The 57671-nt window shown below is 40.4% G+C and carries 34 protein-coding genes (2 of these 34 cut by a window edge); 7 read left to right on the plus strand and 27 right to left on the minus strand.

Translation table 11 applies throughout. The features are described 5' to 3' along the window. Positions 1 to 956: the start of a TonB-dependent receptor gene (locus R9C00_24675; GenBank protein WPO34894.1), read on the minus strand. Its footprint begins 2374 nt before the window's first position; only the first 956 of its 3330 coding nucleotides appear in the window; it begins with the start codon at positions 954 to 956; its stop codon lies beyond the left edge, outside the window. 154 nt (positions 957 to 1110) lie between these two features. Between R9C00_24675 and R9C00_24680 the strand changes: the two genes are divergently transcribed. Beyond that, positions 1111 to 1713 carry a TetR family transcriptional regulator gene (locus R9C00_24680; GenBank protein WPO34895.1) on the plus strand — a complete coding sequence of 201 codons (603 nt, stop codon included), beginning with the start codon at positions 1111 to 1113 and terminating at the stop codon, positions 1711 to 1713. Here the strand turns inward: R9C00_24680 and R9C00_24685 are convergent. From R9C00_24685 to R9C00_24725, 9 genes are all read right to left on the minus strand, one after another. Next, complete coding sequence (locus tag R9C00_24685) at positions 1710 to 2027, minus strand: hypothetical protein (protein ID WPO34896.1); 318 nt, start codon at positions 2025 to 2027, stop codon at positions 1710 to 1712. The genes R9C00_24680 and R9C00_24685 overlap by 4 nt on opposite strands. 225 nt (positions 2028 to 2252) lie before the next feature. Continuing rightward, the gene (locus R9C00_24690; GenBank protein WPO34897.1) at positions 2253 to 3236 is read right to left on the minus strand and encodes an arabinan endo-1,5-alpha-L-arabinosidase; all 984 of its coding nucleotides are present in this window, start codon (positions 3234 to 3236) and stop codon (positions 2253 to 2255) included. 19 nt (positions 3237 to 3255) lie between these two features. Beyond that, positions 3256 to 4869 carry an arabinan endo-1,5-alpha-L-arabinosidase gene (locus R9C00_24695; GenBank protein WPO34898.1) on the minus strand — a complete coding sequence of 538 codons (1614 nt, stop codon included), beginning with the start codon at positions 4867 to 4869 and terminating at the stop codon, positions 3256 to 3258. Between the two features lie 78 nt (positions 4870 to 4947). Further along, positions 4948 to 6504 (minus strand): alpha-N-arabinofuranosidase, encoded by a 1557-nt coding sequence (locus tag R9C00_24700; GenBank protein WPO38792.1) that lies wholly within the window; start codon positions 6502 to 6504, stop codon positions 4948 to 4950. A gap of 131 nt (positions 6505 to 6635) precedes the next feature. Then, positions 6636 to 8621, minus strand: coding sequence for an alpha-L-arabinofuranosidase C-terminal domain-containing protein (locus R9C00_24705; GenBank protein WPO34899.1), 1986 nt, complete (start codon positions 8619 to 8621; stop codon positions 6636 to 6638). A gap of 415 nt (positions 8622 to 9036) precedes the next feature. After that, entirely contained in the window at positions 9037 to 10599 is a 1563-nt protein-coding gene (locus tag R9C00_24710; GenBank protein WPO34900.1) for a RagB/SusD family nutrient uptake outer membrane protein, read from the minus strand. Between the two features lie 28 nt (positions 10600 to 10627). After that, positions 10628 to 14047, minus strand: coding sequence for a TonB-dependent receptor (locus R9C00_24715; GenBank protein ID WPO34901.1), 3420 nt, complete (start codon positions 14045 to 14047; stop codon positions 10628 to 10630). Positions 14048 to 14223: 176 nt separating this feature from the next. After that, positions 14224 to 15285, minus strand: coding sequence for a FecR domain-containing protein (locus tag R9C00_24720; protein ID WPO34902.1), 1062 nt, complete (start codon positions 15283 to 15285; stop codon positions 14224 to 14226). Between the two features lie 138 nt (positions 15286 to 15423). Further along, on the minus strand, positions 15424 to 16077 hold the full coding sequence (locus tag R9C00_24725) for an RNA polymerase sigma-70 factor (GenBank protein WPO34903.1): 654 nt from the start codon (positions 16075 to 16077) through the stop codon (positions 15424 to 15426). A 595-nt stretch (positions 16078 to 16672) separates the two neighbouring features. Between R9C00_24725 and acs the strand changes: the two genes are divergently transcribed. From acs to R9C00_24740, 3 genes are all read left to right on the plus strand, one after another. After that, complete coding sequence (gene acs, locus R9C00_24730) at positions 16673 to 18589, plus strand: acetate--CoA ligase (GenBank protein WPO34904.1); 1917 nt, start codon at positions 16673 to 16675, stop codon at positions 18587 to 18589. A gap of 329 nt (positions 18590 to 18918) precedes the next feature. After that, entirely contained in the window at positions 18919 to 20007 is a 1089-nt protein-coding gene (locus R9C00_24735; GenBank protein WPO34905.1) for a hypothetical protein, read from the plus strand. A 15-nt stretch (positions 20008 to 20022) separates the two neighbouring features. Continuing rightward, positions 20023 to 22734, plus strand: coding sequence for a T9SS type A sorting domain-containing protein (locus tag R9C00_24740; GenBank protein WPO34906.1), 2712 nt, complete (start codon positions 20023 to 20025; stop codon positions 22732 to 22734). Between the two features lie 89 nt (positions 22735 to 22823). On the opposite strand, the gene R9C00_24745 is transcribed toward R9C00_24740, so the two are convergent. From R9C00_24745 to R9C00_24775, 7 genes are all read right to left on the minus strand, one after another. Further along, positions 22824 to 23240: a DUF1987 domain-containing protein gene (locus R9C00_24745; protein WPO34907.1), complete on the minus strand. Its 417-nt coding sequence runs from the start codon at positions 23238 to 23240 to the stop codon at positions 22824 to 22826. 175 nt (positions 23241 to 23415) lie between these two features. Then, positions 23416 to 23781: a hypothetical protein gene (locus R9C00_24750; GenBank protein WPO34908.1), complete on the minus strand. Its 366-nt coding sequence runs from the start codon at positions 23779 to 23781 to the stop codon at positions 23416 to 23418. A 158-nt stretch (positions 23782 to 23939) separates the two neighbouring features. Then, the gene (locus R9C00_24755; GenBank protein WPO34909.1) at positions 23940 to 24872 is read right to left on the minus strand and encodes a UDP-glucuronic acid decarboxylase family protein; all 933 of its coding nucleotides are present in this window, start codon (positions 24870 to 24872) and stop codon (positions 23940 to 23942) included. 42 nt (positions 24873 to 24914) lie between these two features. Continuing rightward, on the minus strand, positions 24915 to 26228 hold the full coding sequence (locus tag R9C00_24760; protein ID WPO34910.1) for a UDP-glucose/GDP-mannose dehydrogenase family protein: 1314 nt from the start codon (positions 26226 to 26228) through the stop codon (positions 24915 to 24917). A 180-nt stretch (positions 26229 to 26408) separates the two neighbouring features. Then, positions 26409 to 28259, minus strand: coding sequence for a DUF885 domain-containing protein (locus R9C00_24765; protein ID WPO34911.1), 1851 nt, complete (start codon positions 28257 to 28259; stop codon positions 26409 to 26411). A gap of 144 nt (positions 28260 to 28403) precedes the next feature. Continuing rightward, the gene (locus R9C00_24770; protein ID WPO34912.1) at positions 28404 to 29255 is read right to left on the minus strand and encodes a DUF350 domain-containing protein; all 852 of its coding nucleotides are present in this window, start codon (positions 29253 to 29255) and stop codon (positions 28404 to 28406) included. Positions 29256 to 29392: 137 nt separating this feature from the next. Further along, a complete protein-coding gene (locus R9C00_24775) occupies positions 29393 to 31564 on the minus strand; it encodes a tetratricopeptide repeat-containing sensor histidine kinase (GenBank protein ID WPO34913.1) in 2172 nt (723 codons plus the stop codon). A gap of 670 nt (positions 31565 to 32234) precedes the next feature. Here R9C00_24775 and R9C00_24780 point away from each other — a divergent pair. Further along, positions 32235 to 34280: a hypothetical protein gene (locus tag R9C00_24780; GenBank protein WPO34914.1), complete on the plus strand. Its 2046-nt coding sequence runs from the start codon at positions 32235 to 32237 to the stop codon at positions 34278 to 34280. Between the two features lie 11 nt (positions 34281 to 34291). On the opposite strand, the gene R9C00_24785 is transcribed toward R9C00_24780, so the two are convergent. Both R9C00_24785 and R9C00_24790 read right to left on the minus strand, forming a co-directional pair. Beyond that, on the minus strand, positions 34292 to 38911 hold the full coding sequence (locus R9C00_24785; protein ID WPO34915.1) for a translocation/assembly module TamB domain-containing protein: 4620 nt from the start codon (positions 38909 to 38911) through the stop codon (positions 34292 to 34294). A 383-nt stretch (positions 38912 to 39294) separates the two neighbouring features. Continuing rightward, the gene (locus R9C00_24790; protein WPO34916.1) at positions 39295 to 40854 is read right to left on the minus strand and encodes a PglZ domain-containing protein; all 1560 of its coding nucleotides are present in this window, start codon (positions 40852 to 40854) and stop codon (positions 39295 to 39297) included. 307 nt (positions 40855 to 41161) lie between these two features. Here R9C00_24790 and R9C00_24795 point away from each other — a divergent pair, with 307 nt between their 5' ends. Beyond that, positions 41162 to 42460 carry a GntP family permease gene (locus R9C00_24795; GenBank protein WPO34917.1) on the plus strand — a complete coding sequence of 433 codons (1299 nt, stop codon included), beginning with the start codon at positions 41162 to 41164 and terminating at the stop codon, positions 42458 to 42460. Positions 42461 to 42573: 113 nt separating this feature from the next. Here the strand turns inward: R9C00_24795 and R9C00_24800 are convergent, their stop codons facing one another. Next, complete coding sequence (locus R9C00_24800) at positions 42574 to 44040, minus strand: PQQ-dependent sugar dehydrogenase (protein WPO34918.1); 1467 nt, start codon at positions 44038 to 44040, stop codon at positions 42574 to 42576. A gap of 291 nt (positions 44041 to 44331) precedes the next feature. Here R9C00_24800 and R9C00_24805 point away from each other — a divergent pair, with 291 nt between their 5' ends. Further along, the gene (locus R9C00_24805; GenBank protein ID WPO34919.1) at positions 44332 to 45945 is read left to right on the plus strand and encodes a sulfatase; all 1614 of its coding nucleotides are present in this window, start codon (positions 44332 to 44334) and stop codon (positions 45943 to 45945) included. A gap of 144 nt (positions 45946 to 46089) precedes the next feature. On the opposite strand, the gene R9C00_24810 is transcribed toward R9C00_24805, so the two are convergent. The 7 genes from R9C00_24810 to R9C00_24840 form a co-directional block, all read right to left on the minus strand. Further along, positions 46090 to 47862: a glycoside hydrolase family 2 TIM barrel-domain containing protein gene (locus tag R9C00_24810; protein ID WPO34920.1), complete on the minus strand. Its 1773-nt coding sequence runs from the start codon at positions 47860 to 47862 to the stop codon at positions 46090 to 46092. 28 nt (positions 47863 to 47890) lie between these two features. Beyond that, positions 47891 to 49390, minus strand: a complete 1500-nt coding sequence (locus tag R9C00_24815) for a right-handed parallel beta-helix repeat-containing protein (protein WPO34921.1) — start codon at positions 49388 to 49390, stop codon at positions 47891 to 47893. A 38-nt stretch (positions 49391 to 49428) separates the two neighbouring features. Next, the gene (locus R9C00_24820; GenBank protein WPO34922.1) at positions 49429 to 50997 is read right to left on the minus strand and encodes a sulfatase; all 1569 of its coding nucleotides are present in this window, start codon (positions 50995 to 50997) and stop codon (positions 49429 to 49431) included. Positions 50998 to 51018: 21 nt separating this feature from the next. Continuing rightward, a complete protein-coding gene (locus R9C00_24825) occupies positions 51019 to 51801 on the minus strand; it encodes a sialate O-acetylesterase (protein ID WPO34923.1) in 783 nt (260 codons plus the stop codon). A gap of 60 nt (positions 51802 to 51861) precedes the next feature. Next, positions 51862 to 53280, minus strand: a complete 1419-nt coding sequence (locus R9C00_24830; GenBank protein WPO34924.1) for a sulfatase-like hydrolase/transferase — start codon at positions 53278 to 53280, stop codon at positions 51862 to 51864. A gap of 96 nt (positions 53281 to 53376) precedes the next feature. After that, the gene (locus R9C00_24835) at positions 53377 to 55005 is read right to left on the minus strand and encodes a RagB/SusD family nutrient uptake outer membrane protein (GenBank protein WPO34925.1); all 1629 of its coding nucleotides are present in this window, start codon (positions 55003 to 55005) and stop codon (positions 53377 to 53379) included. Positions 55006 to 55026: 21 nt separating this feature from the next. Continuing rightward, on the minus strand, positions 55027 to 57671 hold the 3' portion of the coding sequence (locus R9C00_24840; GenBank protein WPO34926.1) for a TonB-dependent receptor. It continues 289 nt past the right edge of the window; 2645 of the gene's 2934 nt are visible here — the last part of the coding sequence; its start codon lies off the right edge, out of view; it ends in the stop codon at positions 55027 to 55029.

Consider the following 57671-nt stretch of genomic DNA (forward strand, 5'->3'; position numbering starts at 1 on the left):
GCAGTTGGGTTTTCTCTTACGCTTGGCGTAGAAGGATTGTCCGATTTTTCTTTAGCATATTGGTAAGTTTGGTCGCTATAGTTTTGGTTGTCCCACGGAGTGTTGTCTGTAGAAGTTTCCCTCACCCTCAAATAAATGTAAGGGTCGGTCACCTTATTGGGCAATACGGTAGGTTTATTCCAAGAAAAGTTATTTGAATAGCTTAGGCTAACACCTTCCGTCGATTTTGTTTTGGTGGTGATCAAAATGACACCATATGCTGCCCTCGCTCCATAGATAGCTGCTGAAGAAGCATCTTTAAGTACTGAAATATTTTCAACATCGTTAGGAGAAATTGTATTAATTTCCCTTGCATCCATAGGCACACCATCTACTATTATTAGTGGCTGTCCACCATTTATAGAAGTAAAACCCCTGATATTGAAGTTTGGGGCAGTACCCGGCTCACCACTCAAATAATCGATATTGAGGTTAGGTGAAATACCTTGCAGTCCTTGCGCCAAGGTTTGGATTGGTCTACTTGCCAAGGTTTGCTTGTCAATGGCATCAACCGCCCCCGAAAGGTTTTCCTTTTTCTGTTCTCCATAGCCTACTACCACAATTTCATCTAGTGAAAGTGCATCAGATGCCATTGTTATTTCAAAAAATGTTTGGCTTCCTACTTCAATTTCTTGGGTCACAAAACCAATAAATGAAACCAAAAGCACCTTTCCTTTCTCAACTTGAAGTTTAAAATTCCCGTCCAAATCGGTTACCACTCCTTGAGTTGTTCCTTTGATCAGAACCGTTGCCCCAACTAATGGAGCTCCATCATTTGCATCTGTTATTGTACCTGAAATTAAAGTAGCTTGGGATTTCGCTGTAAAAGCGAACATGATTACTGTACAAGATAGAAGAAGAGCTTTTTTTAGCTCTATTCCCCATCCTTGGTTTCTTGGTAAAAATTTCTTTTCCATAGTATAGATTTACATTAAAAGATTTAGGTAAATCTATAGGTTGAAAATATATTGATTGACTGTTCAATCAATATATAATAAAAGCTTAATATTGCTGTAAAACATTAGGTATGTTATATTGGATATCTTTGCGATCTGTGTTAACAAAAATTCTATGGGAAGAAAAAGTTTGAAAGAAATAAGGCAGAAAGAGATCATTTCTGGCTTTTACCAAGTGGCAAAAGAGATAGGTCTCGAAAATGCTTCGATAGCGAAGGTGGCCAATCACCTGAATATCAATCCGAGTTTGATCTTGCATTATTTTAAGACAAGAGAAGAGCTGTTGTTTGGCTTGATTTCTTTCATTTTAGAAAGCTATAGCGAGATTTATGCTATAGAATCGGAAGATAACTTAAATCTGGCTAAACTTCAATCGGTGATCGATGTGTTATTCTCTAGGAAATGGGACGAATTGTTTGATGACGGAGTCTTTTTTAGCTGTTATTCAATGATTTATAGAGATGAATCTATAAAAAAGAGTTTCAAAAAACTTCACGATTCCTTAAGGTTAATGTTAGCTGGCGTTCTTGAAAACTACCGCGATGAAGGAATAATTTCAATTGATGATCCGCTCAAAACAGCTGAAAGAATTTTTATCTTGATAGAAGGAGCCTATTACTATTTGGGTATGATAGACGACCTTGAAGAGTACGAGAAAAAAGTAGAAGATTACAAAGCGTTGACCTATCAAATAATCAATATCTCAGTGGAGATTTAAGCAGCTTTCTTCCCATTTTTAATTCTTACAACTGCCCCTAAGGCTATTACCGTCCATACTATATTCACCACAAATGTGGGGTTGTCTTGCAGCTCAATTGCATTGATGACCAAGCATGCCCCACCTATAGCATTCAGTATATGGTAAAGTGACTTTGACCCAGAAAGCACTTTTATGCTCAACAAAAAGTAGGCAACTATAAAAGTGATGGCACCCAACCAGCCTATTAATTCATACACTGTCATTCCGAAGTAAGAAGAGTTCATCTCAATTGGTTCAAATAAATTTCCCGCCTTGCTTGTTAGCAGGCTCAAATCACGTCGCAAAGTTGAACATTTTTGATATACTAATCATTTTCTGAATAGAAAACAGTGACGTTGATTAAAGTCTTTGTTTACAAGCGAAAATATAAGCCAAAACAAACCATTTGTAGCGTGAAGAAATAACTTTAATCAACTTCAGAAAAAAAGAACACTCCCAAGTTGAGAGTGCTCTGATTTTAATACACCTGTATAAAATATGAAACTGATTTCTGCTATTTACCAAGAAACAATAGGCCAAGCATCCTTGTCCCAACCGATTTCTCTAATAATCAACTTGGGCTTTCCTTCATCGGCAGCATCGTAAGCATGCGAGATAAAGTAGTCCTTCTCGCCAAATGTGTATGCCGAATTGTGCCCTACGCCGTGCCAATCCTCGTTCCCTTCTATTACAATTGAACCACCTCCTTCATCCAGCCGGACTCCGTCTTTGTCGAGGTAGGGACCGGTAACCGTTTTTGAGCGACCTACTGCTACTTTATAAGTACTTTCTGAACCTTTACAACAATAATCAAAGGAAACAAAAAGGTAATAATAGTTTCCATTTTTGAAGATAAAAGGCGCTTCTACAGCTCCTTCTCCAGGATCCACATCCTGCCTTTTAAAACTTCTTTCCCTCTTGGAAAGGGTGTACCATTCTTCTGGTTGGGCAACCTTGTCCAAGTTTTCATCCAACTTTACCAACTTCATTCCTACCCAAAAAGAGCCAAAACTCATCCAAGGATCTCCTTTTTCATCAAAAACCAAGTTGGGGTCAATCGCATTCCAAAGGTCACGTCCTGGCACTGACTGGATTACTTTGCCATGATCTATCCATTCAAAATCAGGGGACGATGGATCAAGAGTTTTATTTGTTACCAAACCTATACAAGATGTGTTTTTACCAAATGCCGAAATTGAATAATAAAGATAGTACTGACCATTATAATAATGGATATCTGGCGCCCATATATGACCCCTGAAGCCTTTTACAGCATTTTGTGCCCATTGAGGAGGATCTGAGAAGACAGGCTTTTCCCTTTTCCACTCCTCCATATCTTTGGAAGTGTGAACTGAGATTCCCCAGCCTGTGCAAAATAGATAGTAGGTATCGCCTTGCTTGATTATCACCGGGTCGTGAACCATAGTACCATTTTCTTGCGCTTGGCAACTAGCATAGAGGAATGAACCTAAAAAGAAAAGTATGTACAATAAGTTTTTCATCTTCTTTTGATTTGAATTATCAGTCGACCTTCTTTCCCCATACTGGCTTTCCTGAAGAGGTTAACCCTGAATAGGTTATTGTCCTTCTTCGAGGAAGAGCTTCCCAATCCCATGCCTCAAAAACTTGGCATTTAACTCCACCTACCGTAATCGTATTAGAAGCAGCATCAAAAGACCATGTACCTGATAGTTCCCCTTTAACCGATCCGTCGCTTCCTAATGTGACATAACCAGAATTTTGAATGGTTTGGTATTGATACTCCATGGTGATTTGCTCCCATAAGCCAGCCATGTCTGCTTGAGTTAAAGTAGTGTCGGGCACTCCAGCAAATCTTTCTGGGGCAAGCACAGGCCACCCATCTTCCGTCCATTTGATCTCTCGCACATGTCCCATCATTACGGCATTAGAAACATTGATACCGGGGACGCCTTCAGGCAAACGGGCTTGGGATGAATAAAACCATTCTTTGGTATCTGGGTCTTGGAACACGGAGCAGTGGGAAAACCCTACCCAGCCAGTATGGTTCTTGAATGAGTAAGGGTGGGTAAGCATTGGCCAGCATTCTGCTCCACCCGTAACACTTTCACCTGTAATGGTTTCATAGGGACCTAAAATGTTTTTTGAACGTGCTACGCGTGTATTATAAGCGACAGAAAGTTCATCATAAGCGACAAACAAGTAATAATAGCCTGTATTTTCATTATACATAATTTCAGGTCCTTCCATTGCTTGCCATCTATTGGTACTGATATTTCCCCGCCCAGCTATTCGCACTCCATAATCTTCTAATTTTTCTAATTGAAAAGGCTTGCCAGTAGTTGGATCTAACTCCACCGCTGCAATTCCTGTATGCCACGATCCATAGATCAACCAATGATCGCCTTCAGGTGTGATTGAAACCGTAGGGTCGATTGCGTTAAATTGGAAGTAAGCACTCCAGTCGGAGGTATTACTACGCAAAAAGGTTTCTTTTCCATCTGGTTCTGAGCAAATTACCATCCCCTTATCTTCCCACACATTACTTGCTAAGTCGGTAGATTCGGCCATTCCTATGAAAGCCCGCTCCGTCCAAGAGGTTGCATTAGCTACGATCAGGTCAGTGACTACTATAGAATAATAGAGCCTATATACCTCCCCAAATTTTAAAATATAAGGGGCCCAATACCCATAACTTGGATTTTCGATGGGCTCTAACCCTATTCTAGCTCTTTTGTTGTTCAAAGAATCTTTTACCCAATCAGGTGCTTCTGACAGAGCTGCACCGAGGTACTCCCAGTTTATCAAGTCCTTCGATCTTCTGTAAGGGAAGTGACCGTGTCCTTCGTGAGCATTTCCATAAGAAGCATCGGTTTGGTACATGTAGTAATACTCACCATCTTTCGCTACGGAAGGATCATGCACATTGGCCAAGTTCCATTGCCCCCTGCTGGACCAACTTGCATAAGGAGTATAGTTATCAGAATATGTAGGCCCTGGAAATGTATCTACTGGTTTTTCAACCTCTTCTTCTTCCTCCTCTTTGTCAGGTTGAGGATCATCTTCATTGCTACAGCTTTGAAGAGCTAAGAATAATCCCAAAAGAAATAACCATTGGACTATAAAAAGGTTAACTCTACTTCTTTTCACCTTCATAATTAGTTTAATAAATGGCGTCCATTGACTGGTGTTATATTCTACACTATCAATGACCTTTAGGTATGTTAAAAATGTCTATTTCAATTCAAGAACCACGACAGAAAAAGGAGGTAGCTCAACTGTTACTATACCCTTCTTGTTCTTTGCCCCATCAAACTCCTTGGTCTTGATTTTTTCTGGGGTATCGAATGTATTGTGGTCCTGAAGGTTTTCGGCTGTTAAAATTTCTCCTATTACTTTTTTAAAGTCGGCATCGCTGAGGTCAAGCTCTACTTTGTGGCTCTTTTTAGAATCAATATTCACCAAAGACACATGTGTAACTCCTTCTTTTTCTGAAGCGGAAATAGAAATTGCTGGCAACTCTTCTTCACCAAACTTATACATTGGGCTTTCAAATTCTACTGGAAGCATTTTAGCATCTTGGTGAACCTTGTACATTCTCATTACATGGTAGGTAGGGGTCAAAAGCATTTTTTCTTCATCCGTTAGGATAACCGCCTGCAATACGTTCACTATCTGAGCCAAGTTGGCCATTCTTACCCTATCGCAGTGGTTGTTGAACGTGTTCAAGGTAGTTCCTGCAATCATGGCATCACGCATAGTGTTTTGCTGATAAAGGAAACCAGGGTTGGTTCCTTTTTCTACTTCGTACCATCCACCCCACTCATCCACTACCAAGGCAATTCTCTTGCTAGGATCATACTTATCCATGATAGCCGTGTGCTTTTGCACCAATTCGTCCATTCTCAAAGCAGTCTGCATAGTAGAGAAATACTGTGCTTCATCATACCCCGACGCTGAACCTTTTTTGTTCCATTCTACAAAAGAATATGAGTGCAGGGCAATACCTTCGATTATGTGATGAGGAACCTGTTTCATCAACGTTTCAGTCCAATGATAATCATCAACATTTGCCCCTGAAGCAATCCTGAACAAGCCATCACTATTGGTCCAGTCCGTCATAAATGTGCTGTACTTGCGCAATTCATCCGCATAATATTCAGGTCTCATATTTCCGCCACAGCCCCACATTTCATTTCCAACACCCCAATACTTCACGCCCCAAGCTTCTTCTTGTCCATTTTTTTTTCTCAAATCGGCCATTGGGCTACCTTCATCATGGTTCACATAATACACCCAATCAATTAGCTCTTGAACTGTACCGCTACCTACATTTCCTGCAAGGTATGGCTCTGCTCCTAACATTTGGCAAAGGTTCAAAAAATCATGTGTCCCAAAGCTATTGTCTTCAGTAACACCGCCCCACCAACGGTTCACGAATGAAGGACGCTGATCTTTTGGCCCTATTCCATCTTTCCAGTGATAGGTATCTGCAAAGCATCCTCCTGGCCATCTTAGGTTTGGTACTTCCAAGTCTTTTAACGCTTCAACCACGTCCAAACGAATACCATTTTTATTAGGAATAGCCTCATTGCCTTCGCCTACATAAATTCCGCCATAGATACAGCGACCGAGGTGTTCGGCAAAATGCCCATAGATATGCTTGTTGATGGTATGTTCTCCTTCACTTACTTTCACCTTTACTTGTACCGCCTCATCGCCTTGGGCAAAAATGGGCGAGCTCATAAAAATGGGACAAGCCAAAAACAATGTAAATACTAGCTTATGCATATTCATAATAATCAATAGTTTAATAGACCTCAACTTTTGGGAGAAGAGGTGATTGTTGATAATAAAAAACAATTTCAGTAGGCGTTTGCCGCCTAGTAAGTTTGCAGAAAACAGAAGTGTTTGAATACAATTTAGCGTTTCTTCACTTTCAATACAGACAGTGAATATGGAGGTAAAGAAAGTGTTACTACCTTGCCTTTTACAGTAAAATCTTTTTCTTCTGGTACAATATTATCTGGGTGCTCAATTGAGTTTTCCACCTCTAGGTTCTCGCTATTCAGCACTATTAGCTTTCCTGCTTTAGCCAGCCTAGCTCCATTTATTTTTACACTTACCGACATCTCGGTTTCCCCCGAGTTCACCACTTTTACTATTACCTCACCAGAGTTTTCATCCACCACAGAAGAAGCATAAATTCCTTCTTGGCCAATGAGGGGCTTACCGTCTTGGAGTACAGAAATCAACTGCGTTCCCTTGTTGGTAGAAAAAAGCTGCTGAACGTGGTAGTTCGGAGTTTTGTACGAGGCCAAATTATTGAACCAAATAAGATCTGGCGTCCATTGCCACCCATCTACATGGGCAAAAAGTGGAGCATAAGAAGTAAGGTAAACTACGTCGGCATTTCTTTCCAAACCTGTCATATATGCCGCTTCCGACATGGCACATTGCCAATTGTTTTTGTTCTTAGGGCTGGCAATTGCCACGCTCTGGCAAGCATATTCTCCTGCAAATATTTTGTAGCTGTCTCGGTCGTAACTGTCGTAGCGATCGGCATTTTCCAAAAACCATTCTGGTGAGTTATAATAGTGCTCATCTACTATTTCAGCATTCATTTTTTTCAATTCCTTTTCAGCATAATCAAACTGCTCGCCAGCTGGGAAAGGACCTGTTCCTGATACAATAATCATTTCAGGATATTTTTCTTTTATAGTCTTGGTAAAAACCTTCAGGCGGTCAAAATAGTCGGGACCCCATTGTTCATTACCAACACCTATGTATTTGAGGTTGAAAGGCTCTGGATGCCCCATATCTGCACGAAGTTTGCCCCACTTCGAACTTACTTCTCCATTGGCGAATTCGATAAGATCAATGGCATCTTGCACATACGGATCGAGCTCGTCGAGAGGAACAAGTTCACCCGTATTAAACTGGCAAGCTATTCCGCAACTCAAAATAGGTAGCGGCTCTGCACCAAAGTCCTCGGCAAGTTGGAAATACTCAAAAAATCCAAGTCCAAATGTTTGGAAATAATCTGGCGTAGGGCGATGGTCAAATTCAGTGTTCCAACGGTTCACGATCATCTCGCGGTCTTCAATATCTCCTACCGTTTTTTTCCACTGGTATCTTTTCTCGAGCGTCCTTCCTTCTACTATGCAGCCACCAGGAAAGCGTAGGAAGCCTGGGTTAAGATCGGCTAAGAGCTGTACAAGGTCTTTTCTCATACCTTTTGGGCGTCCTTTCCATGTATCTTCCGGGAAAAGGGAAACCATGTCGAGGTCAATTTTGCCTGTGCCTTCAAATGTAATCAGCAAATTAGCTTTAAGCTCCGTAGCTGTTGCCACAAAACTTGCCTTGTATTCTTTCCAGCTAGTAGCAGTTGGTTTCACTTCCGTGCCACCCAAAACCTTCCCTGCTTCGTCTACAAATTGGAAAGTGATTTTTGTGATGTCACCAGCAACTTTTCTTGCATTCAGGGTCAAGAGGTACTTTGCGTCTTTTTTGATACCCATTCCCCTGAAGCCTTCATTTATAAGCTTGTATCCTTTGGCATTTTTAATTTCTACTCGGGCAAAATGTTTTTTTACCTCCAGCCCCTCTTTTACTATTGTGGCCATCCCCGATTTCTCGTTCATCGAATGCCGATCACTATTTGGTTGAAGCCAGCCCATAAGTGGATTATCAAACTCAAATGACCTGTTTTTGACCATTTCGGCATAAATTCCGCCATCAGCAGCAAAGTTGATGTCTTCAAAAAAAACACCCCACATAGTTGGTTGGATATCGACCAATGGTTTGCTAGCATCTACCTCAAGCTTCATTGCCTTTTGGGCAAAAGCTGCCGAGACAGAAAAAAATGCTAGGCAAATTGTAAGTACTGTTATTATTTTCTTTTTCATAAGTATCTACTAAAATTTCCACATAGTTATTAGACAAAAAAACAATCAAGGCATTCAGTTCTTTTTTCTTTCCCCAAATGGTAGGTAGTTCTTTTATTATTAAGTTCAGTAAGTATAAATGTGTATTATACAATTAAAATTCCATATATTCCTCTTACTCAAAAAATTTATCTTGTTAATGTTGCTCCTGTATAGTTATAGCCAAGAAGAAGTACACCTCCGTATATTGTTGGCATTGTTGCTGATATCCGACTTATCTAAAGAATCAAATGGTTTGCTATAAGAATAATATGAGTGCAAAAAAGGTCTATACCTATTAAAAGCAGATCACTTGAAAGGAGGTATTTTTAGAATACAAATTGTACTAAAAACACTAGCAAGATGTAAGACACCTACACCTCGCCAGTGTTCTGGATTAGTTAGCTGAATTAGGGCTTATATTAGGGTTAGTGTCAAGATCTTCTTGAGGAATTGGCAAATACTCATGTCCTGGTCTCCAGCTTTCAAAATCTCTATCATGAGCTTTCAACTCTGCAAGTTTTGCATCGTCGTATAACCAGCCCCACCTGATGATATCATGGATTCTGATAGTTTCAACCGAAAACTCAAGCGCTCTTTCGTGACCAAGTTGGCCCCTCATTTCTGCCTGGGTCATACCTGGCTTAACCGTTGCAAGATCGGGGAGATTTGCCCTGTCTCTCACTTGCTGAATAAATGGATATGCTTCTGCAGTACGGTTCAACTCATTAAGTGCTTCTGCGTACATCAAAAGAACATCGGCATATCGAATAATCCTATAATTGATACCTGAGTTTTCTACTCCATTGTTCTCATTCACAAAGCCCTCAATACCATCATGTGTATACTTTCTTGGATAAATTTTATCCTGTGGATTGAACCAAGGACCTCCGTAAGCCAATTCAGAAACACCTGGCTCATAAGAAGCAACGGTAGATAGCAAACGGGGGTCAAGCCCACCGTCTACTGTTGCTTCCTTTTTAAACTCCTCATAAATCCATGGGGTAGGCAAGAAATCTGAATAACCAAACCCTTCCATAGCATATGTATGACCAATAGAGTTGACTTGCTTCCAGTTTGAGTTAGGCTCGCCTCCATAGTTGTAATCAGTTCCACCTACCGTATTAGGATCAGCAAACTGAATTTCGAAAAGCGATTCAGCATTATTCTCATTGAAGGGTTTAAAGTTGTCTCTGTATTCGGGCATCAAGGAATAATTGTACTCAGAGCCATTTATAATTGCGGCAAACTCATCTGCAGCATTTTGCCATTGTTTTCTATACAAATATGCTTTTCCCAACATACCTGCTGCCGCACCTTTGGTTGCTCTACCAATTTGACCTTGGTCAAGACCAGTAACGCTAGCATAATTTACAGGAAGCATGCTTTTAGCAGCTTGAAAATCAGAGATAATTTGTTGCCACAAAACTTCTTCGGTAGCAGTTTCAGGATAGTAGTCACTTTCATCTTGTGGAAGGTCAACCATAACAGGTACCAAATGATAGGTATTAGCAAGGTTGAAATATGCCAGCCCTCTCAAAAAGTGAGCTTGACCTATCAAGCGCTTTTTTATACCCTCATCCATTTCTACACTAGGAGCTTTATGAATCACCTGATTGGCACGAAATACTACTTGGTAATGTGCTTCCCACACCCACCTTACAGGCCCAGAAGTTGGCAAAATGGTAAAATTTGCCACGTTACCTAAATCAGACCAAGGGCTATCACCGGTAAAATCATCCCCTCTTCCATCTGTTAAAGCAGGATACATTCTCATGTATCCGCCATCCGTAATAAACCCTGTATAGATTGCATCAGTAGCAGCTATTACTTGTTCTTCAGCCTGCCAGAATGTTCCAGTAGTCTGCTGATTAGGGTTTGTTATATCAAGCTTATTATCACAGCTGGTCATTACAGACAATGCGGCGAATGTTATTACTATATATTTTAATACCTTCATTTTCATTGAGTTTTTGTCTTAATAAGAATTAAAAGCCTAACTGTACTCCAGCCAACATGGTACGAGGTCTAGGGAAAGAACCTGCGTTAAAACCTGGACTAAATACATCTGCATTAAAGTCAGGGTTATACCCTTTGTATGCTTGGAAAGTGTATAGGTTTTGAACTGTAACATATACTCTAGCCCTATCAATTCCTCGAATAGTACCATCAGGTATTGTGTACCCTAGTGAAATAGTGTTCAACCTTAAATAATCACCTTTTTGTAGCCATCCTGCTCTGTCTGAGTCTCTACCATTGCCATTAGGGTCTCCATTAACCAACCTTGGAATATCGGTATCTGTGTTTTCTGGTGTCCACCTGTTAAGTATGTCTTCATGGCGGTTGATATAATCAGTGGTGAGCATCAAATCCCTGTACAAACGGCTATTGATCAAATAACCCGCTGCACCTGAAGCAAATAAAGAGAAATCGAAGTTTTTGTAACCAGCAGTGATATTGAACCCAAAGTTATATTTTGGCAGACCGCTACCTAGGTACACCCTATCCTCATCATTAATCACCCCATCTCCTGCATCTAGTATACCATCACCATCTGTATCTACTGTCAACTGGTCTTTAAATTTGATATCACCAGGGCTTGTTAAAATATTTTGGAATGCATGGGCATCTACTTCATCTGAAGTTTGGAAGATTCCCTCAGTCTCATACCCAAAGTGGCGTCCTATCTCACCTCCTACTTCTGTTTTAGCTCCTACACCATAAATGGGTTCATTATTTCCACCTAAGGCTAGTACCTCGTTTTTTAAGGTAGAGAAGTTTGCCGATGCACTAAAGTTGAAATCGCCTTTTATTTTTCTATAAGTAGCCATAAACTCAAAACCTTGGTTGCGCATACTACCTGCATTTACAGTTGGCCTAAAGTTTACTGAACCCACAGTAAATGGAATTGGAACACCTACCAATAGATCTTCAGTTTTACTATTATAATACTCAGCTGAGAACTCAACAGCCCCTTCGAAAAGTTGTACATCAGCACCAATGTTTGAAGTTGTTTTCTCCTCCCATTTAATGTTTTCAGAAACTACACTCGTCTGTGTACCACCTATTACTTTCGTTCCATTAAAGTTATAAGGGATGTTGTTGTTAATATATGCTGTATACAAGTAATCTGAAATTTCCTGACCACCTAATACACCATAACTTGCTCTCAATTTAAGATCTGAGATGAATGATGGCATTGAAAGAAAGCTCTCATTTGAAATTCTCCAACCCACAGCAACTGATGGGAAAAAACCATAACGATTACTGGGGGCAAACTTAGAAGAACCGTCTCTCCTCGCAGTAGCCGTAAGCAAGTATTTATCATTATAATTGTAGTTAACCCTCATCAGATACGAAGAAAGAACAGCTTCTGATTTTGAGCCAGAAGCAGCCTTATTGGCACCACTTCCCAATGTAGGGAAATATGGTTTTGTAAGGTCTTCGGTATGGCCAAATGCATCATAAAAACTTACACTTTGGTACATCTGGCCCACTAACGCATCTACCGTATGGTTTCCACTTACAAATTGGTAGTTCAACGTATTTTCAACCAAGGAAGAAGTATAGGTCCGGTTACCCTCATCAAGTTGGGCACTAGCCAAGTTAAAGAAGTAGCCTAAATCAAATGCAGGAATGAAAGAGTAATCATGTGCGATGGTTTTGTCATAACTCAAATTCAACTTATACTTCAAATTATGTTTTTCGCTTTCAACCAATGCATACTCACCCCACCCTGACATCAACGTTCTATCAACTTCTGCATAGCTATCAAACATATTGTTTATACCTATTGCATTAAGAGAAATTGTATTATGGATTTCGGCCTCTGTTCCTCCATATCCACCTTCATTATTCTCATCGTAAATCATTTGAGTAGGAATTGCCTCTACTAAATCAATGATAAGCGGAGGACGGTTTCCTTTCAATACTGTAGAGTTATAGGTAAGCGTGTTTTCGAATGAATGTGTGTAATAAAAATTCTGACCAAAACGGAAACGTCCTTTTTCAGTAGTAGTATTGACTCTACCAGAATAACGGGTGTAGTCAGGACCATTTCCTTCGAAAGTACCTTGGTTGGCAAAGTAATCTAAAGAAATGTTATAAGTAGTGTATTCACTGCCTCCTGTAAGGTTGATGTTGTGATTTTGCCTTGAACCATTTTTGATACCAGCCTCTTGCCAATCAGTATCTACATTGTCAATATAAAACGAAGAGTTAGGGTCATTTCCTGGAATCAAAGTTTGTCCAGCATTTGACCTCACTTCATTTACTATTTCTTGATACTGCTCCCTACCTAACACAGGCATTCTTTGCCACAATTGGTCTACGCCGTAATATCCGTTATACTCAACTTTTAACGGAGCATTTTTCTTGCCTGACTTGGTGGTAATGATAATAACACCGTTCATTGCCCTTGATCCATAAATAGCTGCTGCCGATGCATCTTTCAGTACTTGAATAGACTCAATGTCATTAGGGTTAAAGTCCCTTGGGGAAGTGCCAATTGGCACACCGTCAATCACATAAAGAGGCTGATGGTTTCCAAATGTACCAACACCACGGATCATAACGTTAGGTGCTGCGCCTGGCTGACCATCGTTAGTCACCATTACACCTGCTGTTCTTCCTTGAAGAAGCTGTGACATATCACCCGTAGAATATTTTCTAGTCTCTTCTACATTTACTACGCCTACCGCACCTGTAATATCAGCCTTACGCTGAGTACCATAACCAACTACAACTACTTCTTGCAGTTGAGCCATATCTATCTCCAAAGAAACATTGATAATTGATTGACCATTAACTGGTATTTCTTGAGTAACAAAACCAATGTAACTCATCACTAAAACACCATCGCTAGGCAATGAAATAGAAAACTTGCCATCAATATCGGTAGTGGTGCCCGATGCAGTTCCCTTTACCATAATACTGACACCAGGCAACGGTTCACCATCTTCTTCAGAAGTTACTGTACCGTTCACTACCATATCTTGAAGAGCTATTACTTCCATTTCTTCTTCCTCTTCCTCCACCGATATGATATGATGGTCTTTCACCAAAATAGAGTTATTTACCCTTTTAAAAGATAACCCGCTTTCTTTTGAGATAGACCTTAGTACATCGCCAAGTGAAGCATTTTCAAACGAAAAAGTAAAAACACCTACTTGGTCAACTACGTCTTTCTTATAAGAGAAACGAAAGCTCGTCACCTTTTCTATATTGTTAAAAACCTTGGTTATTTTTGCATCTTTAACTTTGCAGTCCAGATAAATCTCGTCGATGCTTTTTTGGGCAGAACTCTCCCCAGCGATCAACATGCCGCAGAGAAAGGCTTGAATGACAATACCTAATGATACGTACTTCGTCATCATAAAAACTTTGAGTAAAACTTCCTTTTTTTTCATATTTTTGAATTAAGGGTTAAAAAAGTAATCCTAGTCCTAAGCTTTTCGAGTGGTTTGCCGACCTATGAAAGCTAGGATATCAGCCCAGTGGCTTGTTGGTAGCAAGCAACTGGGTTTTTTGTTAGTATTTTAGTTAATGAGTATTGTGTGTTCGGAATGAATTGATAGATAAAAGCCTACCAAATCAATACTTCTTTACTAGAAGGTTTGTATGTATATTCAATACTTAATGCATATTTCAAATTCTCAAGCACATTCTCTAAAGATTCATTCTCATAATGCCCTTTAAAACCTTTCCCTAAATCTACCTGCCTTTTAAGAATCACTTTCACTCCGTACCACTTCTCTATCTGCCTTTTTATTTCAGCAAAGTCATGCGTATCAAAAAGTAATATATTGTCTTTCCATGCTAGGAGATCGGCATCATATTCTTGCAAAACAAGGCTATCCGCATCTAACACCATTTGACCTTTGGTTAGGAAAACCGCCTCTTCAACCTCCCTTCCTTGTGTTTTTCCAACTTTCACTTTGCCTTCTACTACCACAACCGAGCGGTCAGGCTGATCTTTGTATGCGCTCACGTTAAACGAAGTACCCAAAACCGTTACATCAAAGCCTTCTGTGCGGATCACGAAAGGTTTTGAAGAGTCTTTAGCCACATCAAAAAATGCCTCGCCTTCAAGCCGAATCTCTCTCTTATCCACCCCAAATTCTTCCGACACAAAAAGAGTGCTGCCCGAATTCAGTTTTATGGAGGTGCCGTCTGGTAGAGTAATCAACTTTTTCTCGCCCAACCCAGCATGCTTTTCAATAAATTTTGTCTCCAGGCCGACCGAGGCTATGGGGGTATCGTTACCTGAGCTGAAATAATTGGTAGAGGCAAAAATTGCCAATAACCCAAAGGCCACAACCAATACTGCCGCTACGGCTATTTTATAAAAATGTGAGACCGGTAGGGAAATATACTTGCCCTCTTTGGCCTGTGGCTTCCCTTCAAAGAAAAAAATGTCGTCGCCATCACCCATCTCGTGAATCTTCCCCAAGGTTTTCTCCCAACGCCTTTCAGCGGCATGGTTATCTTTTTGCTGATGAACACTCTCGGCAGTCCAATAATTTTTGAGGGTCTCAAAAAACTTTTGGTTTGCCTTGTCAGCTTTCAGCCACGAGTCGAGCACCGCCCTTTCGTCGTCATTTGCTTCTCCCTGCAATACTTTTCCTATGATTAATTCTATGTCCATCTAGTACAAAATTTGACAGAACTATGTATTTCCAATCAAGATTCGCTACTCAGCAAAACCTTACTCTTCTCAGCGGGTAACCCCTGTTTTAATAAGCCCTGTGATTATAAGAGTCCCAATTCAAAAAACACCACTATGCTATTGGAGAAAAAAATCAAGATAATTTTCAAACATTGTGAATACAACAACCAAAACCACTTTTACATCATGATTATTTTTTTGTTCTTCATCGGAAAGGTAAGGTTCGAGCGAATGGCGAATATGCTTTAGGGCTTTCACCATCTGGTTTTCTACCGTGTTTTTAGAAATTCCGAGCACATCGGCTACACCTTGGTATTTCATTCCACTGTACTTTGCCAGCATAAATACTTCCTTGCACTGCGCAGGAAGTTCATTTACAGCCGAATCTATCTTTGCCCTAAGCTCTTTGTTGGTAAGCTCTTCGAGCGGGTTAGCACCACTTTCAGCAAATTGGTTGGGCAAATCGGAAATATCTAGCCTAATAAGGTCTTTTCCTGATTCTTTTTTGAGGTACTTGAGAGAGGAATTGCGAACCGAGGTAAAAAGATAGGCGGGAAGGTTTTCTATTTTCAACAGGTTCTTACGACCAACCCATAGTTGGGCAAAAACATCAGACACAATTTCATCGACCAACATTGGACTTGACACATATCTTCCTGCAAACTCGCCCAAAGAACCAACATAATTATCAAATAGGCTTTTGAATGCAAGATGATCGTCCCCATTTGCAATCCGTAAGACAAGTTGCTTCCAATCTTCAGTCATTTTCATACCGTGCCTTAATAGTCGCTGTTAAAAATATACAAAAAACGGTGACATAAAACAACCTTTTGAGGCTCACATCTAGATACCTTAATATATAACAGCTATTCCTTTTATTTAAAACCAAAAAAACTACCTCTGCACAAAACCAGAGCTTTCCCTTTTTACTAACCTTAACTTTTACATTTTAATATTCCTGCAAAAATATTTACAATTGTACTAATTACATTTTTAAAAACATATCAGCGACCGTTAAACCTCTAAAAAATCATCAAAAACTTAAAATAAACAGCCAATTGGCATACTATCAAGGTCTTTACAGAAAAGTTAGCACGGAATTTAACCCATAAAGTTTATTCAAATGAGCCAATAGGAAAGCTTTAAAATTTAACCAGTTGCTCAATTTTTTCTCCTTTAAACACTTGTCCTTTTCTCCAAATCCGCCGACCTTACAATTGAGTTCCTTCAATTCTCCGCTTGTAGGTATGGAAAGTATTTTTTAAACTTAGAGACAGTTTTGAAATTGGAACAATACCCTTGTCGATATCTAGGAGTCATTCCCCATTTTTTTGCAAAAACGTTTATTACCGCATTCAAAAAACATATGAAAATGAGCAGAATAAAAACATTAGAAGATTATACGGTAGCCTACAGAAAAAGTGTAGAAAACCCTGAAAGCTTTTGGGAAGCCGAAGCTGAAGAATTTGTTTGGAAAAAGAAATGGAACAAAGTGTTGGAATGGGATTTTAAAGACTACCAAGCTAAGTGGTTTCAAGGTGGGCAGTTAAATATTACCGAGAATTGTCTCGATAGACATTTGGAAACTAGAGGAGATAAAACAGCCATCATTTGGCAACCCAACGATCCAAAAGAGCCCCATAAAACATTTACGTATAAAGAAGTACACACCGAAGTGTGCAAAATGGCGAATGTACTGAAAGAGAATGGAGTAAAAAAAGGCGATAGGGTTTGTTTGTACATGCAAATGGTACCCGAATTGGCTTTTTCCGTACTTGCCTGTGCAAGAATAGGTGCTATACATTCGGTGATTTTTGCTGGTTTTTCAGCCCATGCCCTCGCAAGCAGAATTCAAGATGCCGATGCAAAAGTGGTAATAACAGCAGACACGGCTTATCGTGGGGCAAAGCAAATACCCCTAAAAACAGTAGTAGATGAGGCATTGGAAGAATGCCCTAATTTGGGAAAATGCTTGGTACTCCGCAGAACGGGCGAGGAAATCCCCATGAAAGAAGAGAGAGATGTTTGGCTTAACGAAGCCCTAGAAAAAGCTTCAACAGAATGCGAAGCCGAGGTGATGGATAGCGAAGACCCTTTGTTTATCCTTTATACTTCAGGATCGACCGGCAAGCCAAAAGGAGTAGTCCACACCTGTGGAGGTTATATGATCTATACCAAGTATTCTTTCGAAAATGTATTTCAATACGAAGAAGACGATATCTATTGGTGCACCGCTGATATTGGCTGGATTACGGGGCATTCATACATAGTGTACGGTCCGTTGCTGAGCGGGGCTACTACACTAATGTTTGAAGGCGTGCCTACTTGGCCCGATGCTGGCCGCTTCTGGAAAATAGTCCAAAAATTCAATGTAAATATCTTCTATACAGCCCCCACAGCAATTAGAGCTTTGCAAGCACACGGTCTGGAGTATGTAGAAGCATACGACCTAAGCTCACTCAAAGTACTCGGCACAGTAGGAGAACCTATCAACTCAGAAGCCTGGCACTGGTACCATGAACATGTAGGCAAAAGAACATGTCCGATAGTAGATACTTGGTGGCAAACTGAAACCGGAGGTATTATGATTTCCCCTTTGGCGGGAATTACCCCAACCAAACCTACTTATGCCACTTTACCTCTTCCCGGTATCCAACCCGTATTGCTAGATGCCGAGGGGAAGGAAATTGAAGGGAAAGGCGTGGAAGGAAACTTGTGTATAAAACACCCATGGCCTTCCATATTAAGGACTACTTGGGGCGACCACGAAAGATGTAAGCAAACCTATTTCTCCACTTACCAAGGATATTATTTTACAGGAGATGGCTGTAGAAGAGATGAGGATGGCTATTACCGCATACTTGGTAGAGTAGATGATGTAATCAATGTCAGTGGGCATCGGATGGGAACTGCCGAGGTGGAAAATGCACTCAACCTCCATCCGGGTGTGATAGAATCAGCTGTGGTTGGTTACCCCCATAACATCAAGGGGCAAGGTATTTATGCATATGTTATTTGCGACTCGCAAGCCTTAGATGAAACAAGTATGGACGATCTGAAAAAAGACATATTGGCTGTTGTGGTAAAAGAAATAGGACCGATAGCCCGGCCAGATAAAATACAGATAGTAAGAGGTTTGCCCAAAACCCGATCGGGAAAAATTATGAGAAGGATCTTAAGAAAAGTAGCCGAGGGAGACACGTCTAATTTAGGGGATACATCGACTCTACTTGACCCTACCGTGGTCGAAAGCATTAAAGAAGGAGCGATTAAATTAAAGTAAAACACCTTCGATATTACACTCCAAAAGCAGTATCAGAAATGATACTGCTTTTTTTATCTCTTATAAATCAACTTTTCATTATGAGTTTTAGAATGAAAGTGTATTAAATATGTTACTTTAAAACAAAGAACTTACATAAGGAAGGGAAGAACCTTTCGTTATGTATCCAACCCAAATAGCTTTGTCCTGCTCCTACATAATAACTGTAGATAAACACTCATTTCTCTCAAAAAATTACTTAGACGTAACTAGCCCAAAACCAAAGAAGAATAGTTTTTGGTTAAATAAATTCAATCTGAAAATAGACATAGTTTAACCCCTATATTGTGATGACGAAAAAAAATCTTTTCATTAGCCTAGCCCTTCAATTTGTGGTTTCATTGAGCATTTTGGCCCAAGGAACAAAAACCGTAAGCATCAACCCTAATATTCCAGCCCAATACACCGATATCCAATCGGCTCTTGATGCTGCCGATGCAGGAGATACATTATTTATCCACCCTGCCAGTGATAGGTATGATGGCGAAGATTCCATTTTCATCACTAAACCACTAGTTCTGATTGGCGGAGGAATCTACAACGATTCATTAGAATATGGCGGTTTAGAAACAAAGTTCAATAGAATAGTACTTACTGGAGCTGCAGATAATTCTACTATAGCTAACATGATGATCGAGCGATTGGTCATACGAGACTCGGTTGTTGCAAACACTACTTTTGATGGTATAACTATTACCAGTAATTATATCAATAGAATTGATCTTTTCAGTACAGATAGTGTGTTTTCAAGCTCCGATTTTGTCATAAAAAACAATATCATAAAGCTGGTCTTTTTCAATGCTTGGGAAGCTATAGAAGGAGATGTAAAGCTCGCCATAGAAAACAATATCATCGGACAAATTGCCAATGGGAATGGTGATGAGTTCTCTATCAGAAACAACATTTTCAACCCTGCTATTTTTGGGGGAACAGCCTTGTTTAATGTAAGCGGAGCTACTATTTTCAACAACATATTTTACGGTTATACCGAAAAGAGAGGCATAGGTACCAAGTCGTGTAACAACAACATATTCGATTATAACCTAACCCAAGAAACAAATGATGACCTTTCGGGGGGAACAGACAATGTATTTGGCAGTAATAATATTGAAAACACCAACCCGCTTTGGGTATCAAGGTATAGCTATTTTAGTAGTTTAGATAATATCATGCGTTCTAATTTCGAACTGCAAGAAGGCTCACCTGCCAAAGACAGTGGAAGTGCTGGGACTAATATTGGACTTACAGGTGGGCGTTTTCCTTTTAACCCTCGAGTTCGTTTTGGGTATCCCCACGTTCGTTCTATTGAAATAAACAATCCTGTTTTGGGAGCTGACAATGTATTGAAATTCACCATTGAAGGCATTTTCCCTAACTAATTTTTTTGCTAACAAATGAACAAACTTAGCATGGAAAAAATAGTGCAAACGAAACAAGGATTGATGAGGTACTTAATTATTTTACTTTTAATAGGGTTTTCAGGCTTTGCAACAGCGCAAGAAATTGTGGAAGCTGAGTATTTTATCGATACCGACCCTAGTGTCGGCAAAGGAACTTCTTTATCAATTCCTTCGCCTGCAGATACCGTGGAACAATCTTTTGACATCAACCTCAACGGACTTTCCAAAGGTTCTCACCTCTTGGTAGTGAGGGTAAAAGATGGAGAAGGGCATTGGAGCTTGAGTAAGCAATCTAGGTTTTATGTAGAAGAGAGCTACGAAACTCCGAAATTGCCAACAATAATTGCTGCCGAGTATTTTATCGATACCGACCCTGGGGCAGGAAATGCTACGGCAGCTTCTGTAGGAACTACTTCAGATGATGTGCAAATAGATGTAGACTATGCGCTAAGTAGCCTTTCTGCGGGAAAGCACCATTTGTGCGTGAGGGTGCAAGACGAGAAGGGAAATTGGAGTATAGGGAAATGTGTCCAGTTTTATGTAGAACCTACTTACACCCCAACTACTCCAGATACTTCAACCATTGTGGCAGTGGAATATTTCATTAATTCGCCTGACCCCGGAGTTGGTAATGCTACTGCTATTGATGTACCTACTCCAAGTCAAAATATCTCTGTTGAAGGAGAGCTTGATCTAACTACTACTAGCTTAGATATTGGCAGACATCAATTTTTAGTAAGGGTGAAAGACAGTAGGGACAGATGGAGCTTACTCAATGTTCGACCATTCGACTATTGCTCACCAGAAGGAGTAATTGGCGGCTTTGAACATACCCTCGTCGACAATGTACTTTCCATTACCGATACTAGCCGAAATGCTGTTTCTTACATTTGGAATATGGGTGACGGTGAAGTAATCAAAGATACCTTAACTTCTTATACCTATTTATCGGGAGGTGTGTATGAAATGTCTCAAATAGCTTATAGCTTTTGTGGGTCGGATACCACTTATAAAACAATCACTGTGAACACCCCTATGGTTGCTGATACAATCAAAAGTATGACCATAGATGAAGATGCCGGAAGAGTTGTAGTGAGCGAGGATTTAAACCTGAATTTCACCGATCCAGATGGTGACCCTTTTACATTTACTGCTATTGCAGGCAAGGAAGATAAACTCATAGCTACTGTAGAGGAAAACAAACGTCTGGTGTTGTCTACTATAGACAATCAGAATGGCAAAGTCTCTGTCAAAATCACTGCTGAAGCTGGAGGAATTTCGTATATACATGCTTTTACAGTCACTATAGATTCTATCAATGATATCCCATACTTGGTTACACCTATAGATGAAGTAATTTATGATGAAGATAGTGGACCTAGGATTGTAACTGACCGGTTGGAAAACCATTTCAAAGATTATGATAATAACGGACAGTATTTTGACTCTTTGGCAATGAGATACAGACGTAATCATTTAGACTTTACAGCCGAGTCAGATATCCCTGAGCTAACTCCCGTTATTTTCAACAATGATAGTTTGATAATAGAAATGGCGGAGGATTTTAATGGAGAGGGTTATATTACTATTACCGCTACCGATGATAGCCTCACCTCATTGAACTATACGTTTAAGGTGACCATTCTGCCTATTATGGATGCTCCAAGGTTATTACTTCCCATCAAATCAATAGTGGAGAAAGAAGATCCGGGTGTAGTAGAAATTGTTGAAAACCTAAATACAATGTTCATCGAACCTGATGGTGAGTCTATGGTCTTTACCATTTCAAGCGATAATCCTGATATACAACTTACAAAATCGGCAAACACAGTTACCTTGAATGTTACCGAGAATTATCATGGCTCGGCAAATGCTGCTATTAGTGCCAATGATGGCACCTTTACCACTGTCGATTCATTTAGGGTAGAAATTCTTCCAGTCAACGACAAACCGCAATTTTCCAACTTAGGAGACTTAGCTATTTGCCCTGAATCCCCACTCCAGATAAATCTTATTGAAAAGGTAACAGATGAGGAAAGCCCTGTTAGCAGCTTGAGCCTTTCGGGAAGAATCCTTTCCTCCTCTTCGGCATCTGTAGGGAAAAATGAACTTACTATGGAAATTGATGAAGTAGGAACCCTTACTTTAAATAGTACAGCCATTACCCCAACGGATTTTCTGATAGAGTTAAGCGCCAAAGATCCTCAAAATGCTACGGGGAAAGATACCATCACTGTTCAGAAATATGGATCAACCTTCACTCAATCAAATGATACACTAATTGCCAGTGAAGGGGAAAGTTACCAATGGTATTTGAGCGATGACCCGATAAGTGGTGCAACGAGGAAAACGTTGGTAACCAAAGGTCTTGGAGAATATAAAGTTGCTATCACTACCAACGGCTGTACGGTTATATCTGATACACAAGTACTAACAGGATTGGAAGACGACTTGCTAAAAGCCAATACGCTAGTTTACCCTAACCCTACAACTGGAGTCTTTTCTGTGCAATATTCCTCAAACTACCTTGGAAAAGTAAGTGTCAGGGTATTTGATACAGTGGGAAAAACCATCTTTTTAAACAGTTCTGTAAAAAGCCACAGCCAATTCAATTTATCAGTAGAACTTCTTAATGATGCGGGGTTATACTTAGTGGAAATAACAACAGATAAAGCTAAGGCTATAAAAAGAATTATAGTGAATTAGGTTATTCTTACAACCAACTAAAAAGGGCAGACTGAATTTATCAGTCTGCCCTTTTTAGTTTCATCCGAGCCTAAACTCAAATTAAGTATCTAGATTTCAAAATCATTTTCTTCTTTATGTACTTTAGGATAAGGAATCAGGTTTATATCTGCACCGGAATCTTCGGCATAATCTTCTCCTATCTCCAACATGTCCAGGTCACCTTCCTCGTAATACCAGTTAATTGTGATATCACCATAACGGTGCTTCTTATAGTCTACCAAGGACTCAATAATTTCATAAAACGCCTTCGCTGATGCAGTATTGAAGTAAGACATCCTGAAATCCATCACTATGGTTCTACCTGGTGTTGTCAAATATTCCTCTAACCATTTAAATATTGGTTCAAAAAACTCCCAAGTATACTCATGGTGAGACTCACCAGAAATTTCATGGTGGTTGGAAACTGGATTTAACTCTATTTTCGGAATAAATTCCTGTGTGCCATCAATATAAAATTTTTCCATATCGGTTTAAAACTCAGTTTTAAAAATCAGGGGACTATCAATTTAGGTAATTCTAGTGGGAAAACCTTCTTGTATATAGCCAACGGGCTATATTAATCTTCATTACCTTTAAACGTTATTATTCTCCGAAATTATTGACAGGAAGGTAAGATGGGAGGAAATTTAAGTAAAACACCTATTTTTTTATCATTTTGATCAAATCTGATTCGATATACCAATCCCTAGCAAGATTTAATAAAGCGGTTGCTTCCATTTCACTAATGTAACCTTTTCTATTATTGGCATCCCAAACCATACTCAGATAAGATAGCCTAGTCTCTTTGTCAAACTTGTTCATTTGAACACTAAGATATTCCCTCGCTCTTTCAAAAGCAGTGTAATAATCTTCCGCTATAAAATCATAAGCCCATTGTAACTCCTCATGGGCATGAAGATTTTCAGCAGTATCAACTAAAATTTTGCGCTCGTCCTCATCTAATCCATGATAGTGGAAAATAACCGATTTGAGTAGTAAATAAGCTTTTTTTTCGTCACTTGTCATGGCAACAACTCTTGTTTACAGCGAGTAAATATACGATTATTTCAAATAAGGCATGATGTGAGAATGTTTTTTATTGAAATAGCCATCACATCAAACTTCACCCAAAACGATTAGGCTTGTAACTATTTTGGGTGAAAGGATTTAATTTATATTCAGAATTAAACTTTTTCCTTGAAATATGCTAATGTTTTTTCTAACCCTTCTGAACGACCTACCAACGGCTTCCAATCTAAAATACTTTTTGCCTTAGTAATATCTGGACAGCGCTGTTTCGGGTCGTCTTTAGGTAAATCTTGGAAAATCAGTTTACTCCCTGATCCTGTTAACCTCAATATCTCTTCAGCAAAATCTTTTATAGTAATCTCACTTGGGTTTCCGATGTTAACCGGTAAATGATAATCACTCATAAGTAACCTGTAAATACCTTCTACCAAATCAGACACATAACAGAAGGAACGGGTTTGACTACCATCACCAAAAACAGTAATATTTTCACCTCTAAGCGCTTGTCCCATAAAAGCAGGCAATGCCCTTCCATCATCAAGTCGCATACGTGGGCCATATGTATTGAAAATCCTTACCATTCTTGTCTCCAGACCGTGGAAACTGTGGTAGGCCATAGTGATCGCTTCTTGAAACCTTTTAGCTTCATCATAAACGCCACGAGGTCCTACAGAATTGACATTACCCCAATACTCTTCCTTCTGTGGATGAACTGTAGGATCACCATATACTTCAGATGTCGAGGCCACTATAATTCTCGCTTTTTTTGCCCTGGCCAACCCTAATAGGTTATGAGTTCCCAAAGAACCCACTTTTAGGGTTTGAATTGGCATTTTAAGATAATCTATTGGGCTTGCTGGAGAAGCAAAATGTAATATATAATCGAGTTCTCCTGGCACGTGCACAAACTTGCTCACGTCGTGGTGGTAAAATTCGAAATTTTTGAGTGGAAACAGGTGCTCAATATTGTCAAGGTTTCCTGTAATTAGGTTGTCCATACCAATTACATGAAATCCTTTATCGATAAACTTATCGCAAAGGTGTGAACCTAAAAAGCCGGCCGCACCGGTAATGAGAACTTTCTTCATTTTAAAAGAATATATTAATAATAACTTAAAATATAGTTTAGGCTAACCTTCCACTAAGTTTCGACCAATTGATGCGTAATAAAACCCTAATTCTCTCATCTCTTCAAGATCATATAGATTTCTACCATCAAAAATTACTTTTTCCTTAAGCAACTCTGCTACTTTTGAAAAATCAGGAGTTCTAAAAAGAGACCACTCAGTGGCAACAATAAGTGCATCTGCATCTTTTAGAGTATCATAATGATCTTTTGAATAGACAATTTTATCACCTAATACCTTTTGTACATTCTCCATCGCTTCTGGGTCGTGGGCAACTATCTCTGCACCAGCTTTGACCAACTCATCAATAATATAAAGAGCAGGCGCTTCCCTTATATCATCAGTATCAGGCTTAAATGCTAATCCCCACAATGCAAACTTTTTACCTTTCAAATCATCTCCAAAGTAGGACTTTATCTTGGGCACTAAAATAGTTTTCTGCTTATTATTAACATCCATAACAGATTCTAGAATCTGAAAGGCATTTCCATGTTCTATACCCGATTTGGCCAAGGCAGATACGTCTTTGGGGAAACAGCTACCTCCATAACCAATACCTGGAAAAATGAACCTTTTCCCTATCCTTGCATCTGTACCAATCCCTATCCTAACTTTATCTACATCTGCCCCCACTTTCTCACAGAAATTGGCAATTTCATTCATAAATGTAATTTTGACAGCCAAGAATGAGTTTGCAGCATATTTAGTAAGCTCGGCAGATTTCTCATCCATAAAAATAATAGGATTTCCTTGGCGGACATATGGTTTATACAAAGCAGCCATAAGTGCCTGAGCTGTATCCGAAGAAGTACCAATAACAATACGGTCAGGCTTCATAAAATCTGAAACGGCAAACCCTTCTCTCAAAAACTCGGGGTTTGATACTACATCAAATTTGTGCTTTGCATTTTTTGCAATAGTAGCATGTACCTTGTCAGCTGTTCCTACTGGCACAGTACTTTTGTCCACAATCACCTTGTAGTCTTCCATAATGTGCCCAAGCTCATTGGCTACACCCAGTACATAAGACAGATCAGCCTCACCATCGCCTCCAGGAGGAGTCGGTAATGCCAAAAAGATAACCGATGCATGATCAACAGCTTCTTTCAGGTTTGTAGTAAATTTTAACCTTCCTGCCTTAAGGTTTCTTTCAAAAAAAACGTCGAGGTTTGGCTCATAAATCGGCACCTCTCCCGCTTTCATTTTTTCAACCTTTTCATTGTCAATATCAACACAAATGACATTATTACCAGTTTCTGCAAGGCACGTTCCTGTTACCAATCCTACATAACCAGTACCTACTACTGCTATATTCATACTATTAAAAATATATAATTAAATAAATTGGATGCTAAAATTGTTGCTAATATAGGGTAAGAAAATTACCTGATCCATCTATGGGCATGAAAGTTCAGAAAATGTTATGCTTAAACATATTTTTTATTAGCTTATCACAACATGTTTTTTAGCTGTAGAAGAGATTATTATTCAAAAAGCTCATCGTGAAAGCACCATAAATTTTCTCTTGATACTTTTTTTATCAGCAATATACTGACCCACAAGCCCATCAAGTACTTTTAGGGGAAGTGAGCCATTTCCTAAAATGAAAGAATGGAATTCGAGGGGATCAAAATCTTGCTTTAGCTGAAGCTGAGTTTTTCTTTTCAGTTGCTGAAAAAATAAATAACCTCCTAAGCAAGAGGGGGCACGCCCAGGGGCTACAATACAAGCATCTACTTGCGCTTCCGCTTCCTTTAAGCCCACACCTGTTTCATTTTGGAAAAAAGCTATTGCTTCTTCCCTAGTCATTTGGTGAAAATGAATCCTGATATCTACTACAGCTTTTGCCGCTTCTATCAATAGCTCTTGCAAACAAGCTATTTTCTCAAAATCATTTTTAGGTAGCCCTCTATCCATTGCAAGCTCTAGCCCATAGAGCGACCAACCATCCTGGTAAGCTCCAAATTCAATAGCTCGCCGGAAAGTAGGCAAAGTTTCCCGTGACTTTTGGACGGTCAACTGAAAATGCCTTCCTGGATAAATCTCCCTGTACATAAGGGCAGGAAGCTTATACATCGCCCAACTAGTAGAATCATTTTTCAGATAAAAACTTGCTTCTCTATAGCTATCCAAACTACTTGGGTAATAATATCCCCCAGTTGGGTAGCTATCTAAATAAGACGGCATTTGATTAAACAATACTGTAGAAGTTCCCACTAAAGGCAGCATTTTACCAAATTTAGATTTGGCAATAGCGACCCTGTTCTTACAAAACTCTGTTACTTTTTCAAAACTCATCCCCTTCGCATTGGCACTCCCTATTTTCTTTTCTAACCTCTCAAATACCACTTTCATAGTAATTTCGGTTGTAAAAGCCTCATCGCACAACTCTTTTATAGCGAATTGCCTACTTTCCATTTCCTCCAAAGCCATCAACTCAAGGTCTGGCACTAGGGTATCATAAGTCAATTTTTCATTCAAAAGGTGCATATAATACACATCACCATCCGTGTATTGCCATATTCCTACTTCCTCAGGAGCCTGTGTCCTCAGTGATTTCAACTTGTTTTTTAGCTCCTTAAAAGCCCGGTAGGTATTATCCTCTACTTCAATTTTCGCTTCCCACCTCAACTCTACCTTTGCCTCTTCAGGCATTTCTTCATTTTGGGCAAGCTTGAACATAAAGTCTTTAAAAAACAAACTTTCAGTTGGCTCTGGCGATATTATCGTATCAATTTGCGCAAGCATCAAGTCTATGATATGTTTTGGAGGCAACGCATCGTACACTTCCCGCACCATTAGTTGCTCTATTAGCTGGTCAATTTTAGTTGGAATCACCGAAAGCCTAGCCAAGTAATTCTCCGCATCTTCGAGATTGTTGATAATCTGAACTTCATGAAAAAATAAAGGAAGCTGTACATGCAAACCTGTGAGATGATTGGTAGGAGTTTGATAGTGAGGAAATTGTTGTTGATAAAGCTTTTGTTTGATATAATGATCCAGCACTATGGTAGAAAGTAGCTGGGACTCATCCTGTTCATATCGCTTATAACTCCGTAGCATTTCAAAATTGCGGGTAAGAACCTTTAAGTCCCGACCAAACTGACTGGTAGAAATATCATCGAGGTACTTTTCCGAATCACCCAAACCTAGCTCTGCAACATGTAACCGACTAACCAGCTCGGGTTTTTCCAAAGCATATTCCATGAACATCCTCTCAAAAAACAAGTCGATGGAAAATGGTTTGTACCAAACCAAATTTATCGCCCAAACCCCTAGGCATAAGATGCATGCTGCCAATATTCGAATAACTATTCGCCGAAGCTGTGCTTTGCGATAAATGAACATAAAACTGATTTCTTCCTTTTTTAATGAATCAACTTAGGAACGAAAACGAAAACAGGAACGTATGGGGCAAACCCTCCAAAGAAAAATTAGGCATAAAAAAAGCCAGCTGAAGTGCTGGCTTTCACATAATAATAAATATTTTTATTATAAAAGGAAGTACAGTACAGCTGCAAAACTTATCGAAATCAACATTTCAAGTAAACCTGCTCCTACATTCCTATCCTCCGCTATTTCTTTGCTCAAATCAGATTTCGGTATAATAAACTTATCGAAGAAGAACCTTACAAAGAAAATATAAACTAAAATAAGGGCTACATCCCAACCAAGGGTTGACAAATGATCTGACCAGCTCTCGAAGTCACCAGAAATAGCTTTCATGATAATAATCCCTATGGCGATAAGCCCACCCGATAGTGACAGACCTGCCGCCAAGTTATCTTTTTCTATTTCATCGTGGAAAGAATAAGGCGTGAGCTTTTCGTAAATCCAAGCAAAGATTATCAAGATGACCTGCCCTATAAAATAAAACACTACTGCCGACAACACTCCTCCTCCTTCGCCATGAATAGCTCCAGCTATTACCAGCCCTGCTGATATATACGAAGCAGCTTGCACTACTCCCGTACCTGGGTTTTTATCTTCTATAATTTCCTTATTGGTGGAAAACTTGTATAAAACCAGTTTATCGTTAATAATCCGGGCTAAATTGAGCGCCACCATACCTCCTAAAGCGTAACCTCCTACAGCTATTACATCATTCACTACTCCAGTTCCCGGACCATCTACAGCACCTAAGAAAATGATGGTAATACCTAAAAAATACCCTGCAAGCACTACTGCAACAGCAACATTATCTTCTTCAGTTAGCTGATGATTGAGGTTATAAGGCGTGGTAAGGTCAAAAACTAGTTTTGAGACCACAAAAACAACCACATATACAATGAGAAGACTGATAGCACTTAGGTATTCTTCTGGAATACTATTCAAAAAGTCCATTATTTTATAGTTAGAGGATGAATAAATTAAGCTTGAAAAAATTTAGGCATAAATTAAGGGAATAGTTCTACAGCCACAACTTTTGAGTGAGAAAAATAATAATTGAGAGGTAAAGTGGCTCCAGAGATAACTTTATCTTAGGCAGCATGCTTAGGTATTTTTACAAAAAAACGGCTTCCTTTATTTATTTCGCTTTCGCACCAAACCTCACCTTTCATTGCCTCTACATACTTTTTCACAATTGCTAGACCTAGCCCTGTAGAAGTCTCACCTCCTGTGGGCTTATTTGACAATTTGGCATAGCGGGTAAAAAGCAAGTTTTTTTCCTTTTCAGAAATCCCAGGTCCCTGATCTTCCACTTCAAACAAAACTGAATCACCTTCTGCCTGTGCCTTCACCCTTATTTTCGACCTCACTGGTGAAAACTTGATTGCATTTGAGCAAAGGTTCTCGAGCACTTGTAAAAGGTAGTTCTCATCTGCAGCACATGCTAGCCCTTCTTGTACTCTCACTTCCAAATCCATTTCTTTTTTATGGACAGGCTCGTGGGTATTTTGCCTCAGGTATTTCAATACCTCACTTACATCAACGTGATCAATATGCAAGTTTATCTTTCCTTCATTTATCGCTTCTACATCCAAAACACGGTTTATTCGCTTAGTCAAAATTTCTGTCGACTGCGTGGCTATGGTAAGTAATTGGTCGGTTGAAGCTTTGTCTTGTCCCATTTGGATCAGAGCCAATACACTTCTTATTTGGTTGAGGGGGCTTCGCAAGTCATGCGCCACCATCGCCATTATATCATCTTTTTCCTTATTCAGCTTCAGCAAATTCTCATTCTGAGTCAATATTTGGCTTTGGGCCGTCTCAATTTCCTCTTTCTGCTCTGTAAGCAATTCCTTTTGTTGGGAAAGCCTATCAGATATCGTTTTGTATTTTCTATACAAACGGAAAAGCACTGCTATAAGGATAGCGAACAAAACCACTCCTGACCCTAGAATATAATTCAGTTTCCTTTGCCCTTTCGCTAATTTAAGCTGGGATTTTTTTTCCATTTCAAGCACCTGAATCTCTTTGTCTTTCACTTCGAGCTCAAATTCCTTTCGCAACACATTCAACTGCTCCACAGACTGCTGTTTGAAAATACTATCCTCTATAGCATAATGCTCTTTCAAATATTTTAAAGCAGGCTCAATCTGACCAAGGCTTTCATAATTTTCAGAGATTATCTTTGTCAGGTCACTTAACCGTTCAAATTGAGACAGCTCACCTGCCATATTATACCCTCTCATCGCAAATACATTGGATACATTAAAATCTCCTGCCGACTTATAAAGTTTAGCTTTAGCCTGATAATTATTGGCCACCAATTCGTTGTTCTCAAACGATATAGCAATCTCCTGCGACTTATCTATAAAGTACAAGGCAGAGTCGAAATTATTAGCAGCCAAGTGTATTTCCCCCAAGTTATGCATAGCAGCGCTAATACCATATGTGAAAGAAGTATTTTTAAATTGTTTGAGAGCATAATGCATATCATCAAAAGCCTCGTCATACTTTCCTAAATCTCTCTTTAACAACCCTCGATTAACTCTTGCTATAGCAACACCAATAGAATCACCCCTAGCTATAGATGATTCTATTGCCTTATCATAATACAACAGTGCTTTATTATATTCACCTGATTTTTTAAAAACTACCGCAACATTATTGATCGTTTTCCCATACATATCTTCATCTCCCAACAACTTATAAATATCCATGGCCTCTAAGTACAGTTCTAACGCATTAGTCTCTCTGCCCATATTATTATTAGCAGTACCCTTTTTATTCAAAATATCTGCATACAATAGTGAATCACTGTTTTGAAGGGCTGTATATGCAGCGGTATCTAAATACTTTATACTTTGAAAATAATGGCTTTTGGTAGCTAAATGGCTACCTAACGTATAATAAACCTTCGCTTTTGTATTGAGTTTGACTTCAATATTTGCAGATTCTTTTTCTAACAAATTAAAATAATAAATACTACTGTCGGCTTCTCCCGCATCTTGAAAAGCCACAGCTTTATCTTTTATCGAAAGGATATAAACATCCCCATTCCCTTCCATTTCAGCCGACGATTGAGCTAGTCGCAAATATGCAAGAGTGGAATCTAGATCTTTCCCCCAGTATTCATCAACAAGCTTAAAATAAAGTTCACTTTTCAGCTCAGGATTTTTTGCCAACTCGCCATGTAGCGAATCTATTTGGCAAAGGGCAATTAGGCTACTAAAACTCAGTAGCATGAGGAGCAATATTTTTTTCATTGGTATGCTAGTAATATTAATTTCTGAATAGTAGAAGTAGCCATTACGTGTGGGCGGCGGCTAAACTATTCCTATTCAAATAGAGTGACAATATCGTAGATAAATCTAAAAAAATCTTGATTATTTTAAATAAACAGGACAGAAACTCTTAATAAATCTTAAGAAAAGGCTTGTGTTCATTAGCTTAAGAGAAAAAGTCTGCATCTAGCGCACAATTAACTGCTACACGTCCATTCCAATAATAGAAACATAATCTTTGATTGACTTTCTTCCATGTGGTTGAAAAGCTAAATTTACAACCGCTTAAAACATAAAGTCAATACAAAATTCTCATTTTCCAAACTTAGTTTGTACCAAGCGTGTCATGAAAATACGTTAGTAATTATATTAATAACCATTAACATCCTGAGGTTTACCAATTGCGTAATTTCATGATCGATTACTTCTATTAGTATGTCGGATTTAACAGGTCAATATGCTCTTCTTACTTAGATCAGTTCTTTTTTCTTGGGTATTAGTTTGTTCTTTTTTCAGTGCTCAGGCACAAAAAAAAGCGGCATATAAAGAGCTGTGCACTAAATTTTCTAGCTCTGCTACTCTTGAAAAAAGTGTATTGGGTGACTTTAAGGCAATTAGAAAAAATGAGAGGTACTTTGTACACTCAAGGTTAATGTTAGGATTGGGCTATGCTAGGCTTGCCCAAACTACCGATATCCTACTCTTTCCTCAAGATTTTAAGCAATACCAAGATTCAGCCATTACTTTTTTTGAAATGGCTATTCCGCTTTTTAGCGAAGAGCTTATCAAAAAACAAGATTTCTTCTATGAAGAAGTCTTGCCTGCTCTCCGATCTACAGAGGAAAAGCTTTCTGTAAAAGACGTGGTAAGCTGGGTTGAGGAGCAAAAGAAAGAGATAACAAAACTATCAGAGCAAGCTAATGAACTCTTTTCAGAACTGTCAAAAACTCAAACTGCAATTTCTGGTGCTTCAGCATATCATCAGTCAGTTCGGCAACGCTTCCCAGAGCTCATGGATATTTATATGCTGAGTGAAGATGGCTTTTCCATCTTAAAAGACAGCCTTATGCTGTTAGAAAAAACAGTGGGAAACAACGCTAAGAATTTTAATTTGCTCACAGATGTTTTTGTTGGAAACACCAGTCTTCTCCAACTTAAAACCTTCGAAATTGAAGACTACCCTTTTCCCAATAATTCAACTTTCATCACTGCCGATAGCCTCATCACACTCTACAGTTTCAATACTTGGCTAGATAGCATTGGTAATTATAGACAAGATAAAATCAAATTACTCAGAAGGGCTATTGTAGAGATCGAAAAATTGCTCGACCGAAAACTCGAAGAGGTTGAAAAAGATACATTAATTCTGAGCGAAGCATTTGAAATAGATAGCCTCTTGGCGCAGCCAATCTTAGCTAGTGAAGCTCAGTCTTTGCCTATGCTGCTCTTCAACTATAAAGTTGCCAAAGTCAACATGCTTTCCGACTATCTAGCTGAAAAGAGTTTTTTACCTTATGAGGAAGGCAGAGAAGGAATTCTCAACTATTATTTCACCCTCAAATCCCACACAAAGCGCTGCCAAGATTTATTGGACAATGTCCGAATAGCGCTTAAAGAAGAAGCATTCCTCCACCATTCAGACTTTCTAGAAAAATATTATGCAGGAGAAAAAGGATTAAAAAGCTACCTTGACCACGAACAAAAAACAATTAATGAGAAAGGGTATTACTGCAACATCAAAATAAAAGACCAACTGGTATACAGCTACTTAGAGCAACGTTTCTTACCTAAATATGTAGAATATGAAGGTAAGAAAATTGCGCTTTTTGAGCAAAGCCCCAACTTGGTGGTGGAAAAGGATCACTTCATTACCACACGAGTAAGCAAGACCCAAAATGGTGAGATGTATGTGACGGGTTTTCAAAAATCTTCGGAAAAAACACCTTTTGTAGCCAAAGTAGTAAGTAGGCAAGTAGTCTGGTTAAAAACATTGGAAGAGGAGCAAACAGGGCGCAAAAAAAATCACTTTGGGACTGTCCTGACCCCAACCTCAACTGGTTGCTTACTTATAGTAAGGGCGTTTCAAAAGAAAATTTACACTGACAGCAGTGCTGTCAACACTCTTTTTGAGCTTGACGCTGAAGGTAATATTTTGACCAAAGTTCACTTGCAAGAACGAATGTTCCCAGAGCATTCCCTCAAAGTAGAAGAAGATTCCAGCTATATAGTGGCTTACCGAAGCAAACCTGGCGGAAGAGATTTCCTTCCAGAAATGTTAGTTGCCAGTATTGATATTGAGGGCAATACGCAATGGGAAAAGAAATTTCCTGTAGAAAGCAGAATCACTCGCTTGCATAAAGTGAAAGACCGGTATTTTATGGTAAGTAATATTGTAAACCTCCGGGACAGTAATGGAAACCTGATCAGTAGAAACTCAAAAAAAGCGGGAGATAGCAATGTATTTGCCGCAGTATTTGACATAAAAGGAACACTTGTGGCTAAAAAATTTGTAAGATCCCAGACTTCCCATTTTTCCACCTATGCCATTCCTTATAATGAAACAGGGTTGCTGGTAATGGGCTTCAAAGGTCTCTTCAACCTAAATGCCCTCCCCGACAAGCCTGTGATGAATATTCTTTTTGACAAAGACTTAAATATTGTTTCCTCCAATCTTAATGCGGAAGAAACTTTACCCTAAGCTTGCAAAACCTACTCGTCTTCATTTTTACTCACCGCTTCAGCAGGATCGGCCTCCTTGTCCTTCTTTTTCTTCTCCTTTTTCGGCTTGTCTTTTTTCTTTCTAAACCATTTGGGTATCAAACTATCAAAACTGGCTGTGTGCAATAAACTAAAGCCCGCAGTTGAGTTATTGTTTTCCAAGCCCGTATTGAATGCATTCACATTACTTTTGTGGTACATTTTCATACGGAGCTGTCCCTCGGGAGTAAGTAAGTATTCTACTGTCACATCCCCAAACACACTTGCCAAATCAGTTTCATTTTGTTGGTTTGTAAAAGCACCTGCTCTGGTAACCTTCAACCTTCCATCCAAGAAATTATACGACAACCGTAGTTGAAAAGTATTGAGCGCCTCGGCATTCAACCCGTTCAAATCCACATCTATTTCCAAGTTGTCATCCACTTGGGAAACCCAATAGCTCAGCTGGTTGGCCAACAGCTCACTCACACTGCTCCCAGCCGACTGCGACATTCCACTAAAGGTCGTTTCAGGAGAAAGTTTTTTAAGTACGATCAGACTAAAAACTTGCCTGTTAAGCTCCTGTTCATCATTTTTTATTCGCTGCTCAAAATCTGCCACATAACTTTCCAAAGAAATAGGCGCGCCTTCTACTATTACTGTATTGGGATAATCTTGCACATCTATATAGAAATCTACATTTGGACTAAGCAATTGACCTTTTAGGTAAAGTAACACCTCCACAGGGTAGCGCCTTCTGAGTTCTGATTGGCTTGGAATACTGTCCAAATCCATGATGGGGGCAAGCGACGTCATTTGGGTATAAGTTGCCGTAATGTCGAGGGTTGCGCCATAAGGATCTCCTGTCCAGGTAATATGTGAGTTGGGTTCGATACCGAAACGTTTATCCACCACATTGAGCAAGGTGAAATTGTAAGCACCTTTCAAAATACTCACATCTCCATACATTTTAAACTCGCCTTTGGTATCAATACTCATGCTCAGCTGCCCCTTACCATTTCCCCGAATGATATCCCCTGCCTTTTTATCAAAAATAATCTCGCAATAGGCATCAGGCGTAATCTCCAAGTCGAGGTTCATCCGAAGCCCACTCAAATCTACATCTGAGCTTTTCTTTTTCCGCTTAACCTGCACCGTATCTTGGCTGACAAACGTGATGTAATCTTGCTCCTGCACATCTTCGCTGCCTTCCAGCGGAATATAAATTTTCGTATTCCTCTCCGACTTCGCTGTTACATTAATGGATACGTTATCTGGAGGTCCATAAAAACGAACATTTCCCGTTCCATAAGCTTCCCCATAATATAGAGCTTCGGGCGACTCGGGCAGGTTTATCACTTGGAAGTTTTCAAAATCGCCTAACAAGTCAAAAATAAACTTGTTACTAGCATTTTGATAGATCGACCCGTTTAGGTAAGCCGTTCTCCCCCGCACATCTTGCACCCTAAACTTTTTAATGCGGAGCGTATCGTAACTAAAATCCACTTTATCGCTAAACCGGTAAGTCGTGTTGGTAGCATTGATATTTACCTGACCATCTTCAATGAAAAGAGTGCCTTTCACAAAAGGATTAATGGGCGAACCTTTGATATCTAACATCCCAATAGCCACACCGTCGAGGTCGGAAACTACCCCTTCTAAAAACGGACCGGCAAGCTCCAAGGGAGCCGCATTGAGATACGCCGTCATCCCAAACCTTTCTTTTTTATCAGCATAAGGAGCATAATGCCCACCTATCGAAATCAAATCATACCCTTGCCAATCGAGCTGTGCATCTATATCCAACTGCTGGCTTTCATCGTCCCAACTGGTTCGGGCATCGAGATTCCCTATATTAAATTGGCTCACCACTATGCTGTCTACATACATATCGCTCTCAATCTTGAGCGCACTATACATATCTGCAATATTTGCCTTTACATCTGCCTTCCCCGATATTTTTTTACCTATATACGCACTCAAATTATTGAGGTCAAAGTCTTTTATATCTATGTTCAATGTTTGGCTTGTATCAGAAGAAACCGTCCCCTCTAGGGCAAATTCTTGCACTCCACTCACAAACTTTACATCGTTAAACATAATTTCATTTCCCTTAATATCTATTTTGTTTATACCCGCAGCAGACCACGGCTTATTGAGCAAAAGGAAATTACTATTCACCAAATTGACTTCGAAATGTTCTTTGTAAAAACCAAGATTCCCATTGAAAGCCGCCATGTCATCTGACCAAGCATGAAACACTTGGCTTTCGAGCAAAACCCTATTCTCCAACTTGCTTGCGTTCACCACAAAATTTTCCGTTTCAAAACCATTGAGCGATTGATCACTCGACGAAAGGAACGCTTCAAAGTCATACTCCCAGTCTTGATCTACACTATCGGGCTGCTGCCCTGCCAGATAAACAGCCAGCGTATCGTGATAGAAGTTATATCCTTTGATAAAAACAGAATCGGAATAAGCCTTGTAGATCATTTCCGTATGCTCACCAAAATGTAAGTCGCCGGAAAAAGTAGACTTTGGAGCAATGAAATACCCATCGTCCAGCAAATAAAGAATTCTATTCACATCCTTCATATCTAGATAGAAGCTAAACCCGTACTCTGGTAATACCTTCAACTCCTTTTTCTTAGCTTTCAATTTCGCTTCTTCTTTCTCCTTTGCAACGGTTATTTTATCAGAAATATCATCTAGCTGAATGTTATTAGTAAACCCTTCCATAAACTTCAGGAAGTCATTGTAGATCAAACGAACATCTATTTGCCCTTTCGCTTTTGCATCAAACAGCTCCGAAACTATCACTATATCCCGCTCTTTTTCCAATTCATATTTCTCGGTGCTAAAAAGCAAGGTATCGAGCTCTAGCAACCTGCCTTTGTGGTGTACCCTGCTGTCCGAAAGGGCGATGCCGCCGCTAAAACTATCCCAGCTCAAACCATTGAACTTGGCATCTACGGTAGTGTGAATCTGAAAAGAATCTTTGGCTAGGTTGAGTGGCAAAAGATTGGCAGAATCGATGACCAGCACAAAATTGAAACTTTCGTCCTTAAAATTCACATCTCCGTTCATTGCCATTTTTATGTTCGGATCTTGTACCAAAAGCTCCCCATTAAAAAGCTCTTCTTCAAAATGGCCATCTGTACGGATATTTGCATAATCGTAATTCAATATACCAATTCGGTTGATCGCCCCGTCCAAATCAAATTTGGCATTTTCCAAGGCAAGCCCCGTACCCCGTATTTGCCCATTCATGTCTATTTGCTGTATATACTCCTCCTGCCCTATCAGCTGACCCAATTTGAAGCCCTCCGTTTTGAGCTTTCCAACATAAAAATTGGTAGGCACCTTCAAGTTGATATCCGTTTCCACATACCCAAGCCCCGTTCTAAATTGCCCATCAGTGACAAAGTCGTTATAAAACCCAAAGAAGTTGGCATTAAAGTCGACCTTCCCAAACTTCTCGAGTACGTTATATTGCTTTTCAGGAAAATACTGTTTCAAATCTTGGGGGGTAACCTCCGCACTGTAAAATTTCAGGTTCATCAATGTTTCGGTAAAATTTGGCAAACCTTTAAAAACCACCCGACCTTTCAAATTACTCTCCTTCCCAAAGTCTGCATCGAGGTTGATCACCCTAAAATCCTTTACCGTACCCCTAAAATTCCCATTGAGCGTATAGACATCCGAAACACCTTGCATACTCGTGGCAAAGAGGCTCAAAAACTCTGTAGTCACCACAGAGCTATCTAGCGTAGCCACCATTTCCACTTCATTGTTGAAATTGCTAAATGCATCCTGATCATCGTAATGCATTACCAACGAGTCCCTCAATATATTTTCTTCGATTTTGGCATAGAGGTTGTTAAAGATCATATCCTCGCTGGTGTAGCGAAATTGGGTCGTAATCCTCTCTACTTCCACTCCTGTTCTTTGCTCTACTCCCCCAATCTTATGCATATCAAATTCAATAGTATCATAATGAATTCTGAAATCTTCCAGATAACCGTTGATGCTATCAAACCCAAAGTGGAAATGATCGAACCTCCTCGGTTCTTCAAAAACCTCTTCTCCCTCATGGAAATAAGTAAAAATCATATTATCAATGTGTCCCGTACTTATCAAGACCTCTGGCTTTTTCCTTTTCGAACCCTCTCCTGTTGATAGCTCATTTATATTTTTAACAAAATCGGTAAAATTCAAGCTACTGCTATCGCCTTTTATCAGGTTGAACTCCCCATCTTTTATCATTACTTTGTCCAAGAAAATATTTCCTTGGTTGTAAATGCTTTTGATGCTGAAATCGACCAGAATTTCATCTACCTGCACCATTTTCCGCCCTTCCAAATCGTCTATTTGCACATGCTCCAGCCTTACCAAATCAAACCAATTTATATGGACATTTTCTATGACCACTTTGTGGCCTGTTTTTTCGGAAAGGGCTTGAGTGAGGAAATGGGCAAGCTGGGTTTGGATGAAGGGATATTGTAACACCATAATGGTGGCCATAAATAGGATAAGCACGAACATAGCAGCGCTACTGACCAGCCTAGAAACATAGCGCAGTCGTTTTAACTCTTTTACTTTTAACTTTCTATGTGTGAAACTTAGTTTCAAATATTTGTTCGTGTTAAAATGTGATGAGAGTATGTTAAAGATTAGGTATTCATGCGAAAATGCTCAGGCTGGGGATCTCAATATGGGCATTTGCAGCGAAATAGATAAAATTTATACATACTCTTAGTTAGTCCGGTCGATTTCTTTTGCGCCAATGAGCTTACCCTAAACAGCTTGCCTACCTCCATAGACACGTAAAAGCTTACAAATGTATGAATTAGTGGTGTCTACGCCCAAGGGAGGCTCATTTAATCTAGGGAGAAGTGGCGGTCCATTTCTCTTTTTGAGGCTTAGAAACAAGAAACCCTTCAAAGTTTAAACCAAAGCTTCAAATAATGAAAGCCTAGCCAAACATTGAAGGGCATCGAGTCTTTGGATAAGCCCTACCTAGGCACAAGCTTTACAAAAGGGATAATCACCTCTTCCAACGAAACCCCACCATGCTGGAACGTATTTTTATAATACTTCACATAGTGATTGTAGTTGTTGGGATAAGCGAAAAAATGATCTTCCGTTGCAAAAACATAGGCTGTAGAAACATTGAGCTTAGGCAAGAAGAACCTATCTGGCTTATCGGCCACAAAGACATTTTTCTTATCGAAACTCAAGTTTTTACCCTGCTTGTAGCGCAGGTTCGTATTGGTATTCCTATCACCCACTATTTTGTAAGGCCTCTTACAACGGATAGTGCCGTGGTCGGTAGTCAGCAATACTTTTATTTTCTTTTCAGCAAGAATTTTGAGCACATCGAGCAAAGATGAGTGCTGGAACCACGACTTTGTGAGCGAGCGGTAAGCAGGCTCATCTGGCGCTAGTTCCCTAATCACTTCCGTATCGGTTCGTGCATGCGAAAGCATATCCACAAAATTGTAAACCAACACATTCAGTTTGTTGGCAAAAAGATTATGCAAATTATCCAGCACATTTTTGCCTTGGTTCACATGGATTACCTTGTGGTACGATGTCCTGATATCTATTCGATGGCGCTGCAATTGCGCTTCCAAAAACTCTGCTTCCTTGTTGTTTTTCCCCCCTTCCTCATCATCGTTAAGCCAAAGATCAGGATAATTCTTTTCCATCTCGGATGGCATCATCCCCGAGAAAATAGCATTTCGGGCATAAGCGGTGGTGGTAGGCAAAATAGAAAAATAAGGTTCTTCCTCTTCGGTGTTGAAGTACTCGGAAATCACTGGTTCTAGTATTTTCCACTGGTCGTAGCGAAGGTTATCCACCACTATGAAAAACACAGGATCGTCCCCACTATCTTTCAATTCTGGGAAAACTCTCTCTTTCATTATCTCATGAGAAAGCATCGGCTTATCCTCATCCGGATTGTTGAGCCAGTCTGCGTAATTATCTTTTATGAACTTGGTGAAGGTGCCGTTGGCTTCTGCTTTTTGCATCTCCAGCACGTCCATCATACTCTTGTTGTCCGTCTCGTTAATTTCAATATCCCAATACACCAGCTTTTTGTAGATCTCAGCCCAGTCCTTATGGTCCATGTCGTCGAAAAACGCCATGCTGATCTTTTGGAAATCTTGCTGATAATTAGAGTTTGTTTTTTCGCTTACTATTCGTTTCTGATCCAGTATCTTTTTAACCGAAAGCAAAATCTGGTTGGGGTTGATCGGCTTAATCAGGTAGTCGGCTATTTTAGACCCAATCGCCTCCTCCATTATGTACTCTTCCTCGTTTTTGGTTATCATCACCACAGGAATATTCGGGCGCTCTGCCTTGATGTGGGAAAGCACCTCCAAGCCACTCATGCCAGGCATATTTTCATCCAAAAAAATCACGTCAAAGCTCTCCTCTTCTATTTTTTCCAATGCATCAGCACCACTGTTCACCCCTGTAACTTCGTATCCTTTGTTTTCTAAAAATAAGATATGAGGCTTCAAGAGTTCAATCTCGTCATCCACCCACAAAATTTTATATTGTTGCATAGGTTAATTGTTTTGTTTAATGTAAAAACTCTAGCCCGAGTCGATAGTTTCGTTTTAAGTTTTTTTAACTTCTAAAAAGATTCTTTTTAAGAAAATACGGTAAAAATGAGGTTGGAGTAATAAAAAAATGAATATAACAGAAAAAAATGGGAGCTGCTTGGGCTTTCGAGTATTCATTCAAATGAAAATTCATTTCAGGTAAAAAAGTGTAAGTGGGTGAATACCTCGGCAAAACCGTAAAGGCACAGATCAACTATATTTGAGAAATTCACCTCATTCAACTTGAACTCGACCTTATCATATCGGAATGGAAAGTATCTTGATCCTCGTTTTCTGTATTGCCTTGCTCATTGTCAGCATTACCGTAGTAAAAGTGCATCCTATCCCCGCCTTGCTGGTAGCTGGGCTAATCTTGGGGCTAGCCGTTGGCAACGATGTTTCCGCCACTACTGAAAGCCTGCTCAGTGGATTTGGCAACACCCTCAAATGGATAGGGCTGGTAATCCTGTTCGGAACTTTGCTGGGGGAAATCCTAGCCGTTTCGGGAGGAGCGGATGTGATAGCCGATACTATCATAAAAACGTTTGGGTTGAAACGCTTGCCCCTTAGCATGGCCATTATCGGTTTCCTCATCGGAATCCCTGTTTTTGTAGATGTCGCTTACCTTACCTTGCTCCCGACCATCCTTGCCCTTTCACGCAAATCGGGGCATTCGGTGTTGGTACTCGGGCTTTCACTTTCCATGAGCCTGACCGTTGCCCATGCCATGATCCCACCCACACCAGGGCCATTGGCAGTCCCAGCTATCCTCGAACTAGAAGTGGGGGAAATCATCCTTCCAAATGTGCTCACCGCAATTTTTGCCATAACCGGAGGCTTTCTTTTTATCCGGTTTAACAAAAAAAAACTTCAGCTAAAAGCTAACTCAGAAGCAGTAGCCGAGGAGGCAACGGGCAGCAACTTAGAAGGAATTTACAGAGTTCTTCCCTTTGCCGCTTTGCTACTTCCGCTGGCACTTATGGCTGCTGGGAATTTTGCCAGTGAGGAAAGCCAATTTATTAGTTTCATAAAAAATCCGATTTGGGCACTGATGATCGGCGTAGCCATTTCCCTACCCCTTTTGCAGAAAAAAAACTTTTCGGAAAACCTCAACAACTTGATAAATGAAGCAGCAAAAAAATCTGCCATCGTGATTTTGATAACTGGGGCTGGCGGTGCTTTTGGGCAGGTAATCAAAGACACGAAAATTGTCAATTCGCTCTTTACTGATGCTGGAAACCTGACCACCATAAGCATCCTCGTTCCTTTCTTTTTGAGTATGTTATTCACTACAGTTACTGGCTCTATCACCGTGGCACTTATCACCACTTCTTCCATTATGGCACCCTTGGTGTTCGATGGTATGCTCGATGCCCGGCTCGCCGCTTCCGCCATCTGCGCCGGCTCTTTGGGAATGATCCATGTAAACAGTAGTTTTTTCTGGCTCTTCAAAGAAGTCCACCAACTTTCGGTGGGTAAAGTACTCAAATCATTTAGCATACTTTCCGCAATAGTAGCGCTGAGCGGCGGGTTGTTTGTATTTATTTATTCGTTGATTGGGCAGTAAGAACAAACGTCCGGATTGCTTTAAGCGATCCGGACGCCCCCCTACTTCTAACCCAAAAAAGCTCCGCCGTTTGGTGGAGCTTTCTGATATTTCTAGTCCCTATCCTGAACTCATTACATGCTAGGAATTGGCATCAACCTAAATACATACCCTGGGTTTTCTACAGAAACATATATGTAACCATCAGGACCTTGCTCTACATTTCTGAGCCTTCCTATTCCCTTCAGTATATTTTCTTCTTTCACTACTTTACCGTTTTCAATCTCACACCTATCTAAGTATTTGAATCTTAGCGAGCCCACGAGTAAATTCCCTTTCCAGTTGCCATACTTATCGGAAGCGACCCAATCCATACCACAAGGAGCGATGGACGGCACCCAATAAAGAACAGGAGACTCCATCCCTTCTCTTTCTAGCTCACTGGTGAAAATAGTAGCGTCATAGTTGATTCCATACGAAACAACCGGCCAGCCATAGTTGAGACCACGTTTCACAATATTGATCTCATCGCCTCCCCGTGGGCCATGCTCATGCGACCAAAGCTCGTCCGTGCCAGGGCGCAAAGTAAGTCCCTGAGGGTTTCGGTGACCGTATGACCAAATAGACTTAATAGCATCGGCTTGGTTGTAAAATGGATTGTCTTCGGGGATACTGCCATCAAGGTTGAACCTATGGATTTTTCCACCTGCCAAGCTGAGATCTTGAGGGTTCACATCCCTATCGCCTCGGTCTCCTACGGTTACAAAAAGGAAATTATCCTTTATCACTATTCGCCCACCAAAATGGTGGTTTCTTTTGGTATATGGCCTTGCTTCAAAAAATATTTTTTCGTTAGACAGCTTATCATCTGCAAAGTCAAATTGACTGACAACAGTAGTTCCCAAAGAATCTCCATCAGTCACTTTAAGTCCCGTATAAACCAAATATACTTTTCCATTCGCCTCAAAATCGGGATGTAGCTGAATCTCAAACAAGCCCCCTTGCCCTTTGCTCTTTATCACTGGCAAGCCTGTTATTTGGACACTCTGTCCATCTTGCCCCACTCGGTGCAATTCGCCCTCTTTGGCGGCCACCAGCATATCGCCATTTGGCAGCCAGTTCATGTGCCAAGGACTTTTTATCCCAGAAAAAACAGTATCGAGATGTACGGTAATGTCTTCTAGTTCAAAAGTATCAGAATCCAGTGTTTCCTCCGTAAACCCATAACGCTCCACATTTTCAATCCCGGTTCGGATATACTGAGCTAGCTCGCCAATCTGCTGCGAGTCAAGCAGGGCACTCCAGGCAGGCATACCCGCTTCTGCATAGCCTTCGGTGATGGATACTTTTATGCTATCGAGTTCTTTTCCATGCAACCACTTACGGTCGGCAAAGGCTTCCATTTGCTGCCCGTGGCAACTCGAACAGTGCTGAGCAAAAATAGCCGCTGAGCGTATTGTCGCAGAGTCTACTACTTGCTCCTGCTCCTCCATTCCTACTTCTTCATTACTTTCACCTTTTTGGCAATTACTTAGCCCAATGGCTATCAAAAAGCATCCTATCAGTATACTGAATTTCATTTTCCTTGTAGCATTCATCATAATGTGTATTTGTGATTTGATAAAATTTGGTAACGTTTGCGGTTTATTGCACTAAAGATATGACTTTGATCTTAAAACTTGGATACAGCCCACATAAGAGCCTAAAAAAACTTTTTTTTTGAAGTTATTGAGAGGGTTTCTCCATCATAGTAGTAAAGGGCTCAAATAGTTTGATATATTTATTGAGCACTTCGCACATTAAATTCTCATCCGGAAAAGGTGAGATTTAAACACGCTATTAGTTTAAGTTCTAATATTATAGTTTGAAACATTTTACCCTTCTATTCTTAAATGAAAATGAAACACAAATACCTACTCACAGCATTTATTGCCTTTTCTATATTGACCAGCTGCAAAAAAGAAAAGGCAGAAGAAGTTGCCGAAGCTTCACCAAAACCCAATTTTATTTTCATCCTTGCCGATGATTTTGGCTACCACGACATGAGCGTGATGGGCAGCAAGTACTACGAAACGCCCAACATAGACCGAATAGCCACTGAGGGCATGACCTTCACCGATGGCTACGCCACCTGCCAAGTATGTAGCCCATCAAGAGCAAGCATTATGCTGGGAACATTCCCTGCACGCCACGGCATCACCGACTGGATAGGAGCAAAAACGGGTGAAAATTGGCGAAAAGCTGGTCGGTTCAACAAATTGCTCCCTCCTGAATATATACACAAGCTGCCCACAGAGGCAACCACTCTTCCCGAAGCTATGAGGGAAGGGGGCTACAAAACTTTTTTTGCTGGAAAATGGCATTTGGGAGACTCAACTTCTTGGCCTGAACAACATGGCTTTGACATTAACAAAGGAGGATGGGACAGCGGTGGACCAAAAGGAGGATATTTCTCCCCGTTTGTTAACCCCAAACTTGAAAACAGAAAGGATGGGGAAAACCTTTCGATGCGCTTGGCCGCCGAAACGGTGGAGTTCATGAAGCAAAACAACCCGAAAATTACAGGGCAGCCATTTTTTGCCTATCTCGCTTTTTATGCCGTGCACGGGCCTATCCAAACTACCCAAGAAAAATGGGCAAAATACCGCAAAAAAGCAGAGGAACAGGGCATAGCTGAAACTGGTTTTGAAATGGGACATTTCTTGCCCATCCGCCAGACACAAGACAATCCTGTATACGCTGGCTTGGTGGAACAAATGGACGATGCCGTTGGGGAAGTGCTGAAGGCAGTGGACGAACTTGGACTTGGCGACAACACCGTGATCGTGTTCACTTCGGACAACGGGGGCGTGGCGGCCGGCGATGCTTTTGCTACATCCAACCTTCCGCTGAGGGCTGGAAAAGGATACCAGTTTGAAGGGGGAATCCGAGAACCTTATTTTATAAAAGCACCAGGACTAACCAAAGCGGGGGCAAAAAACACTAGCCCAGCTTCGGGTACAGACTTTTACCCCACTATTTTGGAGCTTGCCGGGCTTGAGTTGAAGCCAACCGAACATATAGATGGAGTGAGCCTAGTACCTGCATTGAAAGGAGGAAAAATAGCCACCCGCCCGCTTATTTGGCACTACCCGCATTACGGCAACCAAGGCGGCGAACCTTCGTCTATCATCAGAGAAGGGGAATGGAAACTGGTCCATTATTATGAAGACGGAAGGGAAGAGCTCTACAACTTGGAAAACGACCTTTCGGAAACTACCGATGTAGCAAGTGAAAACAGTGAAATAGTGAGCCTAATGAGCAAGAAGCTTTTTGCCATGCTGGACGAAATGGGAGCTCGCTACCCGACCAAAGACCCTGAATGGACTGCGGAAAAAGAGCAAAAACACCTTGAAAAAATAATGACAAAAAGGTGGTCCCAGCTTGAAAAGCAGCGCATGGAATTCCTATCCCCAGATTTTGACCCTAAAAATGATTGGTGGGGAAGCAAGGTGACTGTGGATTAAGTTGAAATAGCCCCAAGGCTTAATCTGATACTTTGAGTACATCAGAATTGACTATTCTAATAGCTTAAACAAGACCAATAACTAGTTTAAATAAGTCTACTCGGTAGTGCAAGGTAAAGACTAAAACACTACCGAGTAGGCTTTTTATTTCTTCAAATAATAGTCCTTCAGCACAAAGAATGCTTTCTTCTTTTTCCCTTCGCTTGAGATCAACCCTTTGCGGTTAAACCCGTCCTGATACCCTGTCAACCTTCTTCGGGGAGATTGGAAATCAATCAGAATCCAAGGGCTGATTCCCCTAAGCTGATCAATTCTCTCGCACATTTCAATATTTTCCTTATAGTACCACTCTTGGTATTCTTCGCTCCATCGAGTTAAAGAATCGGCATGAAAACCACCAAGTGCCCCTGCCCCAAACTCACTGAACACAAATGGCTTATCAAATTTAACATCCCATTTAATTTTTCTTAGTGTACTTGGCTTACCGCCATACCAACCTATGTATTGGTTCACAGAAATGATGTCGGCATAGTTTCCAAACGGGTCATCAATTACTTTCACATCCTTATCTTCATCGGCAGCATGTGTCAATAATGCAGCACTGATTAAACGTGTACCATCTTGCTCACGGGCAAAGTCGATCAAGCCTTTCAAAAATTTGTTCCTGCTTTCCGAAATATCTGTTTCATTGGCTACTGACCAAATGATAACAGATGCCCTGTTCTTGTCTCGGGTAATTACATCGCCCAGCATTTGTTTGGCAAGGCGAAATGTCTCCTCATTTTCCCAATCAATATCCCAATACACAGGTATTTCCTCCCAAAGCAACAAGCCCTTTTGGTCTGCCAGCTTTACAATATGCTCGTTGTGAGGATAGTGAGAAAGACGCACATAGTTAGCTCCCAGCTCCTTCGCCCAGTCGAGGAACGTACATGCCTCTTCTTTAGAATAAGCCCTGCCTCCAGTGAAGGGGCTTTCTTCGTGCATACTGATCCCTTTTAGGAAAATACTTTCACCGTTCAACAGAATGTCATGTCCTTTCACTTCAATCGTCCTAAAGCCTATTTCATCTTTCAGAACTTTCCCATTCAGCTCAAAATTCACCGAATAAAGCTTTGGATTTTCAGGAGACCAATTTGTGATGCGTTTTACTTTAATCGATTTTGAACCAATACCATCCGCAACTCCAATTTTTTCTTCGATACCTAACTCTGGAATTTTTAAAACTACTTCTTGCCCTTCGGCACTGCCATCAACCCAAACACTGCATTCTATCTCATTTTTTGCGTCTTTTTTCAGGCGAACACTAAAGTCACGAATAAAAGCACTGTTTTCTTCGATGATCAATACATCGCGAGTAATGCCTCCAAAATTTTTCCAATCGCACTCTAGGGTAGGAATTTGTTCTTTTTCCCGAGTATTATCAACCGAAACAACCAAAGAATTTTCTCCTTTCATCAAGTCGGTCACTTCAAAAGTGAAAGGATTGAAGCCTCCTTTGTGCACCCCAAGCTTTTCCCCATTCAAATACACCTCTGCTTGGTAATTAGCCGCTCCAAAATAGAGAAAGTATCTTTTCCCCTCTTTCTTTTCGAAAGGAAAGCTTTTCTGGTACCAGATTTTCCCTTCATAATAAAGCAGTTCACTTTGCTGGGAGTTCCAGTCACCGGGCACATTGATTTGCGTTGCTGTTTCAAAGTTGTATTCGAGCAGCTCTGTTTTGTTCTTTACGTGTTTATCTTCCCAAAACTTCCTCTTTTTGCCAATTTCCGCTTGGTCTATTATGAACTTCCATTTTCCATTTAGCGAGGTAGTTTTCCTATTATACACATTAGTGATCTGTGGAAATTCCTTTGCAGAAACTTTTATACTACTTAAAAAAAGAAGTATAAAAAGATAGTTTATATAATTTTTCATCTTTCTTTATTCGAATAAAAACCATTTGTTAAAATGCTCCAATATTAGGAGTTGCCGATACCGCCCCCCCAGCAAAGTCCTTCCCCCCCTTGTCCTCTATTTTTTTCCCTGTAAATAGTGCAGGTGACCCTTCCTTCAATTTATATCCAGCCAAGCGGTTTGGGTCGGTCATATCAATGTCAGTCCCACCAGTTCCAGGGTTTACAAACAGCGGGTTTCCTGTAAAAGGATTAGCCCCTTTCGGACTTACATTGAAATAAAGATTGTTTTCAAGAACACATGTTTCATCAGGCTCGAAGCCCCAAGTTGCTTCGTCTTCAAAGTAAAAAATGTTGTTCCAAAATGAAGTTTCAATTGGGATACGGTCTTTTTTTCCAGCATTAACAAACACACGTTTTCCCTTCCCTTTTCCAAAGTAAAGAGTGTTGTTATAAATCTTCACATCCTCTACCCCTTTTAGGCTCGGGAAGCCGTATAAAAACCCTCCTAAAAGTTCATTTTGACTAACATTATACCTGATAGTAATATCCGAATTGTAGCCTTTACGCATTATTCCACAAAACCAGTTATTATCATGGCTGTAGTTATACTGGATAACTGTTCCTTTCGATTGGTAGTCCGCATCAAACCCTCCATGATCGATATCGTCGGGGTTGTCGCTGGTGTTTCCGTAGGCCTCGTTGTATTGCACTATGCAGCCAGTCGTATTAAAATTGAACACACTATGACCCGTATCGAAGCGGCTATTGTAGGCAAGCACGTTGTACTCCACCAACGGATTCAGTGCATACCTGATTATGATACCGTTGCGGCCTGTGTGCTCTACTCGGTTCTTTCTAATCACAAAATTGGTCCAAGGATGGTATTCGTCGGTATTGATGCCCCCCCAACTGGATTGGTTAGAAATTCCTACGCCTCCCGTATTAGCAATAGTGTTGTTTTCAATTGTTAGGTTGTGAAACTTAGTCTTGATGCTATCCCCCAAAACAAGTACATGAATCCCACCAGTTTGCTTTCCCCCAACATCTCCATTTACACGATGGACAAAGCAGTTTTTAATAGTGATATTCTCAACCGTCCCAACATCCTCGGCAATGGCATTTATTCCTAGCAATTTGCCCTGCTGCTCTTTTGTCCCATTGGTATTAGTCACTTCAATATTGTTGATCTCCCAGTTCGATCCGCATTTTAGCAGAAGTGCCGAAATGACCTTTCCCTCTCCGTTAATCTTGGGTTTATTGTCAATCCAATCCGTCTGGGGCTCTTTTGTTTCCTTGTTATAGGCTGATGCAATATTGGGGGAATCGACAGTGCCAGCTCCTTGAAGGATAAACTGCCCTTTAAACGTTTCCCCTTCGGCAAATAAAACCTTACTTCCCGCTGGAAACTGATGGTTACTCCATTTGTCAAAATCTTCTTGGGTATCTATGTAAAAAACATTTGCATCCTCATCTGGAGTAAGCTGCCCACAAGAAGACAGGATAAAAATGGGGAATAAGGTTAAAAATATAAGGTTTAAGTTCTTCATGGTTGTTCTTTTACGTATTTCTTAGTCTGGTTTTCTCCTCATTTCCTTAGCCAAACAGGAATTGAATCCTTTTCGACCCAGCTCTCTATTCTTCTATCAAGATTGTCTCCTGTCCATTCAGTTTTACCTGCGGGCAAAGCATCTGTAGTGGGTAGCCATTTTTTGTGCTCGGCTATCACTTCAGCATATTGAGGATCCTCCGCCAAGTTGGTGTGCTCTCCAGGGTCATTGCGATGATCGTACAGTTCCTCGCTTCCATCTCTGTATCGGATATACCGCCAGTCATTACTTCTGATAGAATGGTTTTTATAATACCATGTATTTAACACAGGCATTTCCCTAGTTGCATCGGGTTGCTCAATCAGCGGAGTGAGGCTATGCCCTTCCAACTTTGGAGCATCGGGAAGACCACATAGCTCTGAAAGTGTTGGGTAGATATCCAACAAGCTCACCACCTGCTTGCTTGTTTCACCGGCAGTTTTCATACCCGGCACTTTGAAAAACAAGGGAACTTTAGTCGATTCTTCCCACAAGGCTTGCTTTCTCCAGTGCTTTTTCTCCCCAAGGTGCTGCCCATGGTCCGACCAGAATACTACAATAGTATTTTCAGCATATTTGCTGTTTTCTAAGGCGGTCAATACTTTACCAAGTTCGTGATCAACAAACGAAATACAAGCCAAATAACCATAGACCATTTCTTTCCAATAAGTGTCGCTCAAGTTCACTACTGCATAATGGTCACCGTTTTTGATTGTTCCATAGGCTATGGATTTGCCCATCATTGGAATATCAGCCATCTCATCTTCCGGTATTTCGGGAATCTTGATTTTATTGAGATCGTACAAATCAAAAAACTCCTTGGGTGCGGTATAAGGAACATGTGGTCGTACAAACCCAACAGCCATAAAAAATGGCTTTTCATGCTCTTCTTCCAATTTGTCAACCGCCCAGTCGGCTATCAACTCATCAAACATTTTGCCCCCAGGCATATCCTCTCTATCCAAAGCACCATAACACAACGAATGCCCTTTGGCAAAGTCTTCTCCATAATGATTTACAATTTGGCTTCCTTCTTTTGGAAAAGGATAAAATTTCATGCCTTTGTACCCATCTCCGCGATCTCTGAGGTCTTTGGGTACTTTATAGTTTGGGGCAGTTTCATCCCAAAAATCATCTACCTTGTCTTTATAATCCGATACTCCTTGATGGAATATTTTACCAACAGCCAGTGTCTTATAGCCGTTATCTTTAAAATATTGGGGAAGCATTTTATGCTCACCCATCACTTGGTCATAGGTTTTTCGCATATCGGTGGTTGATGCATACCAGCCTGAAGTACTAGGATGAATACCACTCAAAAGAGAGTTTCTTGATGCTGTACAGACGGCTTGTGAACAATGGGCATTGGTAAACAATACGCCCTGCCCAAACAATTTGTCCATATTAGGCGTGATGGCCTGCGGATTTCCATTCAAGCCACCTACCCAATCGTTCAGATCATCTATGGAAATAAAAAGGACATTGGGCTTTTTCTGACTGACTTTTTCCGTCTTTGCGGAACAACTAGCCATTAGCAAACCCAAAAAGAGTAAGTATATCTTTGTCATGATTAAGATGAATTCAGAAGATTAGTTTTTCAAAAGTTTAAGCATTTCTTCGGCATATCGCTCTCCCATTAGCCGCTGGCTTTGCGAATCAAAATGAGTGCTGTCTATCGTACTTGTATTTTCGGAAGTTGCTACCGCTACCCTGTCAATTTTTTTTGGAAGCTGAATGATCATCTGGTTAAAATCAATTCGCACTTCTTTATCTTCCGATAATTGCCCTACTACCACCGGAAGATCTGGATTGTTGAACTCCTCCCGAAAAGCCTCAATGAGGGCAATGACCTTTGGAGTGTACGATTCATACTTTGAAGCATCCCCTTCCCCTTGATGCCATGCAATTCCTTTCAGAGTGCCGAATTTCAAAGCTGCCTTGGTTTGTTTCACCGCTTCATTGTAATAATCCGTTCCTTTAGCCCAAGAAGATATATTTGTCCCCCCTTTGGCATTCACCACCAAGCCAATTTGCTTTCCAGCATTGTTTTCGATCATTTTTTGGGCAAAAGAATACCCAGGTCCCAACTTTTGCATCGAAAGCTTTTTGCGGATAGTAGAATATTTGTTCAACGGATTTGCTGCTTTTTCCCATTCTTTTCCTTCTATTCCCGTAAAAAGGAAAACACCCTTGAGGGAATCCTGGTCCTGCATTTCAATTTCCGCCCTTCCAGCCATATTCGACTGACCGATTAGCAGGTAAATATCCAAGCCCACTTGCCCCACTTCTGGGCCAGAATTTGGAATTACGACCGCACTTTTACAGCCAATAAGAAAAAATAGTAAAAGGACGAGCCTAAAACTTCTATTCATTTTAAAAAATATGTTACATGGTGAACAAAAAACAAGGAGCTATTTTCTCTTATGCAGTTTTTACCACGTATAGTCCTTTCCTTCACGGCTTTCCCTCCAAGACTTTTTAACCTCTTCAAGCTTCGCCTTCATTTCCTCAAATAACTCTGGTTTTTCACTGGAAATATCCTTTGTTTCACCGGGATCGGCTTTCAAATCAAAAAGCATCATTTTTTCCCCTTTTTCAGGAATGCATATTTTGTATTGATTTTCGATGTAGGCATACAATTCCGTGTCTTTGTAAAGACGCTGAAATCCTGAGGCTATAGGCACTTCTCTCTGGCCTGATTTTCCTGAAAAAACAGGAACAAGGCTGACACCGTCCAAAGGAATCTTTTTAGTAGGTTTTACATCAATGATATCAAGGATTGTCGGTAAATAATCGACAGTACCAGATTGGAAACTACTGGTTTGCCCGGCCTTCACCTGACCTGGCCACTCAACAACTGAAGGCACACGAAGCCCTCCTTCCCACATCTGGTGCTTGTGCCCACGGTACGGCCCAGCTGAAGCAATTCCCCACTTAGCCTGCGGATCGGAAGGACCATTGTCACTACAGAAAAACAAGATCGTATTTTCCTCTATCCCCTTGTCTCTCAGCAACTTTCTCAAACGACCAATTTGGTCATCCATCGCAGTGATGCACCCGTACAAATGTTTTTGTTCCTCTGCCAAATCAGGGTATTTGGCAAGGTATTCAGGTCCTGCCGCTATTGGCTCGTGAGGGGTGTGAAACCAAATAGTTGCAAAAAATGGCTTTCCTTCATCAATCGATTTTTCTATAAACGGAACTGCCCTGTCCATAATGACGCGGCTGTCGTCCCCTTCTAGGTTTTCTGTAACGGGTACGCCATTATGAATGTAAATCGATCCTCCCCAAGAACCATCTTCCCTAGACCCGAACCCAGTCCAGCCCTCAGGTGTTTTTGTTGGGTTCCACGTAGGCACAGCACTTTTTGTGGCAAATACTTCATCGTAACCATGATGCCAAGGTGGGGAATAAAACCCACGTGTTTCTACTTTGTCGGGCTCTATCCACCCCAAGTGCCATTTTCCAAAGAAACCAGTTGCATACCCTTCTTTTTTAAGGTATTCGGCAATCGTTTTTTCAGCGGGGCGCATCCCCCCAGTGTGAGCTGCCAAAACCCCTTGTCGGAATGGGGCTCTACCCGTCAAAACACTGGCACGAGTTGGTGAACATAAGGGTGCAGCTGCATAAAAGTCTGTAAACCGAATCCCAGACTCCGCCATATCGTCCAGTTGAGGCGTGATTATTTTCTCATTTCCATTAAAGCCTACATCTCCCCAGCCGAGGTCATCTGCCATTATCAAGATGATATTTGTTGGTTTAGCAGCTTCTTGGGAACGACTTTGCAAATGCAAGCCAAGAGTAAGTACGATTGCTAAAATCGATGTGAAAAATGTCCTCTCTAAATTCATTGTTTTGTTTGTTAACCTTAGGTATCAATTCAATCTGTTCTCAGAAAAAAAATCCTCCCCCCCGAACAAGCGGGGGAAAGGATCGGAAACCGCCTACTAATTATAACCTGGGTTTTGCCCCATCTCTAAATCCGTATTTGAATCTATGATAGACAACGGAATTGGAAGCAACGCATTCTCTGGGCTTACTGTGCTCGCATCTAGTCTTGGGTTGTATTTTACTGCCCACTCATAGAATTTGCCAGTTCTCACCAACGTATGCCTGCGGTACTCTTCCGTAACCAATTCTCTTGAACGCTCTTTGAGGATAAAATCAAGAGTGACATCTCCAGCAGTAATTGCCGAGGCATTAGAACGCCCTCTTAATTCATTAAGCAAATCTGCTGCTTGCCCTCCTTTCCCATTTTTCATCAGTGCTTCGGCTGCCAACAAATATGTTTCTGCTAATCTCATGAACATCTGATCGTCGTATTGTCCTGCACGTGACGCATTTTCAAACACATAGGGGTCGTTATATTCCCACTTTCTTACCCATGGCCACAAAAAATGATCTTCCAAATCGCTAGGTTCATCATAATCCATATCAGAATACCTTAAGGTATCAAAGGTAGTTCCATCATCATCTGCAGGATAGATGTAGTACTTTTTCACCATATACTCAGAGTACCTGTCATCAAACGGCTCGTACCAATTGAAAGCAGAGTCAGAAACAGAAATACGACCAGCACCTTTTCCTCCATTGTATGTGTACAAAATATCTAGGTCCGTCTTCTTTAACTTACTATCTTTTGCATAATAAGAGAACCAAGTATTTTTCATGTATAGATATGCATTTCCTACCACATCCATGTAGGCATTATTCAATACCCAAAGGACTTCTTTGTTTTCAGTGTGAGTTGGGTTTTTGAACAAATCTGAAAAAACAGTACCAGGCTCTCCAGCAGTCTCCCCAAACCTAGTGGTCATCAAGTTATACTCACCACTATTGATCACACGCAACGCTTCTGTTTCTGCCTTGTCATTTTCCTCCATTGCAAGATATAGCTCTGCTAGCATTGTTCCTGCCACAGCACTATTAACCATCCCTGCATCTTCCTTCATGGCAAGGTTGTCGCGGGCAAATATCAGATCAATTTCCATTTGATCATAAATCTCATCAACAGACGCTCTCTCCCAATCGCTCCTATACGTAGTACCTGAAATCTCTTCAAGGCTCAAAGGGACTTCGCCCCAACCGAATCGCAAGTGTCGATAAGCCCATGCACGGATTAACCTAGCTTGAGCAATCGCTTTGTTCTTATTTGCTAAATCTTCTTCATCTGACAGGCCAAGCCAATCTACATCACCCTCTGCCCTTTCAATGATCATATTGGCTGAGTTGACAATTCGATAAAGCCAGTTAAAATTATTCTCAACCAAACCGTTCGATGAATTCAAATTTGAATAATCATTGAATGGGTCGGTCGCTCCTGCCCCATTATTTACAAAGGCGTTATCTGTGCCCATTTGCCATAAAGCAGCCCTAGTAACATTGTTAGATGATTCTCTATCTTGGCGAACCAAGCTATAAAGAGCGTTTAATCCGTTGTTGAACCCATCGTAATTCACAAACAGGTTATCGGAAAAAATATCATCCTTTGGGCTCTCCTCCAAAAATTCCGTCTCGTTACACCCAACCATGGTGAATGCGAAACACATTGTGAGTATTATTAATATTCTTTTCATATTTCAATATCTTTTAAAAGCTTAAAAACCTAATTTCACACCCAACAAATATGTAGCTTGCTGAGGCACTGCATCCTGATTCTCAAACTGTGGGTCTAAGCCTTCCCAGCTCGTCCAAGTAGCCAAGTTTGTTATATTGCCATACACTTCGAAATTTTGCAGCCTCATCTTATCCAAAACTGATTGTGGGAGAGAGTAGCCGAGAGAAATATCTTGCAACCTCAGGAAGTCAGCATTTCTGTAAAATGGCATACTGAACTCGTTTACAATAGAACTTTTGTCGTTTCGAGGGTATTCATTACTTCCATTTTCTTCCGTCCAAAACTCTACATTGTAGCGGTTTTGTCTCATGTCAAGGTCATTCGTACCTAGGAGGTCATTAGCTTTGGTAATGCCTGTAACTCCGTAAAGGAAAAAGCTAAATCTCCAGTTTTTATATGAAAAAGTATTTGTTAAGCCTAGTACCACATCTGGAATTCTACGTCCGATAACTTGCCTGTCATCAGCAGATATGAGTGAGTCGCCAGTAGTATCAAAGTACCTAATATCTCCAGCACTCACATCGCCTCTCGGAGTACCCTCTTCATCTTCTTGGTAGATTCCATCGAAAACATATCCGTAATTCACAACAACTGGCTCGCCGATAAACCATTTGTTGCCAACATCGTCAATGTAGTTTCCATTATCATCTGTCAAGCCTACATGCACAATTTTTGAGTTGTAATGAGAGACATTTAAGTTAGTTGTCCATTTGAAATCATTGTTATCGATATTGATAGATGACAGTTGTAGCTCGATACCATTGTTTTTAGTTTCTCCAATGTTTTGGGTAATGTAAGTGGTTCCATTTACCGATGAAATAGCCCTCTCTAAAAGAAGATCAGTTGTATTTGACCAATACGCATCAATAGAACCAGTGAGGCGATTACCAAAGTATCCAAAATCAAGCCCTGCATTGAATGAAGTGGTTGTTTCCCAACCTAGCGACGGATCTCCTAGTCTGCTTGGATAAAAACCAAACAGCGTATTGTCATCGCCGTCTACATAGTCAATAGATGAAAGCCTAGGCAATGTAGAATAAGCTGAAACTGCTTCATTACCATTTTTACCATAAGACACTCTCAATTTCAATGCTCCGAGCTGTTCCGAATTGGCAAGGAACTGCTCATTGGCAATATTCCAACCAAGAGCTACTGATGGGAAAATACCAAACTTGCTATCTTCTCCAAATGCTGAAAATCCATCTCTCCTTGCGGTTAGAGTTAGCAAGTAACGGCTATCAAACCCATAGTTCACACGCAACATTTGAGAAATATGTGTCCTTAAACTATAGGAAGAACTTGGCTCAACCAAACTCGCTTTGCTAGCCTGATAATAAGTCATTACGTCATTAGGAAACCCTTGGGCATCGATGTCATGATCTTCAGCCCATTCGCTTTGCGCACTGTAAAGCCCTGTAAAAAACAAAGAATGAACACCAAAATCACGCTTATAATTGATAATATTCTCAACTAGCCAATCTTCGTCATGTCCATTATCAACAGAAAGAGATCCATTTACACGTGCACCTGTCAGTGTGTTTCTACCCCTATAGGTCTGATTAAGACTTGATCGGTAATCATAACCAGTATTTAACTTATATGACAATCCTTCTACACCAGGGATTTCAAAAAGAAGGCTATTGTTCGTTGTGAACCTTCTGGTTATATTATTATTACTATTTAAAAGTGGAGTAAGTGGGTTTTCCGCATACACACCATCTTCCCAAGTCTCTAGTCTAATGCTTCCATCTTCGTTATATGGTATGCCCAGCGGGTTCATAGTAAATGCCCTTGAAAAACTGGCATTGTTTCCACTTCGGTCATAATACCCATATTGTGTGTTTGTATTAAAGGTAATCCAGTTGCCAAGCTTGTGCCCTAGGTTAAGCCTAAAAGTGTATCGGTTAAATTTATCTCCAACAGCAATACCTTTGTTGTCAACATAAGCCATTGATATGAAATAATTGGTCTTTGCCGTTCCTCCAGAAAAAGACAAATTATGCTGTTGATTGCTGCCCGTTTGGGTCGCCAAATCAATCCAGTCAGTGTTTCGTCCACTGTCGTACCCCTCGTCTTCTATCGCAGTAGTAGCTAGTCCTCTTTCTACTTTTGTTTCATAAAAGGTTTTCCCATCCATCATATCTGGAATGTTGATAACCTTGTTCCAAGAATAGAACCCATCGTAATTCACTTTCAACTCTCCTTCTTTTCCTTTTACAGTAGTGATAAGGATTACGCCATTCGAACCACGAGCTCCATAAATTGCTGCTGAAGAGGCATCTTTCAATACTTCTATAGAACCGATATCTCGAGGGTTCAACTCTGACAAATTCCCCGCATAGGGAACTCCGTCCAAAATAATGAGAGGTTCGTTAGAAGCAGAGATTGAGTTTGAGCCTCTGATCAACATCGAGTTGGAAGAACCTTCTGCATTTGAAGCATCTTGATTAATAGTTAAACCTGCCATCGTACCTTGTAGCAAATTTTCAAGGCTAGCCCGTGGCCGCGATTCCAACACGTCTTTATCGATAGAAGCTACCGAACCAGTAACATCACTTTTCTTTTGTGTACCATACCCTACAATCACCACCTCATTTAAAGACTGGATATCTAAAATCAGAGAAA

This window comes from Flammeovirgaceae bacterium SG7u.111 (genome assembly GCA_034044135.1).
In the GTDB taxonomy this organism is placed as follows: domain Bacteria; phylum Bacteroidota; class Bacteroidia; order Cytophagales; family Flammeovirgaceae.

Bases quoted from the DNA above. Each gene is read 5' to 3' on its own strand.
- R9C00_24680 (WPO34895.1), top strand. From the start codon at position 1,111: ATGGGAAGAAAAAGTTTGAAAGAAATAAGGCAGAAAGAGATCATTTCT.
- R9C00_24690 (WPO34897.1), bottom strand. From the start codon at position 3,236: ATGAAAAACTTATTGTACATACTTTTCTTTTTAGGTTCATTCCTCTAT.
- R9C00_24695 (WPO34898.1), bottom strand. From the start codon at position 4,869: ATGAAGGTGAAAAGAAGTAGAGTTAACCTTTTTATAGTCCAATGGTTA.
- R9C00_24700 (WPO38792.1), bottom strand. From the start codon at position 6,504: ATGCATAAGCTAGTATTTACATTGTTTTTGGCTTGTCCCATTTTTATG.
- R9C00_24705 (WPO34899.1), bottom strand. From the start codon at position 8,621: ATGAAAAAGAAAATAATAACAGTACTTACAATTTGCCTAGCATTTTTT.
- R9C00_24710 (WPO34900.1), bottom strand. From the start codon at position 10,599: ATGAAGGTATTAAAATATATAGTAATAACATTCGCCGCATTGTCTGTA.
- R9C00_24715 (WPO34901.1), bottom strand. From the start codon at position 14,047: ATGAAAAAAAAGGAAGTTTTACTCAAAGTTTTTATGATGACGAAGTAC.
- R9C00_24720 (WPO34902.1), bottom strand. From the start codon at position 15,285: ATGGACATAGAATTAATCATAGGAAAAGTATTGCAGGGAGAAGCAAAT.
- R9C00_24725 (WPO34903.1), bottom strand. From the start codon at position 16,077: ATGAAAATGACTGAAGATTGGAAGCAACTTGTCTTACGGATTGCAAAT.
- acs (WPO34904.1), top strand. From the start codon at position 16,673: ATGAAAATGAGCAGAATAAAAACATTAGAAGATTATACGGTAGCCTAC.
- R9C00_24735 (WPO34905.1), top strand. From the start codon at position 18,919: ATGACGAAAAAAAATCTTTTCATTAGCCTAGCCCTTCAATTTGTGGTT.
- R9C00_24740 (WPO34906.1), top strand. From the start codon at position 20,023: ATGAACAAACTTAGCATGGAAAAAATAGTGCAAACGAAACAAGGATTG.
- R9C00_24745 (WPO34907.1), bottom strand. From the start codon at position 23,240: ATGGAAAAATTTTATATTGATGGCACACAGGAATTTATTCCGAAAATA.
- R9C00_24750 (WPO34908.1), bottom strand. From the start codon at position 23,781: ATGACAAGTGACGAAAAAAAAGCTTATTTACTACTCAAATCGGTTATT.
- R9C00_24755 (WPO34909.1), bottom strand. From the start codon at position 24,872: ATGAAGAAAGTTCTCATTACCGGTGCGGCCGGCTTTTTAGGTTCACAC.
- R9C00_24760 (WPO34910.1), bottom strand. From the start codon at position 26,228: ATGAATATAGCAGTAGTAGGTACTGGTTATGTAGGATTGGTAACAGGA.
- R9C00_24765 (WPO34911.1), bottom strand. From the start codon at position 28,259: ATGTTCATTTATCGCAAAGCACAGCTTCGGCGAATAGTTATTCGAATA.
- R9C00_24770 (WPO34912.1), bottom strand. From the start codon at position 29,255: ATGGACTTTTTGAATAGTATTCCAGAAGAATACCTAAGTGCTATCAGT.
- R9C00_24775 (WPO34913.1), bottom strand. From the start codon at position 31,564: ATGAAAAAAATATTGCTCCTCATGCTACTGAGTTTTAGTAGCCTAATT.
- R9C00_24780 (WPO34914.1), top strand. From the start codon at position 32,235: ATGTTAGGATTGGGCTATGCTAGGCTTGCCCAAACTACCGATATCCTA.
- R9C00_24790 (WPO34916.1), bottom strand. From the start codon at position 40,854: ATGCAACAATATAAAATTTTGTGGGTGGATGACGAGATTGAACTCTTG.
- R9C00_24795 (WPO34917.1), top strand. From the start codon at position 41,162: ATGGAAAGTATCTTGATCCTCGTTTTCTGTATTGCCTTGCTCATTGTC.
- R9C00_24800 (WPO34918.1), bottom strand. From the start codon at position 44,040: ATGATGAATGCTACAAGGAAAATGAAATTCAGTATACTGATAGGATGC.
- R9C00_24805 (WPO34919.1), top strand. From the start codon at position 44,332: ATGAAAATGAAACACAAATACCTACTCACAGCATTTATTGCCTTTTCT.
- R9C00_24810 (WPO34920.1), bottom strand. From the start codon at position 47,862: ATGAAAAATTATATAAACTATCTTTTTATACTTCTTTTTTTAAGTAGT.
- R9C00_24815 (WPO34921.1), bottom strand. From the start codon at position 49,390: ATGAAGAACTTAAACCTTATATTTTTAACCTTATTCCCCATTTTTATC.
- R9C00_24820 (WPO34922.1), bottom strand. From the start codon at position 50,997: ATGACAAAGATATACTTACTCTTTTTGGGTTTGCTAATGGCTAGTTGT.
- R9C00_24825 (WPO34923.1), bottom strand. From the start codon at position 51,801: ATGAATAGAAGTTTTAGGCTCGTCCTTTTACTATTTTTTCTTATTGGC.
- R9C00_24830 (WPO34924.1), bottom strand. From the start codon at position 53,280: ATGAATTTAGAGAGGACATTTTTCACATCGATTTTAGCAATCGTACTT.
- R9C00_24835 (WPO34925.1), bottom strand. From the start codon at position 55,005: ATGAAAAGAATATTAATAATACTCACAATGTGTTTCGCATTCACCATG.